Source organism: Mycolicibacterium austroafricanum (assembly GCF_000612725.1).
Lineage (GTDB): Bacteria > Actinomycetota > Actinomycetes > Mycobacteriales > Mycobacteriaceae > Mycobacterium > Mycobacterium austroafricanum.
In genome coordinates this window covers 139,942-197,054 of the sequence record NZ_HG964453.1, presented here as the reverse complement: position 1 = coordinate 197,054, position 57,113 = coordinate 139,942, and the positions used below count along the sequence as shown (strand labels likewise).

General features: G+C 67.4%; 55 protein-coding genes (2 of these 55 only partly in view). 21 read left to right on the top strand and 34 right to left on the bottom strand.

All coding sequences use genetic code 11. From position 1 onward, the window contains the following. The 4 genes in view from BN976_RS14795 to BN976_RS14780 are tightly spaced (at most 14 nt apart) and all read left to right on the top strand, a layout consistent with a single transcriptional unit that may run on beyond the window. Positions 1 to 1,178 carry the 3' portion of a metal-dependent hydrolase family protein gene (locus BN976_RS14795; protein ID WP_011781370.1) on the top strand. 61 nt of this gene lie to the left of the window's left edge, so the window shows 1,178 of its 1,239 coding nt (coding positions 62-1,239); its start codon lies off the left edge, out of view; its stop codon occupies positions 1,176 to 1,178. Beyond that, positions 1,153 to 1,590: a nuclear transport factor 2 family protein gene (locus tag BN976_RS14790; protein WP_011781371.1), complete on the top strand. Its 438-nt coding sequence runs from the start codon at positions 1,153 to 1,155 to the stop codon at positions 1,588 to 1,590. The genes BN976_RS14795 and BN976_RS14790 overlap by 26 nt, the downstream gene beginning before the upstream one ends. Further along, the gene (locus tag BN976_RS14785; RefSeq protein ID WP_036371622.1) at positions 1,587 to 2,717 is read left to right on the top strand and encodes an acyl-CoA dehydrogenase family protein; all 1,131 of its coding nucleotides are present in this window, start codon (positions 1,587 to 1,589) and stop codon (positions 2,715 to 2,717) included. The genes BN976_RS14790 and BN976_RS14785 overlap by 4 nt, the downstream gene beginning before the upstream one ends. Before the next feature lie 14 nt (positions 2,718 to 2,731). After that, positions 2,732 to 3,562, top strand: a complete 831-nt coding sequence (locus BN976_RS14780) for an acyl-CoA dehydrogenase family protein (protein WP_036372259.1) — start codon at positions 2,732 to 2,734, stop codon at positions 3,560 to 3,562. Positions 3,563 to 3,884: 322 nt separating this feature from the next. On the opposite strand, the gene BN976_RS14775 is transcribed toward BN976_RS14780, so the two are convergent. Beyond that, positions 3,885 to 4,667: an enoyl-CoA hydratase gene (locus BN976_RS14775; RefSeq protein ID WP_011781374.1), complete on the bottom strand. Its 783-nt coding sequence runs from the start codon at positions 4,665 to 4,667 to the stop codon at positions 3,885 to 3,887. Between the two features lie 150 nt (positions 4,668 to 4,817). Here BN976_RS14775 and BN976_RS14770 point away from each other — a divergent pair, with 150 nt between their 5' ends. The 5 genes from BN976_RS14770 to BN976_RS14750 all read left to right on the top strand — a co-directional run bounded on the left by BN976_RS14770 (position 4,818) and on the right by BN976_RS14750 (position 10,437). After that, the gene (locus BN976_RS14770; protein WP_011781375.1) at positions 4,818 to 5,537 is read left to right on the top strand and encodes a TetR/AcrR family transcriptional regulator; all 720 of its coding nucleotides are present in this window, start codon (positions 4,818 to 4,820) and stop codon (positions 5,535 to 5,537) included. Positions 5,538 to 5,775: 238 nt separating this feature from the next. Next, complete coding sequence (locus BN976_RS14765) at positions 5,776 to 6,987, top strand: cytochrome P450 (RefSeq protein WP_011781376.1); 1,212 nt, start codon at positions 5,776 to 5,778, stop codon at positions 6,985 to 6,987. A gap of 38 nt (positions 6,988 to 7,025) precedes the next feature. After that, complete coding sequence (locus BN976_RS14760; protein WP_011781377.1) at positions 7,026 to 7,862, top strand: mycofactocin-coupled SDR family oxidoreductase; 837 nt, start codon at positions 7,026 to 7,028, stop codon at positions 7,860 to 7,862. An 11-nt stretch (positions 7,863 to 7,873) separates the two neighbouring features. After that, on the top strand, positions 7,874 to 8,944 hold the full coding sequence (locus BN976_RS14755; RefSeq protein ID WP_011781378.1) for a phosphotransferase: 1,071 nt from the start codon (positions 7,874 to 7,876) through the stop codon (positions 8,942 to 8,944). 59 nt (positions 8,945 to 9,003) lie between these two features. Next, on the top strand, positions 9,004 to 10,437 hold the full coding sequence (locus BN976_RS14750) for a WS/DGAT/MGAT family O-acyltransferase (protein WP_036372256.1): 1,434 nt from the start codon (positions 9,004 to 9,006) through the stop codon (positions 10,435 to 10,437). A 1-nt stretch (position 10,438) separates the two neighbouring features. Here the strand turns inward: BN976_RS14750 and fadD12 are convergent, their stop codons facing one another. Further along, positions 10,439 to 12,031 carry an acyl-CoA ligase FadD12 gene (gene fadD12 / locus BN976_RS14745; RefSeq protein WP_011781380.1) on the bottom strand — a complete coding sequence of 531 codons (1,593 nt, stop codon included), beginning with the start codon at positions 12,029 to 12,031 and terminating at the stop codon, positions 10,439 to 10,441. Positions 12,032 to 12,036: 5 nt separating this feature from the next. Then, positions 12,037 to 12,873 (bottom strand): lysophospholipid acyltransferase family protein, encoded by an 837-nt coding sequence (locus BN976_RS14740; protein WP_011781381.1) that lies wholly within the window; start codon positions 12,871 to 12,873, stop codon positions 12,037 to 12,039. 22 nt (positions 12,874 to 12,895) lie between these two features. Between BN976_RS14740 and BN976_RS14735 the strand changes: the two genes are divergently transcribed. Beyond that, complete coding sequence (locus BN976_RS14735) at positions 12,896 to 13,966, top strand: NAD-dependent epimerase/dehydratase family protein (protein ID WP_011781382.1); 1,071 nt, start codon at positions 12,896 to 12,898, stop codon at positions 13,964 to 13,966. A gap of 3 nt (positions 13,967 to 13,969) precedes the next feature. Here the strand turns inward: BN976_RS14735 and BN976_RS14730 are convergent, their stop codons facing one another. From BN976_RS14730 to BN976_RS14640, 19 genes are read right to left on the bottom strand one after another with little or no spacing between them, the layout of a single operon-like run. After that, the gene (locus tag BN976_RS14730; RefSeq protein ID WP_011781383.1) at positions 13,970 to 14,776 is read right to left on the bottom strand and encodes an SDR family NAD(P)-dependent oxidoreductase; all 807 of its coding nucleotides are present in this window, start codon (positions 14,774 to 14,776) and stop codon (positions 13,970 to 13,972) included. Between the two features lie 11 nt (positions 14,777 to 14,787). Beyond that, on the bottom strand, positions 14,788 to 17,274 hold the full coding sequence (locus BN976_RS14725) for a CaiB/BaiF CoA-transferase family protein (protein ID WP_036371618.1): 2,487 nt from the start codon (positions 17,272 to 17,274) through the stop codon (positions 14,788 to 14,790). 7 nt (positions 17,275 to 17,281) lie between these two features. Further along, on the bottom strand, positions 17,282 to 18,265 hold the full coding sequence (locus BN976_RS14720; protein WP_011781385.1) for an enoyl-CoA hydratase/isomerase family protein: 984 nt from the start codon (positions 18,263 to 18,265) through the stop codon (positions 17,282 to 17,284). Further along, positions 18,258 to 19,391, bottom strand: coding sequence for a M24 family metallopeptidase (locus tag BN976_RS14715; protein WP_011781386.1), 1,134 nt, complete (start codon positions 19,389 to 19,391; stop codon positions 18,258 to 18,260). Before BN976_RS14715 ends, BN976_RS14720 begins: the two co-directional genes overlap by 8 nt. After that, on the bottom strand, positions 19,381 to 20,649 hold the full coding sequence (locus BN976_RS14710; protein WP_011781387.1) for a M24 family metallopeptidase: 1,269 nt from the start codon (positions 20,647 to 20,649) through the stop codon (positions 19,381 to 19,383). Before BN976_RS14710 ends, BN976_RS14715 begins: the two co-directional genes overlap by 11 nt. Beyond that, a complete protein-coding gene (locus BN976_RS14705; protein WP_011781388.1) occupies positions 20,646 to 21,863 on the bottom strand; it encodes an amidohydrolase family protein in 1,218 nt (405 codons plus the stop codon). The genes BN976_RS14710 and BN976_RS14705 overlap by 4 nt, the downstream gene beginning before the upstream one ends. A gap of 32 nt (positions 21,864 to 21,895) precedes the next feature. Further along, positions 21,896 to 23,125, bottom strand: coding sequence for a cytochrome P450 (locus BN976_RS14700; RefSeq protein WP_011781389.1), 1,230 nt, complete (start codon positions 23,123 to 23,125; stop codon positions 21,896 to 21,898). 1 nt (position 23,126) lies between these two features. Then, positions 23,127 to 23,321 (bottom strand): ferredoxin, encoded by a 195-nt coding sequence (locus BN976_RS14695; RefSeq protein WP_011781390.1) that lies wholly within the window; start codon positions 23,319 to 23,321, stop codon positions 23,127 to 23,129. 1 nt (position 23,322) lies between these two features. Beyond that, on the bottom strand, positions 23,323 to 24,033 hold the full coding sequence (locus BN976_RS14690) for a TetR/AcrR family transcriptional regulator (protein ID WP_011781391.1): 711 nt from the start codon (positions 24,031 to 24,033) through the stop codon (positions 23,323 to 23,325). Continuing rightward, the gene (locus tag BN976_RS14685; RefSeq protein WP_011781392.1) at positions 24,030 to 24,860 is read right to left on the bottom strand and encodes an SDR family NAD(P)-dependent oxidoreductase; all 831 of its coding nucleotides are present in this window, start codon (positions 24,858 to 24,860) and stop codon (positions 24,030 to 24,032) included. Before BN976_RS14685 ends, BN976_RS14690 begins: the two co-directional genes overlap by 4 nt. Continuing rightward, entirely contained in the window at positions 24,857 to 25,681 is an 825-nt protein-coding gene (locus BN976_RS14680; RefSeq protein ID WP_011781393.1) for an alpha/beta fold hydrolase, read from the bottom strand. The genes BN976_RS14685 and BN976_RS14680 overlap by 4 nt, the downstream gene beginning before the upstream one ends. Before the next feature lie 4 nt (positions 25,682 to 25,685). Continuing rightward, complete coding sequence (locus BN976_RS14675) at positions 25,686 to 26,279, bottom strand: NADPH-dependent FMN reductase (RefSeq protein ID WP_011781394.1); 594 nt, start codon at positions 26,277 to 26,279, stop codon at positions 25,686 to 25,688. 8 nt (positions 26,280 to 26,287) lie between these two features. Continuing rightward, positions 26,288 to 27,286: a cyclase family protein gene (locus BN976_RS14670; protein WP_011781395.1), complete on the bottom strand. Its 999-nt coding sequence runs from the start codon at positions 27,284 to 27,286 to the stop codon at positions 26,288 to 26,290. A 2-nt stretch (positions 27,287 to 27,288) separates the two neighbouring features. Next, entirely contained in the window at positions 27,289 to 28,125 is an 837-nt protein-coding gene (locus tag BN976_RS14665; RefSeq protein WP_036371616.1) for a coniferyl-alcohol dehydrogenase, read from the bottom strand. Positions 28,126 to 28,127: 2 nt separating this feature from the next. Then, complete coding sequence (locus BN976_RS14660) at positions 28,128 to 29,447, bottom strand: LLM class flavin-dependent oxidoreductase (protein WP_011781397.1); 1,320 nt, start codon at positions 29,445 to 29,447, stop codon at positions 28,128 to 28,130. A gap of 6 nt (positions 29,448 to 29,453) precedes the next feature. After that, on the bottom strand, positions 29,454 to 31,259 hold the full coding sequence (locus tag BN976_RS14655) for an FAD-binding protein (RefSeq protein WP_011781398.1): 1,806 nt from the start codon (positions 31,257 to 31,259) through the stop codon (positions 29,454 to 29,456). After that, entirely contained in the window at positions 31,256 to 32,176 is a 921-nt protein-coding gene (locus tag BN976_RS14650) for a 3-carboxyethylcatechol 2,3-dioxygenase (RefSeq protein ID WP_011781399.1), read from the bottom strand. Before BN976_RS14650 ends, BN976_RS14655 begins: the two co-directional genes overlap by 4 nt. Continuing rightward, a complete protein-coding gene (locus BN976_RS14645; protein WP_011781400.1) occupies positions 32,124 to 33,833 on the bottom strand; it encodes a bifunctional 3-(3-hydroxy-phenyl)propionate/3-hydroxycinnamic acid hydroxylase in 1,710 nt (569 codons plus the stop codon). Before BN976_RS14645 ends, BN976_RS14650 begins: the two co-directional genes overlap by 53 nt. After that, positions 33,830 to 34,696 carry an alpha/beta fold hydrolase gene (locus tag BN976_RS14640; RefSeq protein ID WP_011781401.1) on the bottom strand — a complete coding sequence of 289 codons (867 nt, stop codon included), beginning with the start codon at positions 34,694 to 34,696 and terminating at the stop codon, positions 33,830 to 33,832. Before BN976_RS14640 ends, BN976_RS14645 begins: the two co-directional genes overlap by 4 nt. A 154-nt stretch (positions 34,697 to 34,850) precedes the next feature. Here BN976_RS14640 and BN976_RS14635 point away from each other — a divergent pair, with 154 nt between their 5' ends. The 3 genes from BN976_RS14635 to BN976_RS14625 are packed head-to-tail and all read left to right on the top strand — an operon-like array spanning position 34,851 to position 37,855. Beyond that, positions 34,851 to 35,585: an IclR family transcriptional regulator gene (locus BN976_RS14635; protein ID WP_011781402.1), complete on the top strand. Its 735-nt coding sequence runs from the start codon at positions 34,851 to 34,853 to the stop codon at positions 35,583 to 35,585. 38 nt (positions 35,586 to 35,623) lie between these two features. Continuing rightward, complete coding sequence (locus tag BN976_RS14630) at positions 35,624 to 37,237, top strand: FAD-dependent oxidoreductase (protein ID WP_011781403.1); 1,614 nt, start codon at positions 35,624 to 35,626, stop codon at positions 37,235 to 37,237. Positions 37,238 to 37,279: 42 nt separating this feature from the next. Continuing rightward, positions 37,280 to 37,855: a TetR/AcrR family transcriptional regulator gene (locus BN976_RS14625; RefSeq protein ID WP_011781404.1), complete on the top strand. Its 576-nt coding sequence runs from the start codon at positions 37,280 to 37,282 to the stop codon at positions 37,853 to 37,855. A 1-nt stretch (position 37,856) separates the two neighbouring features. Here BN976_RS14625 and meaB read toward each other — a convergent pair whose 3' ends face one another. Continuing rightward, positions 37,857 to 38,732, bottom strand: coding sequence for a methylmalonyl Co-A mutase-associated GTPase MeaB (gene meaB / locus BN976_RS14620; RefSeq protein ID WP_036371611.1), 876 nt, complete (start codon positions 38,730 to 38,732; stop codon positions 37,857 to 37,859). 104 nt (positions 38,733 to 38,836) lie between these two features. Between meaB and BN976_RS14615 the strand changes: the two genes are divergently transcribed. Both BN976_RS14615 and BN976_RS14610 read left to right on the top strand, forming a co-directional pair. After that, on the top strand, positions 38,837 to 39,601 hold the full coding sequence (locus BN976_RS14615; protein WP_011781406.1) for an SDR family NAD(P)-dependent oxidoreductase: 765 nt from the start codon (positions 38,837 to 38,839) through the stop codon (positions 39,599 to 39,601). Positions 39,602 to 39,608: 7 nt separating this feature from the next. Beyond that, positions 39,609 to 40,349 carry an SDR family oxidoreductase gene (locus BN976_RS14610; protein ID WP_011781407.1) on the top strand — a complete coding sequence of 247 codons (741 nt, stop codon included), beginning with the start codon at positions 39,609 to 39,611 and terminating at the stop codon, positions 40,347 to 40,349. 383 nt (positions 40,350 to 40,732) lie between these two features. Here BN976_RS14610 and BN976_RS14605 read toward each other — a convergent pair whose 3' ends face one another. From BN976_RS14605 to BN976_RS14590, 4 genes are read right to left on the bottom strand one after another with little or no spacing between them, the layout of a single operon-like run. Next, positions 40,733 to 41,497: an enoyl-CoA hydratase/isomerase family protein gene (locus tag BN976_RS14605; protein ID WP_011781408.1), complete on the bottom strand. Its 765-nt coding sequence runs from the start codon at positions 41,495 to 41,497 to the stop codon at positions 40,733 to 40,735. Between the two features lie 2 nt (positions 41,498 to 41,499). Further along, on the bottom strand, positions 41,500 to 42,588 hold the full coding sequence (locus BN976_RS14600; protein ID WP_011781409.1) for an acyl-CoA dehydrogenase family protein: 1,089 nt from the start codon (positions 42,586 to 42,588) through the stop codon (positions 41,500 to 41,502). Further along, positions 42,575 to 43,393 (bottom strand): acyl-CoA dehydrogenase family protein, encoded by an 819-nt coding sequence (locus tag BN976_RS14595; protein ID WP_011781410.1) that lies wholly within the window; start codon positions 43,391 to 43,393, stop codon positions 42,575 to 42,577. Before BN976_RS14595 ends, BN976_RS14600 begins: the two co-directional genes overlap by 14 nt. Then, positions 43,371 to 44,810, bottom strand: coding sequence for a class I adenylate-forming enzyme family protein (locus BN976_RS14590; RefSeq protein ID WP_011781411.1), 1,440 nt, complete (start codon positions 44,808 to 44,810; stop codon positions 43,371 to 43,373). The genes BN976_RS14595 and BN976_RS14590 overlap by 23 nt, the downstream gene beginning before the upstream one ends. 112 nt (positions 44,811 to 44,922) lie before the next feature. On the opposite strand from BN976_RS14590, the gene BN976_RS14585 reads away from it, so the two are divergent. Then, complete coding sequence (locus BN976_RS14585) at positions 44,923 to 45,258, top strand: 2Fe-2S iron-sulfur cluster-binding protein (protein WP_011781412.1); 336 nt, start codon at positions 44,923 to 44,925, stop codon at positions 45,256 to 45,258. On the opposite strand, the gene BN976_RS14580 is transcribed toward BN976_RS14585, so the two are convergent. Genes BN976_RS14580 through BN976_RS14565 form a run of 4 tightly spaced genes read right to left on the bottom strand, consistent with a single transcriptional unit; the run spans position 45,246 to position 49,308 of the window. Further along, entirely contained in the window at positions 45,246 to 46,301 is a 1,056-nt protein-coding gene (locus tag BN976_RS14580; RefSeq protein WP_011781413.1) for a CaiB/BaiF CoA transferase family protein, read from the bottom strand. The genes BN976_RS14585 and BN976_RS14580 overlap by 13 nt on opposite strands. Before the next feature lie 60 nt (positions 46,302 to 46,361). Then, positions 46,362 to 47,318, bottom strand: coding sequence for an LLM class F420-dependent oxidoreductase (locus tag BN976_RS14575; protein WP_011781414.1), 957 nt, complete (start codon positions 47,316 to 47,318; stop codon positions 46,362 to 46,364). Further along, positions 47,315 to 47,716, bottom strand: coding sequence for a cobalamin B12-binding domain-containing protein (locus tag BN976_RS14570; protein WP_011781415.1), 402 nt, complete (start codon positions 47,714 to 47,716; stop codon positions 47,315 to 47,317). The genes BN976_RS14575 and BN976_RS14570 overlap by 4 nt, the downstream gene beginning before the upstream one ends. Positions 47,717 to 47,718: 2 nt before the next feature. Then, positions 47,719 to 49,308 (bottom strand): methylmalonyl-CoA mutase family protein, encoded by a 1,590-nt coding sequence (locus BN976_RS14565; RefSeq protein WP_036371608.1) that lies wholly within the window; start codon positions 49,306 to 49,308, stop codon positions 47,719 to 47,721. A 173-nt stretch (positions 49,309 to 49,481) separates the two neighbouring features. On the opposite strand from BN976_RS14565, the gene BN976_RS14560 reads away from it, so the two are divergent. From BN976_RS14560 to BN976_RS14540, 5 genes are read left to right on the top strand one after another with little or no spacing between them, the layout of a single operon-like run. Continuing rightward, positions 49,482 to 50,351, top strand: a complete 870-nt coding sequence (locus BN976_RS14560; RefSeq protein ID WP_011781417.1) for an SDR family oxidoreductase — start codon at positions 49,482 to 49,484, stop codon at positions 50,349 to 50,351. Then, positions 50,348 to 51,856 carry a class I adenylate-forming enzyme family protein gene (locus BN976_RS14555; protein WP_036371607.1) on the top strand — a complete coding sequence of 503 codons (1,509 nt, stop codon included), beginning with the start codon at positions 50,348 to 50,350 and terminating at the stop codon, positions 51,854 to 51,856. Before BN976_RS14560 ends, BN976_RS14555 begins: the two co-directional genes overlap by 4 nt. Positions 51,857 to 51,896: 40 nt before the next feature. After that, the gene (locus BN976_RS14550; RefSeq protein WP_036371606.1) at positions 51,897 to 52,199 is read left to right on the top strand and encodes a hypothetical protein; all 303 of its coding nucleotides are present in this window, start codon (positions 51,897 to 51,899) and stop codon (positions 52,197 to 52,199) included. Between the two features lie 44 nt (positions 52,200 to 52,243). After that, positions 52,244 to 53,710, top strand: coding sequence for an adenylate/guanylate cyclase domain-containing protein (locus BN976_RS14545; RefSeq protein WP_011781420.1), 1,467 nt, complete (start codon positions 52,244 to 52,246; stop codon positions 53,708 to 53,710). 55 nt (positions 53,711 to 53,765) lie between these two features. Beyond that, positions 53,766 to 55,073 carry an MFS transporter gene (locus tag BN976_RS14540; protein WP_036371605.1) on the top strand — a complete coding sequence of 436 codons (1,308 nt, stop codon included), beginning with the start codon at positions 53,766 to 53,768 and terminating at the stop codon, positions 55,071 to 55,073. Here BN976_RS14540 and BN976_RS14535 read toward each other — a convergent pair. The 3 genes from BN976_RS14535 to BN976_RS14525 form a co-directional block, all read right to left on the bottom strand. After that, entirely contained in the window at positions 55,070 to 55,474 is a 405-nt protein-coding gene (locus BN976_RS14535) for a nuclear transport factor 2 family protein (RefSeq protein ID WP_036371600.1), read from the bottom strand. The genes BN976_RS14540 and BN976_RS14535 overlap by 4 nt on opposite strands. An 86-nt stretch (positions 55,475 to 55,560) precedes the next feature. Beyond that, positions 55,561 to 55,983: a Zn-ribbon domain-containing OB-fold protein gene (locus tag BN976_RS14530; RefSeq protein ID WP_036371598.1), complete on the bottom strand. Its 423-nt coding sequence runs from the start codon at positions 55,981 to 55,983 to the stop codon at positions 55,561 to 55,563. A gap of 2 nt (positions 55,984 to 55,985) precedes the next feature. Next, on the bottom strand, positions 55,986 to 57,113 hold the 3' portion of the coding sequence (locus BN976_RS14525; protein WP_011781424.1) for a thiolase family protein. 81 nt of this gene lie beyond the right edge of the window; only the last 1,128 of its 1,209 coding nucleotides appear in the window; the start codon falls outside the window, past its right edge; its stop codon occupies positions 55,986 to 55,988.

The following is a 57,113-nucleotide window of genomic DNA, read 5'->3' as shown; positions in this document are numbered from 1 at the left end:
GCGTCGTCACCGTCGACGGGGACCGCATCGTCTCGCTCGGTGGCACTCCCCCGCCCGATGTGGAGGTCATCGATCTCGGCGACTCGATCCTGTTGCCCGGCCTGATGGACATGGAGGTCAACCTGCTGATGGGCGGGCGCGGGGAGAACCCGGGTCTGTCCCAGGTGCAGGACGACCCCGCGACGCGGGTGCTGCGCGCGGTGGGCAACGCCCGCCGCACTCTGCGCGCCGGCTTCACCACTGTGCGTAACCTCGGATTGTTCGTCAAGACAGGCGGATACCTACTCGACGTCGCACTGGGCAAGGCGATCGACGCCGGCTGGATCGACGGTCCGCGAGTCATCCCGGCAGGTCACGCCATCACGCCGACGGGTGGCCACCTGGACCCGACGATGTTCGCGGCGTTCATGCCCGGCGTGCTGGAGCTGACCGTCGAGGAGGGCATCGCCAACGGGGTGGACGAGATCCGCAAGGCGGTGCGCTATCAGATCAAGCACGGCGCCCAACTGATCAAGGTGTGCTGCTCGGGCGGGGTGATGTCGCTGACCGGGGAGGCTGGCGCACAACACTATTCGGACGAGGAACTGCGCGTCATCGTCGACGAGGCGCACCGCCGCGGCTTGCGGGTCGCGGCGCACACCCACGGGGCCGAGGCGGTCAAGCACGCGGTCGAGTGCGGTATCGACTGCATCGAGCACGGGTTCCTGATGGACGACGAGGCGATCCAGATGCTGGTCGACAACGACCGCTTCCTGGTGAGCACCCGCCGGCTCGCCGAGTACATGGACGTCTCGAAGGCCCCACCGGAGCTGCAGGCGAAGGCAGCCGAGATGTTCCCGAAGGCACGGACGTCGATCAAGGCCGCCTACGAGGCGGGCGTGAAGATCGCCGTGGGCACCGACGCCCCGGCGATCCCGCACGGCAAGAACGCCGACGAGCTCGTCACGCTGGTCGACTGGGGTATGCCGCCCGCGGCCGTGTTGCGCGCGGCGACGGTGGTGGCCGCCGATCTCATCAACCGCTCCGACTCGCTCGGCCGCATCGCCGAGGGCTACCTCGCCGACATCATCGCGGTGCCCGGTGATCCACTGGCAGACATCGGCGTTACAAAGAATGTTACTTTTGTAATGAAGGGCGGTAAGGTCTACAAGAATGAGCACGCAACCGACACGAACTGAGGATCTGGTCGAGATCCAGCAGCTGCTCGCCAAGTACGCCGTCACCATCACCCAGGGTGACATCGACGGGCTCATCTCGGTTTTCACGCCGGACGGAACCTACAGCGCCTTCGGGTCGACGTACACGCTCGCGCGTTTCCCCGAGCTCGTCGACGCCGCACCCAAGGGGTTGTTCATGACCGGAACGGCGCTGGTGGATCTGAACGAGGGCGAGGACACTGCGTCGGGCACCCAGCCGCTGTGCTTCATCGAGCACTCCAAGCACGACATGCGCATCGGCTACTACCGTGACACCTACGTACGCAGCGATGACGGCTGGCGACTGAGAACCCGTGCGATGACCTTCATCCGGCGCTCCGGAGAACACGACTCCGGACGCCCGCACGCGATCGGGAGGCCCGAAGCCGGATGACCGTAGCCGTCGACACCTCGAACGCGTCCGAGTTCCGGTCACAGTTGAAGGCGTGGCTGGATGAGAACGACCTGACCCCGCCCGCGGACCATTCCCTGCAGGGCCACATCCGCCAGTTCGCCCGGGTGCAGCGCGCGCTCTATGACGCCGGCTGGAGCCGCTACGGCTGGCCCGAGCTCGCCGGCGGCCTCGGTGGTCCGGCGATCCTGCGGGCCATCGTCGGTGAAGAGGTGGTGGGCCGGCGGCTCGCCGAACCGGGGCCGTACTCGATGCTCGAGGTGCTGGCACCGACGATGATCGACTACGCGCCCGCGGAACTCGCCGCCGAGATGGTTCCGAAGTTGCTCAGCGGCGAAGAGCAATGGTGCCAAGGCTTTTCAGAGCCCGGATCCGGTAGTGATCTGGCCTCGCTGACCACACGTGCCGTACAGGACGGCGACAAGTGGATCATCAACGGCCAGAAGGTGTGGACGAGTTTCGCCCAGTACTCGCACCGATGCATCCTGCTCACCCGCACCGGCGACGCGGACACTCCCAACCACAAGGCCATCACCGCGTTCTTCGTCGACGTCGACACCCCGGGTGTCACGGTGCGCCCGCTGCGCACCATGCACGACGTCGACGAATTCTGCGAGGTCTACTTCGACGACGTCGCCGTGGATTCCAGCCGCATGCTCGGCCAACCCGGCGACGGATGGCAGTTGGCGATGGATCTGCTGCCCTACGAGCGCTCCACGTGTTTCTGGCAGCGCATCGCCTACCTGTACTCCCGTTTCGACGCACTCGTCGACGAAGTCAAGCGGCAGGGGCAGTCCGTGGATCAGGACATGGGTGAGGTGTACCTGGCTCTGCACACGCTGCGCTGCCGGTCCAGGGCCACCCAGCACCGACTGGCCGACGGTCAGAAACTGGGCCCGGATACCTCCATCGACAAGGTGCTTCTGGCCACGGCGGAACAGCGACTCTACGACACCGCACGCGATCTGCTGCCCGGCGCCGTCGAGCTCGATGACACCGAATGGCGCACCGAGTACCTGTACTCGCGTGCGGCAACCATCTACGGGGGCACCGCCGAGGTGCAGCGCAACATCATCGCCCGCCGCCTGCTGGATCTCGGGAAGGAGTGAGGATGGCCCCCGGAATGGATGAGGCATCCCTGGACATGCTCGAAGCCTCGCTGCGCAAGACGATGCTCTCGTCGTCGGGCCCCGAGCTCGACGCGGCGCTGACCGAAATGGGCTGGGCCGACATGCTGTCCGAGATGCCCGAGGTGGCCGTCCCGCTGGTGTTCCGCTTGCTCGGCGAAACGGGTTCGCATGCATCGGTTCTCGTCGACGTGGTGCTGCACGCCACCGGCAACACGATCGGCGACACCGTCGAACTTCCGCTGCCCTATGCCGGAAACGGCTGGGTGGTCTGGGACCGCGGTGGGGCGAGCGAAGCGACGGGGGATGACCGAAGCCCGGAGAGCCTCGACCCCACGCTCGGCGGTCTGCCGCTGCGCCGGGAGGAGGAGGGTTACCCGATCCGGCTGGCCGAGGCCCGGGTGGCCGTCGGCTGGTGGCTGGTCGGTTCGGCCAGGGCGATGCTGAGCCTGGCCCGTCAACATGCCTTGGACCGGGTGCAATTCGGGAAACCGATCGCCTCGTTCCAGGCCGTCCGGCACCGGCTGGCCGAGACGCTGGTGGCCATCGAAGGCGCCGAGGCGACGCTGAGCCTGCCGGGTGCGGACAACCCCGACCTGACCGCGCTGCTGGCCAAGGCGGCTGCCGGCAAGGCCGCGCTGACCGCCGCCATGCACTGCCAGCAGGTGCTCGGCGGTATCGGGTTCACCGAAGAGCACGACCTGCACCGGCACGTGAAGCGCGCGCTCGTCCTCGACGGACTGCTCGGCAGCTCAAGGGAACTCACCCGCAGAGCCGGTGCGGGGCTGCGTGCCCGCGGCTCGGCACCCCGGCTTGCCCAGCTGTAGCTTTGCGCGGCACCAGCACAGGCACAGGCACACGCACACGCACACGCACACGCACAGGCTCCGGGAGCGCGAGGGTGCGTGTCTGCGGGCGCCACGCCGGGACTGTTACCGGATTTCACGCACGTTCGTCGCCGGGTGTCCGAGGTGGCACCGTCTGGCGGGCGAATGCCCGCATCGCCCATGCCGCCGCGAGCGTGCGCAAACTTCGGCTTCTCAGCGGCGTGTCGGCCGCAGACACGCACGCTCGGCGGGAGAAAGAGGCCCACCTAGGGAGCACGCTCGGCGGGAGAAAGAGGCCCACCCAGGGAGAAGGCCTGCCCACCTACTTGATGTTGGCCTTCATCTCTTCGAGGTTGACCAGCACCGGCCAGCCTCCGACGCTGAGCGCATTGCCGTGTCCGGTCTGGTGCACGTCGAAGACCGACTGGATCGCCGCATAGAATCCCTGCACGTCCAGCGTCTGATTGACCGCACGCTTGGCCTGCCGCAGCGCGAACGGCGGCATCTTGGCGATCTGCTCGGCCAGTGTCCTGGTTTCGGCGTCGAGTTGGTCGCGCGGAACGACGCGGTTGACCATCCCGGTGGCCGCCACCTCCTCGGCGGTCATCGCGCGACCGGTGAACAGGATCTCCTTCGCCTTGCGTGGTCCGAGTTCCCAGGTGTGGCCGTGGTATTCGACGCCCCCGATCCCCATCAGCACCACAGGGTCGGAGAACTGCGCGTCGTCGGCGGCAACGATCAGGTCGCACGGCCAGCACAGCAGCAGACCACCTGAGATACACCGGCCCTGAACCGCCGCGATGGACGGCTTCGGCACGTTGCGCCACCGCAGCGTGTACTCCAGATAGCGCTTGGCCTCGTGCGCGATGATGAACTCGAGGGTGATCTTGTCCGGCACCGGACCGCCGCCCCTCAGGTCGTGCCCTGCGGAGAAGTGCTTGCCGTTGGCCCGCAGCACGATGACCGACACCTCGTTGTCCTCGGCGGCCCTTGTCCACGCCGCGTCGAGCTCGTCGAGCAGCTCCGGATTCTGCGCGTTCGCAGCCTCGGGACGGTTCAGCGTGATCGTCGCGATCCTGTCGGTGACGTCATAGTCGATGTACACGAGGGTCCTCGGGGTTCGGCGCGATATGTCGGGGTCAGACGCCCGATGTAACATCGGGGCCTTCTGTTATCACCAACATGAGAATACTATTCTCGCGATGAGGAAGTTACAATCTCTGACACGTTCGCCGAGGGGGGGTCGAGGACCAATATGGCAAGGCGTTCTCCGGTACAGTCAGTTCGTGTTCTCCCCAATCGGCCTGCATCCGAGCCTCCGGTGACCAGTCCCAGCGAAGAGCCCGCATGGAAGCAGCGCGCGGTTGAACGCTCCATCAAGACGGCCAAACTGCGCGCCGCTCAGCGCGTGCAGCGATTCCTCGACGCCGCACAGGCCATCATCATCGAGAAGGGCAGCACGGACTTCACCGTCCAAGAGGTCGTCGACCGCTCCCGCCAGTCGCTGCGTAGCTTCTACCTGCAGTTCGACGGTAAGCACGAACTTCTCCTGGCCCTGTTCGAGGATGCCCTCAGCCGCTCGGCCGACCAAATTCGCGCCGCCACCGGCGGGCACGAAGAACCGATAGAACGCCTGAAGGTGGCCATCCAGCTGCTCTTCGAATCCTCCCGACCGGACCCTGCCGCCAAGCGGCCGCTGTTCACCGACTTCGCGCCGCGGTTGCTGGTGTCGCACCCTTCCGAGGTCAAGGTGGCCCATGCGCCGCTGTTGGCGTTGCTCACCGAGCTGATGGAAGAGGCCAGCGCGGCCGGCCAACTCCGGGACGGCATCAACCCGAAGCGGATGGCCGCGATGACCATGCAGACCGTCATGTTCGTGGCCCAGTCCAGCGGAGACGTCGACGAGAACGCCGCCAATCCCATCACCGCCGACGAGGTCTGGGACTTCTGCGCCCACGGCTTCGCCGCCGTCTGAGACGAGAGTCACACTCTTACAGGCCTAGAGGCCGACTCGCTTTTTCGTGCACTCACGTTTTCTCAGCGACTGCGATCTTGACGCTGCCTGTCCGACGAGAGGAAAGTTCTTCTCATCGGAGAGGAGTAATTGCGCTGGGCGAGTCTGCCATTGACACTCGCGTACCGGCAATGACAAAGTTGTGAGACAAATAGCAGCTCAATGTCTTACGAGAGACTGATCCGGCGAGAGGGACACCGTGACGATCAGCGCCGACGACTCCGACGTGCAGAACGCCGATACCGCAGCAGAGTTGTACTACGACCCCTACAACGTCGATCTCAACATGGACCCGCACGGGGTGTTCGCCCGCCTCCGCGAAGAGGCACCGTTGTATTACAACGACAAGCACGACTTCTACGCGTTGAGCCGCTACGAGGACGTCAACAAGGGCGTCATAGACCACCAGACCTTCATCTCCGGCCGTGGGGCACTGCTGGAGATCATCAAGTCCGGCATGGAAATCCCGCCCGGCACATTGATTTTCGAGGATCCGCCGATCCACAATATCCACCGCAACCTGCTGTCGCGCGTTTTCACCCCGCGCAAAGTGCAGGCACTGGAACCACAGATCCGCGAGTTCACCGCGCGCTGCCTGGATCCGTTGACCGGCACGAACCGATTCGACTTCGTCCGCGATCTCGGCGCGCAGATGCCGATGCGCGTGATCGGCATGCTGCTCGGCATCCCCGAAGAGGACCAGCGGCGCGTCACCGATCATGGCGAAGCGACCCTGCAGAGCGACTCGGTCGACCTGATGGCCACCGGGGAGGTGTTTGCGGAGTTTATCGATCACCGCACCGAGCATCCTTCCGACGACATCATGACCGACCTTCTCAACGCGGAGTTCGAGGATGAGACCGGAACTCGCCGGAGGTTACGTCGTGACGAGTTGCTGATGTATTTGACGGTCATCGCAACTGCGGGCAGTGAGACCACGACACGTCTGATCGGTTGGGCGGGAAAGACCCTCGCAGATTACCCGGAGCAGCGCGCCCAGCTGGTGGCCGACCCGGCACTGATCCCGCAGGCAATCGAAGAAATCCTCCGGTGGGAGCCGCCGGCATTGCAGATCGCCCGCTACGTGACCCGCGACGTGGAGTACTACGGCCAGGTCGTGCCCGAAGGATCGGCCATGTTGATGCTTGTCGGCTCCGCCAACCGGGATCACCGGCGCTTCCCGCCGAATGGTGACGTGTTCGATATTCACCGAGAGCTTCGGTCGCACATGACCTTCGGCGCCGGAACGCACTTCTGCATGGGGAATGCACTGGCACGTCTCGAGGGCAAGATCGCCCTGGAGGAAATCCTCAAACGCTTCCCGACATGGGAGGTCGACTGGCCCAACGCGGTCCCGTCGCAGACCACGGCAGTGCGCGGCTGGGAATCCATGCCCACCATCGTTTCTTGAAACCCGAACACCCCTCTACCTGAGAAGGATTGACAGACATGGCAGGACGTGTAGAAGGCAAGGTCGCTTTCATCACCGGTGCGGCGCGCGGACAGGGACGCGCACACGCCGTGCGGTTGGCGCAGGAGGGCGCCGACATCATCGCCGTCGACATCTGTAAGCAGATCGACAGTGTGCTGATTCCCCTCTCCTCCCCCGAGGATCTCGCCGAGACAGCGGATCTGGTCAAGAACGCCGGCGGCCGCATCCACACCGCCGAGGTCGACGTCCGCGACTTCGACGCGCTCAAGGCCGCCGTGGACGCGGGTGTCGAGGAGTTCGGCAGGCTCGACATCATCGTCGCCAACGCGGGCATCGGCAACGGCGGACAGCTGCTGCACGACACCGGCGAACCCGACTGGGACGACATGATCGGCGTCAACCTGTCCGGTGTCTGGAAGACCGTCAAAGCCGGCGTCCCCCACATCCTCGCCGGCGGCAACGGCGGCTCGATCATCCTGACCAGCTCGGTGGGCGGTCTGAAGGCCTACCCACACACCGGCCACTACGTCGCCGCCAAACACGGTGTGGTGGGCCTGATGCGGACCTTCGCCGTCGAGCTCGGCGCGCAGAACGTCCGCGTCAACTCGGTGCACCCGACCAACGTCAACACCCCGTTGTTCATGAACGAGCCGACCATGAAGCTGTTCCGTCCCGACCTGGAGAACCCGGGCCCCGAGGACATGAAGGTCGTCGGTCAGCTCATGCACACCCTGCCCATCGGCTGGGTGGAGCCCGAGGACATCGCCAACGCGGTGCTTTTCCTGGCCTCGGACGAAGCGCGTTTCATCACCGGTGTCACCTTGCCCGTCGACGGCGGCAGCTGCCTGAAGTAATCGAGACCAGGGTGACCGCCTCTGAGCTCTCGATCCCGCAGGACTGGGACGAGATCACTCCCGCCTGGATGACCTCGGCTCTCGCGCAACACTTTCCGGGAGCTGAGGTCGGCCACGTCCGGGTGGCACTTCGTGACGACGGCACCAACCGCAGGGCCAGACTCGCGCTGGACTACTCCGTGGGGTCGGGTCCGGCGACGGTCTTCGCCAAGGCCGTCGACCCCGCCCACGCCGACCTGGTGGAGTTGACCAGCGGGCTCTACCACGAGCCGAGGCTCTTCTCCTGCGGTGCGAGGTTGCCGCTGGACCATCCGGAGGTCTACCTCGCGGCCATCGACGAGGAACGCCGCGACTTCCTGATGATCATGGAGGATGTGGCGTCGCGCGGGGCCGACCCGCGCGACTCCACGAGACCCATGACGGTGGAGCAGGCCGCCGCGGGAGTGCGTGGGTTGGCGCGGTTGCACGGCGAGTACTGGGGTGAGCGGCTCACCGGCGACCCTGCACTGAATTGGGTGGAGCCGTTCGTGGCGTTCGAGGGACTCGAGTACGCCCCGCTGCACATCGCCCACGAACGGCTCGGCGACACGGTGCCCGCCGAGGTCCTCGACCTCAGCGGCACCGACCTGTTCGTCGACATCTGGGCCCGCTACATCGGCTCGCTGACCCGGTCGGTACCGACGCTGCTGCACGGCGATCCGCACATCGGCAACACCTACGTGCTGCCGGACGGCACCGTGGGATTCCTCGACTGGCAGATGGTGCGCCGGGGCAGCTTCTCGTTGGACCTGGGCTACTTCCTGCAGGGTTCGCTGACCACCGAGGACCGCAGGCGGGCCGAACACGATCTGCTCGACGAGTACCGCGCCGCGCTGCGTCTGCCCGCGCAGGAACTCCCGACGCGGGAAGACATCTGGCTGGGCTATCGCGCCTCGGTCGCACACGGCCTGGCGATCTGGATGGCCACCCTCTCCGGTGGCGACGCCTGGCAGCGTGCCGACATATGCCTGGCGTTCGCGCAGCGCTATGCCGCCGCGTTCGTCGACCTGGATACCCGGGAGGCGCTGGACGCGATCACCTAGCGTCTCGCATTCGGCGAAACCACCGTGATCATGAGATGCAGGTGGTTGCATATCCGTTCATGAAGCGGCTCAACGGCATGGACGCCATGCTGTTGTACAGCGAGACGCCGAACCTGCACACCCACACGCTCAAGGTGGCGGTGATCGACGCGTCGAACTGCGCGGACGGCTATGACTTCGACGCGTTCCGGCGCACGGTCGCGCGGCGCCTGCCTCTGCTGGACCCGTTGCGGTACCGGTTGATCGACATTCCGTGGCGGTTGCACCACCCGATGTGGCTGGAGGACTGCCCGGTCGACCTCGATTACCACCTGCGCCGGGTGCGCGTCCCCGCGCCGGGCCGGCGCCGCGAACTCGACCGTGTCATCGGGGAGATCGCCAGTACGCCCCTTGACCGCAGCAGACCGCTGTGGGAATTCCACTTCGCCGAGGGCATGGCCGACGACCGCTACGCGCTGATCGGCAAGGTGCACCACACCCTCGCCGACGGAGTGGCGTCTGCCAATCTCCTTGCCCGCCTGATGGATCTGACCGGCACGCCGCCCAACCACCATGCCGACCCTGTGGTCGTGTGTGAGGAGCCGACCAGGCGGGAGCTGCTGTGGGAGGCCCAACTCGACCATTTCCGTAATATCGCCGAGCTACCCGGACTGGTCGCCGATGCGGCAAGCGGGTTGAGCCGGTTGCGCCGGCGGGCCAAGGAGCGCAACTCCGTCCTGGATCTGGCGAAGCCGTTCAACGCACCGTCGACGTTTCTCAACCACGTGGTGTCCCCGGTGCGCACCTTCGCCACCGCGGCGCTGCCGCTGGCCGAGGTGAAGGAGACCGCCAAACACCTTGGTGTGACGTTCAACGACGTCGTGCTCAGCCTCGCCGCCGGTGGTCTGCGCGAACTGCTGTTGCGTTACGACGGGCAAGCCGACCGTCCGATCATGGCGACGGTTCCGGTCAGTACCGATAAGTCGACGGACCGCATCACCGGCAACGAGATCGGCGGGATGATGGTGTCCTTGCCGGTGCACATCGACGATCCGCTGGAGCGCGTCAGGCTGACCTCGATGGCGACCCGCCGGGCCAAGGAGACCAACGACCTGCTGGGGCCGACGTTGCAGGGCAGGATGCTGGAGTACCTGCCGCCTCCGCTGGCTCCCGCCCTGTTCCGCGCACAGGCCAAGCGCGCGGACCACAACCGGCTGATGAACGTGGCAGTGTCCAACGTGCCGGGACCGCGGCGGCGGGGCCACATCGGAGGGGCGCCGGTCAGCGAGATCTATTCGGTCGGTGTGCTTTCCGCGGGCTCTGCGTTCAACATGACGGTGTGGAGCTACGTCGATCAGGTCGACATCGCGGTGCTTTCCGACGACCGCACGTTCGACGAACCGCATGAGGCCACCTCGGCCGTGACACGCGCGTTTGACGAGCTGCGCCGCGCATGCGGTCTGGCGCGGGCCACCGCCGTCGAATCCGCGATGCCACCGGCCTCAGCCGGCTGACTCAGCGACCGCGCAGCTCGTTGCGCAGAATCTTGCCGGTGCTGCCGCGCGGAAGCTCCGCCATGATCGTGATGTCGCGCGGCACTTTGTAGTTCGCGAGGTTCTCACGAACGTGCTGCTTGAGCTCCTCGACCGTGACGCTGGCGCCCGCGGCAGGTACGACGAACGCGGCCAGCCGCTGTCCGTATTGTTCGTCGTCGACCCCGAGGACGGCAGCCTCCGCGACGGCGGCGTGGGTGGTGAGCGTCTTCTCCACCTCGATGGGATAGACGTTTTCGCCGCCCGAAACGATCATCTCGTCGTCGCGCCCGACGACGAACAGCCGTCCCGCCCCGTCGAGATAGCCCATGTCGCCCGAGGCCATGAAACCGTCGTGAAAGGCTTTGGTGGTTCCCGAGGTGTAGCCGTCGAACAACGTCGAGCTGCGCACGAAGATCTGTCCGACCTCACCGGTAGGCACATCCCGGTGCTCGGCGTCCAGAATGCGCAGTTCGGTGCCGTCGGCGGCCCTGCCCGCGGTGTCCGGAGCGGCGCGCAGATCGGCCGGAGTTGCGGTGGCGATCATGCCGGCCTCGGTGGCGTTGTAGTTGTTGTAGATCACGTCGCCGAATTGGTCCATGAACGCGGTGACGACGTCGGGACGCATCCGTGAGCCGGACGCGGTGGCGAACCGCAGCGACCTGCCGCTGTAGCGGTTTCGCACTTCTGCGGGCAGCTCCATGATGCGGTCGAACATCACCGGGACGACGGCGAGACCGGTGGCGCGGTGGCGGTCGATCAACGCCAGCGTCGCCTCGGGGTCGAACTTGCGGCGGGTGACGATGGGGCAGGCCAGCAGTGCGGCGAACAGCAGCTGGGAGAACCCCCAGGCGTGGAACATCGGGGCGGCGATGACGATCGGTTCCCCCGCCCGCCACGGGGTGCGGTCGAGGACGGCCTTGAGGTCACTCGCGCCGCCACTGCCCGCGGAACGCTTGGCTCCCTTGGGCGTTCCGGTGGTGCCCGAGGTGAGCAGGATGATGTCGCTCTTGCGCGTCGCGGGCTCAGGGCGCTGTCCGAGATGCGCGTCGATCAGGGCCTCGAGTGTGGTACTGCCGTCGTCGGCGTCCGTCCACGCGAGGATCCTGGTCGTCCCCGGGACGTCACGCAGCGCGCGGTCGACGGTCGCGGTGAATTCCTGGTCGTAGATCACGATATCGGCGCCCTCGCGCTCGATGACCTCGGCCATCGCGGGCCCCGCGAACGACGTGTTCAACAGCAGCACATCGGCGCCGATCCGGTTGGCTCCGACCAGCGCCTCCACGAATCCGCGATGGTTACGGCACATCACCGCAACGGTTCTCGGGGTGTGCTTTTGCAGCGCCGCGGCCAACGCGTCACAGCGGTCGTCGAGCTGCTTCCACGTCAGGGTGCCGAGTTCGTCGATGATGCCGGGCAGGTCGGGGCATCGCTGGGCGGCTGCGGCGAAACCGACGGTTGCGGTGAGGCCCGCCCGGCGCATCGCCAGGCCCATCCGCAGGTACCTGTCGGGACGCATCGGCGCGATCAGTCGGGCACGCCAGAGCGTCGCGAGCAGTCCCAGCGGATCGGCCATGGCGTTCAGCCGAGCACCGGGAAGCGGCGGTTGCGGGCGAGTTCGTCGAGCGCGGCCTGCATCACCGATCTCACGTGATAGTCGACCTCGTCGATGTCGGGGTCTTGGCCGAACTGCGCGGTGATGTCGATCGGCTCCAGCACCTGGGTGACGATCTTGGATGGCAGCGGCAGGTTCGGCGGGACCAGTACCGACAGGCCGAACGGAAACCCGATGCTGACGGGCAGGATCTCCATCCGGGCGCGGGTCAACCCGATCCGGCGCGCGATCGCGTCGCCCCGCGCCAGGAACATCTGGGTCTCCTGCGCACCGATCGACACCACCGGCACGATCGGCACCCCGGATTCGAGCGCCGCGCGGACATATCCGGTACGGCCCGCGAAATCGACCACATTGGCCGCCATGGTCGGCCGGTACGAGTCGTAGTCACCGCCGGGAAAGACCAGGACCACCGCCCCGGACCGCAGCGCCTCGGCGGCGTTGTCCCGGCTGGCTTCGATGACACCGGCGCGGCGCAACAGGTCGCCGAGCGGTCCGATGAGCACCCCGTAATGGGCGAGCGTGTAGAGGGGCCGGTCGTAGCCGAAATGTTCGTAGAACGCGGGCGCGAAGACCATCACGTCGGGCGTGAGCATGCCGCCGGAGTGGTTGGACACGATCAGAACGCCGCCCTCGGCGGGCACGGATTCGATGTCGCGGACCTCTGCCCGGAAGTATCGTCGGATCACCGGGCCCACCCAGCCCGTGATCCGCCGGGTGAACCCGGGATCCCACTTGGCCGTCTCGGCGAGCTCGTCGGACATGGTTCCGGATATGCTACTCTCCGGGAAAGAGAATGTCATATCCGCAGGTTGGAGGCTTTGGATGTCGGGTACATCCGGTACCGTGCTCGTCACCGGAGGCTTCGGGCTCGTCGGCTCGGCAACGGTCCGTCGACTTGTCGAGTTGGGCCGCAGCGTCGTGGTCGCCGATCTCGACACCCCGGCCAACCGCGCGTCGGCCGCTCAGCTGCCTGCCGGCGTCACGGTCCGCTGGACCGATCTCACCGACGCCGAACAGACTTCCGCATTGGTTTCCGAGGTCGCGCCCGCGGTGATCATCCACCTCGCGGCGATCATCCCGCCGGCGATCTACAAGAATCGCGCCCTCGCCCGGCGCGTCAACGTCGAAGCGACCGCGACGCTCGTGCGTATCGCGGAGGCTCAGCCCACTCCCCCGCGTTTCGTCCAGGCGTCCAGCAACGCGGTGTACGGCGCACGCAACCCGTACAAGTCGGCCGGTCCGGTCACCGCCGACATGCCGATGAAGCACTCCGATCTCTACAGCGCGCACAAGGCCGAGGCCGAGGCGATCGTGCGCGCCTCGTCGCTGGAGTGGGTGGTGCTACGTCTGGGCGGGGTGCTCAGCACGGATCCCAACGCCATTCCGTTCAGCGCGGATGCGCTGTACTTCGAGAGCGTGCTTCCCGCTGACGGCCGAATACACACGGTCGATGTGCGCGATGTGGCATGGGCTTTCGCCGCGGCGACGACGGCCGATGTGGCTCGTGAGATCCTGTTGATCGCCGGCGACGACTCGCATCGCGTGCTTCAAGGTGACGTCGGCCGCGCGCTGGCCGAATCGCGCGGCCTCAAGGGTGGCCTGGTGCCGGGCCGCAACGGCGACCCCAACAGCGACGAGAACTGGTTCGTCACCGACTGGATGGACACCCGCCGCGCGCAGGAAGCCCTACAGTTCCAGCACTATTCGTGGCAGAACATGCTCGATGAGGCCCAGCGGCGTGCCGGCGCCTCGCGCTATGTGCTGCCGGTGTTCGCGCCGCTGGTGCGGGCAGTTCTCAAGCGGCGCTCGGCCTACTGGAAGCAGCCCGGCCAGTACGCCGATCCGTGGGGCGCGATCAAGCGCGGGATCGGCGACCCGTCGCCCGATTCGTAGGGGTCACGCGGGGCCGAGCGTTGGTACACCGGTCTCGGGGTGGAAGTACCAACCCCCGGCCGCCGCGGTGCCGCCGTCCACATGGATCGTCTGCCCGGTGATGTAGGCGGCCATATCTGATGCGAGAAAGACTGCTGCGGAGGCCATCTCGTCGACGTGGCCGACGCGTCGCATCGGCACCATGTCGGCCATCGTCCCCGAGAGATCACCGAAGGCGAGCTTCTGCAGCCCCTCCGTCATGGTGAGGTCCGGGGCCAGGGCGTTGACGCGGATGCGGTGCGGGGCCAGCTCGAAGGAGGCGGTCTTGGTGTAGTTGACGACGCCGGCCTTGGCGGCGGCGTAGGCGGCGTAGCCCGGTGCCGCCCGGCTGCCCTCGATCGAGGTGATGTTGATGACGCTGCCCGGTTGTCCGACCTCGACAAGGCGGCGCGCAACCCGCTGGGTACAGAGCAGCACATGCCGGAGGTTGCTGCGGTACAACGCGTCCCAGCCGTTCTCCGACGTTTCCAGCAGGGGCGAGTTGAACGTCCCACCGGCGTTGTTGACCAGGATGGAGACGGTCCCCAGCTCGCGCTCGGTGCGCTCCAGCGCCGCCTGCACGGCCTCGGCGTCGCGGACATCGGTGGGCAGGCCGAGGGCGCCCACCGAGGCCGCGGCCTCCCCGCAGGTCTGCGGGTCACGCTCCCAGATCGCCACGGACGCACCGAATGCCGCCAGCCCGTGGGCGATTCCCTTGCCGATTCCCGCACCCCCGCCGGTGACGACAGCGACGCGGCCGGTGAGCAGGATGTCCGACGGGGCGATGGTCATACCGAAGCAGGCTAGCGGGCCGGCGCGGTGCCGATGACCCCATCGACCTCAAGTCGCCCGAGCTCGTCGTCGGTGACCCCGAGCTCGGCCAGCACCTCGCGGTTGTGTTCGCCCAGCAGCGGCGCCGGCGCGGTGTGCACCCGGTCCGGTCCGCGGGAACTCCGAAACGGCAGGGTGCTGTGCCGGGTGGTGGGGTTGACGGGGTGTTGGACGTATTCGAAGAACCCGCGCGAGGCCAGCTGCGGGATCTCGGTCTGGCGGTGCGGCTGCATCACCTTGGCCGCCGGAACGCCGTTGTCCCACAGGGCGGTGACGATCTGGTCCCCGGTGCGCTCCGCGCACCATGCGGCCAGGTGCCGGTCGATCAGGTCGTGATGGGCGCGTCGGCCCGGCGCGGTGGCGAGCTCGTCGACCATCGCCCACCCTGGCCGTCCCAGTGCCTGGCACAGCCCGGCCCAGTGGGCGTCGGTGGCCACCGCGATCGCCACCCAGCAGTCGTCACGGCCGAACTCGTCGATCTCGTTGGTGAGGTAGAGGTTCTGCGGGGCCGCCGTGGGACCGCGGTTACCGGCCCGCTGCAGCAGTGCGCCGTAGGCGGAGTACTCGATCACCTGCTCGGCGGCGACGTTGAGCGCGGCGTCGACCATCGCGGCCTCGACCATCGACCCCTCACCGGTGCGGCGGCGATGCTCCAGCGCCAGCAGGATCGCGTTGAGCGCGTGGACGCCCGCGTTCGGGTCGCCGACCGAGTACGGCTCGAACGGATTGAGGTCGGGATAGCCGGTCAGCCAGCTGATCCCGGCGGCTGCCTCGATAACGTAGGCGAAGGCCGGGTTGTCGCGCCAGGGCCCGTCCAGTCCGAATCCCGGCATGCGGGCCATGATGACGTCGGGCTTCACGGCCCTCACCGCGTCGTAGGTCAGGCCCATGCTCTCCAGCACGCGCGGGGTGAAGTTCTCGACGACGACGTCGGCGGTGGCGATCAGTTTCTTGAGGAGGTCTCTGCCGGTGTCGCTCTGCAGGTTCAGCGTGATGCCGCGCTTGTTGGTGTTCAGCCCGGAGAAGATCGGCGACCGCTCCCACCATTTGTCTTCGGTGACAGGGATGCCGGCGATCAACCGGGTGCCGTCCGGGTGGCGGGTGGACTCGACGTGGATGACGTCGGCGCCGAGCATGGCCAGGAGATGCGTGCAGCTCGGTCCGGCCCAGAAGGTCGTCATGTCGACGACGCGCAACCCCTCCAGCGGCAAGCTGTCTTTCCGCGGAATTGGGGGCACCACCCGCTTGCGGGGGACATTCCCGGCGGTCGTCGAGCTCGAATCGCGACCAGGAATGCTATTCCGCGGGACCGAGAGTGAGCGGTAGTGCTCGGTGTGCTCGCCGAGGCGGGGTGCGGGTGTCGGCGGTCGCAGCGTCGCCGGGCTCATCCGGTACGGGGGCGCGGGCTGGGTGAAGCCGTCACGGGGGTTGACGAGGAACGAGCCGCGTTGCACGAAGTGGTCGAGCGTCTCGACGTTGGCGCCGTTGGCCACCGGGGCGTTGGGAATGCGGAACGCCGTCGCCAGGTCACGGATCTCGTCGACGGTCTGGTCGGCGACCCAAGCGTAGAGCTCGTCAGCCTTCTCGTTGGCCTGCTGGGTGATCGACAGCGGCGAGTCCTCGTCGATCCACTCGACGTGTCCGGTCATCGCGCATAGATCGAACCACTGCTGGGCTGTGCCGCAGCCGATGTCGACCAGGCCGTCCTTGGCGCGGGCGATGCCCGGCACCGTCAACCTTCGCGCGTCACGCCACGGCCGGCCCAACATCTCGAAGTAACTCACCGGGTAGTAGGTGAGCCCGAGGATCGCGGTCTCCAGCATCGACAGGTCGATCGACTCTGCGCCGCCGCGCATGCGTGACGCCAGCGTGGCCGCGCTGGCGTACGCGCCCGCGAGGTACTCACCGACCTGGCCGCCGACGTACACGGGCGCCCGGTCCGGGGCGCCCCGACCCAGGCCGACGATACCGCCCGACCACGCCTGAAGGGTGAATTCCGTTGCGGGACGGTCGCACCAAGGCCCCTCCAGACCGAACGGGGTGATCGCGGTGACCGTGAGATGCGGATGGCGGTTCCGGATCTCCGCGGGCGCGAACTCGGGGCGCTCAGCCATCCCCGGCCCACGCGACCAGATCACCGCGTCCGCCTCGGCCAGCAGTGCGTCGACGAGTTCACCGTCGGCATCGGGTTCGGCCACCACCGAGTGCTTCGAGCACGCCAGGAACGAGAACAGGGCGCCGTCGGCGCCGGGGCCCGATTCGGCGCCCGCGCCGGGGCCCGATTCGGCGCCCGCGCCGGACGCCGACCAGCACCGCAGCGGATCACCCTGCGGCGCCTCGACTTTGACGACCCGAGCCCCGCCGTCGGCGAGCAGTTTCGTGCAGTACGCGCCGGCGATCCCGCTGGACAGGTCGACGACGACGTAGCCGGTGAGCGGCGGATCAGGCACTGGGGGCACCGAAGCTCTAGTCCTTCTTGGCCCGGTTGCGCTTGCTCAACCGGAATTCGGGCGGGAACTTGCTGTCGTTGTCGTTGACCGCGGCGGACAGACCGCTGTCGATCGACTCGAACATGTCGAGGTCGTCGTCGCTGTCGTTGGCGACGCCGTTGCCCATCGACTCGAAGAACGCGCTGAGCAGGCTGCCCATGTACTCGCCCTGCTGCTGCTTGAAGATCTCGAAGAACATCTTCTGCTGAAACACGGTGTCCACCGGGCGGTTCCGGGCACACGCCAGCGCGTACTTCCGGGTTTCGGCCTCCAGCTGGTCGCGAGTGACCACCTTGTTCAGGAAATTGCAGTCGTACATCTCGGCTGCGGTGAACGGACGGCCGGTGAAGACCATCTCCTGGAACTTGCGCAGACCCATCATCTGCACCCACGTCCACATCCGCGGGCCCCAGCCGTGATAGCGGAACGACGGGTGACCGAACAGCGCATCGTCGGACGAGATCACCAGGTCGGCGTCGGCGCACTGATAGAAGTGCCAGCCGTAGCAGTAACCCTTGGCTTCGACGATGCTGATCTTCTTGAAATCCTGCAGCGCGCGGTTTCCGGCCTGAGAGTTGGCGTACCAGGCGCTGATGGTGGCCCCGTTGCGGAACGTGCCCTTCGGCGGATAGGTCACCTCACCCACGCCGTCATCCTCAAGGCGCAACTCGGCCAACCGCGCGGCCGGATTGTCGTTGCCCTCCATGAACTCCGGAAGGTCGGCGCCGCTGCCAAGGTTGTCGCCGACGCCGCGGATGATCACCACCTTCACGTCGTTGTCGGTGTTGGCCGCACGCAGCACATCGGCATAGCGCAGCCGCGCCATCGACGTCGGCGCGTTGAGGAACTCCGGGCGGTTGAACGTGATGGTGGCGATCTTGGTCTTCGGATCCTTGTCGTAGAGAATGATCTCCTCAGGCGCGGGTCGCTCCGCGGCGGGGGGCTGTGGCCGCTCAGCCATGAACGGACTCACCGTAAGCCGGTGCGGTCGAGAGGATTTCGGCGCCGTCGGCGGTGATCAAGACCGCGTCGCGGGTGAACACCCCGCCTAACCCCTGTTCCCACACATAGGCGGTGACCGCAAGCACCATGCCCTCCTCGAGACGTTCGGCTTCCATGGTCGCCCGCAGATTCGGTGACACCACCGGCGGGTCGAAACCCAGTCCCAGGCCATGCGCCACCGGCATCGCCGGTAGAGGCTCACCGGCCTGCCCGTAGGCATCCAGCAGCGAGCTGACGGGCGCGCCCGGGCGGCAGGCCTGGAGCAACCTGTCCCACAGGTCGTCTCGGCGCCGGTAGAGCGCGCGCACGGCGTCGGTGGGGTCGCCGACATAGAGCGTGCGGGCCACCTCGGCGACATATCCGTCGGCCAGCACCCCGGCCGACATCGCCACCAGGTCACCCTCGCGCACCAGGCCGTCGCCGTCGGAGCGGCGCCACGGATGCTCCTTCGATGTCACCCAGGCGGCATCCTGGGTCGCGGGGGTACTGACCCCACCGGCCGCCTCAGCCTCCAGCACGGCGCCGGCGAGCGCCTTCTCGGCTATACCGGGACGGAGCGCGGCAACGCCCGCGGCCAGGCCTTCTTCGGCAACCACCAGCGCGCGACGCAACGCCTGCACCTCTTCGGGCGTCTTGATCCGCCGGGCCGCCTGCATGGCCTGCTCGGCGTCGACGAGGTCCGCGTGCGGGAAGGCCATCGGCAGCAGCTTGGCGAACGTCGGTGTCAGCGCATCGGTTCCGACCCGCCGTACGGTGTCGGCCCCCTTGATGCTCTGCAGTATGCCGACCAATGTCATCGGGTTCCACGCGAACCCGTACAGGTTCTGGTGCGGGATCTCCTCGGGGATCCCCTCGTCCCACGTGCTGTTGAGGTGGATCTCACCGGTGGCACGCACGAACTCGCAGATCGGCCCGAACGGGCGGGTGCCCACCACCCACAGCTGCGGGGCACCGGAGATGTAGCGAACATTGGCTTGACGTCCGAGCACCAGCATGTCGAGGTCGTGGGCCTCCATCTGCGCGAGGGCACGCTCCCGACGGCTGAAACGCAACGCCCGGCCGTCGGCCTCGATCTCAGTTCCCACTGGACACCTCGTATGGGTCGTACGGATACTCGGTCAGCGGCATCCAGCCGTCCTCGGTGACCACCACGATCTCCTCGCCGCGGTAGCCGCCGGTGCCGTCCTGCCACACCACCGGCTCGAACACCAACAGCATGCCGGCCGGGAAGACGAAGTTGTCATCCCAGTCCTGGCCGAGATCCGTTCCGATCATCGGCATTTCGGCCGCGCTCGTCCCGATGCCGTGGCCCAGATAGAAGTGCGGCAGCCACGGCTTCTCGCCGCCGGCAGCCGCGATCGCGGCACGCCCGAGGTCGCCGCACGTGGCACCGGCCTTGGTCACCGCGAGCACCCCGTCGACGATCCCGCTCCACTTGTCGAACTGAGCCTGCTGGGCCGGAGTCGGATCCTGACCGACGATCCAGGTGCGCCCGTGGTCGGAGCAGTAGCCGTGGTAGGCGATCGATACGTCGGTCCACAGCACATCGCCCTGCTGGAGCTCACGCTCGGTCGTCAGCAACGGCAGCGCGAGATCACCGGTGGTGGTCCAGGTTCCCTCCGCTTTTGACGTCGGCATGACCTGCCAGATCGAGTCGAACATGTTCGTGGTGGCACCGAGCTCGAAAGTGCGGCGCACGAATTCAGCCGACAGGTCGATCTGGCGCGCACCGGGCGCCAGCGACTTCTGAATCTCCGCGACGGCCTGTTCGGTGATCTGACAGGCGCGCCGGATGCACGCGATCTGGTCGATCGTCTTGACCAGTTTCGCCGCGCCGATCACCGGGGCGGCATCGACGGGCGCGCTGGGGAACAGCGCGCTGCCGGCCCGTCGCATCGCCCCGGTCAACTCATCGGTCGCGATCGTCGCGCCGGCCGGGATGAGGCCGGCCAGGATCGTCGCGAATTCACCGACTCCTTCGTCGAATTCGAGATAGACCGGGCCGTGCAGATGGTCGGTGGGTACACCTGACTCCATCGCCGCCCCCTCGCGGAAGGGCAGGAACAGGTGCGGGTGCTCGTCGTCGGCCAGCACGACCGCCACCGGGCGCTCGACGTGCGACAGGCCCGCGTCGGCCAGCGGCCAGCTGATACCGGTGGCATACATGACGTTGCCGTTGCCCAGCAGAACCAGCGCATCCACGCCCTGGTCGGCCATTGCGGCGTGCAGCCGCACACCGACCTCTCTGCGGAGTCGCGCGAAGTCAGGCTCGGCAGGGATGTCCAGCCACGAGTACCCGGTCCGGGCGATCTGGGTGACGCCGGATTGGGTGGACGTCGTCACGCTTCTGCCCCGATAGCTCCTTGCGTGCGCAGCCCCAGGAACTTCTGCACATTCGTGGACACGATCTTGACCGCCGCCTCCGCACCCACCGTCTCCACGACCGAGGCCAGCGACTTCTCGGAGTACCCGAACGTGCTCTCGTTGTGCGGGTAGTCCGAGGACCACATCACGTTGTCGACGCCGATGCGGTCGATCAGTTGCAGGCCCAGCGGGTCGACCATGAACGACGCGCTCATATGGTGGGCCCAGTAGTGGTTCACATCGTGCGCGAGTTCGTGGTTGAACATGTGCCGGTACGACGCGAGCATGTGCTCGGCGTCCTGCAGCGCGGTGGGCACCCAGGCGATGCCGCCCTCGAACCAGCCGATCTTCAGCGCGGGATGCCGGTCCAGGATGCCGGAGAAGACGTACTTGGCGAACTGTTCGCGGAACGAATCGACGTTGACCATCATGCCGACCACGACGCTGTTGTTCTGGCACGGCGTCTTCGGCGGGGTCTCCCCGATGTGGTGGCTGACCGGCAACCCGGCCGCCTCGATCTCGTCCCACACCGCGTCCATCTCGGTGCTGCCGTAGTCGTAGATGTTGCCGTCGTCATCCTTGCCGGGGTTCAGTGGCAGCAGAAAAGTCCTCAGCCCCAGCGACTTCAGCTCCTCGAGTGTGCTGCGCGTGCCCTTCGGATCCCACCAGTTGATCAGGCCGACGCCGTAGAAGTGGCCGTTGGAGCGCTCCTGCAGTTCGGCGATGTGCTCGTTGTAGATCCGGAACACCCGTTCGCGCAGGGCCTTGTCCGGGTAGTGGAACAACGCCAGCACCGCGTTGGGGAACGCCAGCTCCTTGTCGATGCCGTCCTCTTTGAGCTCCCGGATGCGGGCCTCGATGTTGTTTGACGCAGCACCGGCGAGATCGTCGTACTGCATGAGTACGCGGCCGAAATCACCGCCGGTCCAGGCCTTGCCCTTCATGCCGACCATGTACGCACCGTCCTCGTACCAGATCCGCGGTGCAGCGCCCTTGAGTTCCTCGGGGAAGCGCTCGTAGAAGATGTCGTCGGCCACCGAGATGTGGTTGTCGGCGGAGAAGATCTCGGTGCCTTCGGGAAGCCCGGTGAGGCCGCCCTCTGCCGCATGGCCGTGCCGGTTCTTGGGAGCGCCGAAGCCCTCCGGAGGATAGAGAGTAGCGGTTGCGGTCGCCGCCGTTGTTCGGATTGACACAGGGGTCTCCAATCGGGCTGTGGGAGAGGGCTTTACCAGGTCACCGGTAGTTCGTAGACGCCGTAGGCGAGCCGGTCGTGTTTGAACGGCACCTCCTCGAGCGGAATGGCCGGCTTCATCGTCGGGATGCGGCGCAGCAGGGTGTGGAACACGATCTGCAGTTCGGCGCGCGCCAATTGCTGACCGACGCACTGATGACGGCCGTAGCCGAAGCCGAGTTGCTGGGTGGCATCCCGGGTGAGGTCGAGTTTGTCGGGCTCGGGAAACGCCCGCGCATCCCAGTTGGCCGGCGCCAGATCGAGGATGATGCCCTCCCCCGCCCGGATGGTCTCGCCGCCGATCTCGATGTCCTCGGTGGCCACGCGCCGCTGTCCGTTCTGGATGATCGACAGGTAGCGCATCAGCTCTTCGACGGCGTTGGCGATGAACTTCGGGTCGTCCGAATCGCGAAGCAGCGCTGCCTGTTCGGGGTTCTCCAGCAGAGCGCAGATTCCGATGCCGATCATGTTGGCGGTGGTCTCGTGCCCGGCGATGAGCAATCCGGTCCCCAACTGGGCCGCTTCCTTGACACTGATCTCACCGGCGGTGACACGCTCGGCCAGATCGGACACCGCGTCCTCGGCCGGGTGGGCCTGCTTCTCCTCGACGAGGTTGATCAGGTACTGGTGCAGGCTCATCGCACCTTTCTGCATCGCGTCCGCGGCGGCATAGCGGGCCAGGCCGGCGTTCGCGTGCTCCTGGAAGAACTCGTGATCCTCGTACGGCACCCCGAGCATGTCGGAGATCACCCGGGTTGGCACCGGAAGAGCGAGCTTGGCGACCATGTCGGCCGGTTGTGGACCCGCCAGAATCTCGTCGATGCACTCGTCGGTGACCTGCTGGATCACCGGACGCAGCGCCTCGACACGCCGGAAGGTGAACGGCTTGGACAGCATCCGGCGGAACCGCGTGTGCTCCTCGGCGTCGGAGGTGAACACCGACCGCGGTCGCTTGTCCACGGTGGACAGCATGTGCTCGTTCCAGTGCGGAAAGCCCTCCCGACGGTCGTCCACACTCACCCTGGAATCGGCGAACAGCGTGCGCGCGACCTCGTGTCCGGTGACGAGCCAGGGCGTGGTGCCGTTCCAGATCCGCACGCGGGAAAGGGGCTTGACCTGGTTCATCTCGAGCATCTGCTGCGGGGGCGCGAACGGGCAGCCCGCCGTCCGCTCCATCGGATACTCGGGAACCGACACCGCTTCCTGCGCAAGCGTCTCTGTCATTTCACTCCTCGATATGGATGGCCAGGGCCGGGCATGCCGTCGCGGCCTTGCGGGTCTCTTCGGCATATTCGGGTCCGGGCTCGGGGATCAGCAGTTCGACGACCCCGTCGTCGTCGCGCTGGTCGAAGACCGCACCGGCGTTGAGGACGCACTGACCCGATGAGACGCACTTGTCCTGGTCGACCGTGACCCTCATGTCAGGCCGGCTCGGTGACGGGGGCGTGCCACAGCCCGATGATCGCGTCGATCAGGCCGGTGGCCGCGGCCTGCCAGGATGGGCGCGCCACCGGCGCGCCCTGCGCCAGCAGTCGCTCACGGTCGGCGCAGCTGTGCATCAACAGGTTGCGGCCCATGATGTTCCGCTCCACCCTGACATCGACGGGCAGATCGGGCAGGCAGCTGTTGATCCCGTCGAGCACCCGGACCAGCGACGGCGACGACAGCGCGTCCTTGACGATCATGTTGTGGTACGCGGGATCGGTCATGACCTGCGCGGCGAACCGGGCGTACCAGGTCGGATTGCCGAGGGCCGCCAGGTGATCGGTCAGCGGGCACACCAGAGCGGCGACCCAGTCGCGCATGTCCGTGGAGGCGCCGATTGCCGCGACCCGCTGCTCGCGTAGCTCCTCGATCGGCCCGCGGTGCTTGTGCTCGATGGCGCGCACCAGGTCGGCCTTGGTGCCGAAGTGGTAGCCGACGGCGGCGTTGTTGCCCTGCCCCGCGGCCTCACTGACCTGCCGGTTCGACACCGCGAAGACGCCGTGCTCGGCGTAGAGCCGTTCGGCCGCTTTCAGGATCGCCTCCTGGGTGCTGCTCGCGCGGTCGGCGCGCACCGTCCTCGCAGTCGTCACCCACTCAGTGAACCCGGTCACACCTACTAAGTCAAGCGACTGATTTAAAAAGCTCATGTCGCGGCCTCGGCGGGGGGCGGCTTGCGGACGATCACCTTGCCGGCGACGGTGCCGCCGTCCACCGGCAGCACCGTGCCGGTGATGTACCGCGACCGGTCGGTCGCCAGATACAGGGCAGCCTCGGCGACGTCCTCGGCGGTACCCTCCCTCTTCAGCGGGCGGTCGTCGCGCATCTGCCGGCGGATCCTGGCCTCGAAGCGCTCCAGTCGTTCACGATCCTCGTCGGTGGCCGACGACGCGAGGATGGGTGTCGGAATGTTGCCCGGCGCAAGGCAGTTGACACGGACCTCGTAATGCGCGAGCTCGATCGCCGCGCACTTGGTGAAGTGGATGATGGCTGCCTTGGACGCGCGGTAGGTAGACACGCCGCCGCCGGCCTGGATGCCGCCGATCGAGCCGAGGTTGATGATCGATCCGCCTCCGTGGTCGGCCATGTACCGCCCGGCGTCGCGGGTGCCTGCCATCACTCCGAGCAGGTTCACCCTCATGACGCGGTCGAACTCTTCGAGGTCCTCATGGAACAGGCCCTTGCGCAGCGGGCTGGAGATCCCCGCGTTGTTCACCATGACGTCCAGCCCACCGAACGTGTCCACCGCGGCGGCCACGAGTTCGGCGACCTGCCTCTGGTCACCCACGTCGGTGTGCCGGTAGACGGTCTTGGCGCCGCGGGAATTGAGCTCGGCGGCAAGCGGTTCCCCCAGATCGTCGCGCACGTCGGCGATGACGACGCGGGCGCCTTCGGCGGCGAAACGCTCGGCGATGCCCCGGCCGATTCCCGACGCTCCGCCGGTGACGATCGCGACCTTGCCGACAAGTTCGGTCATGTCTGCTCCTCGAAGAAGTCCAGCAACTCCTGGTTGACGGCGGCGGGCTGCTCGATCTGCGGGCAGTGCCCGGCGTCGTCGATCACCGCCGATCGGCCGTGCCTGATCTGCCCGGCGATCTCGGCCGCCCACCCTGTGGGCAGCAACTTGTCGTCGCGTCCCTCGAGCACCAGGGTCGGGACGGTGATGCGGTCGTAGGCCCGCGCGCTGCTCGGTGTCGCCGGAGGATCCAGACCTGGTCGGCGAAACCGTGCCGCCGCCAACGACTCCCACGCTCCCGGCGCAATACTGGACTCATAGCGCCGCCGCACGTACTCGTCGTCGGTCGGGTAGGCGGGGTCGGCGAACAACGCCGCGACGATCCGGCGCATACCCTCGAACGTGGCGTCGTAGTCGTAGAGGGCGTCGACGTGCTCGTTGCGTTGGATCTCCCCGCCGCCACAGATCAGCACCAGGCTGCGGACCGGCAGCACGGCGGCGTCCGAGGTGACGTCGACGAGCAGGTTGATCGCGCCCATCGAGTTCCCGACGAAATGGGCGGCCTCGACGTCCATCACCTCGCAGAAGCGTGCGATATGCCGGATGCGCATTCCGCGGCCGTCGGTGAAGTCGACGACCTTGGCGGAGTCGCCGAAGCCGAGCATGTCCGGCGCCAGCACCCGGTATCGCTGCGCCAACGGCGCGATTGTGTGCTCCCACCCGATCCGGGCACTGGCGCCGAATTCGCCTCCGTGCAACAGCACGACCGGTTCACCATGTCCCGCTTCCAGATAGCTTGTACGAAGTCCGTCGACCAGCACCGATTTGGGTTCGAGCGCCATGGCGTCAGGTAACCGAATCCCTGTTCGTCTGCGCGAAGGCCAGGACCTGGCTCGTCAGCAGATCGAGTTGGTTCGCCACGGCCCTGCCCTGTTCGGTGGCGGCGAGCTCACCGGACGAGTCCCAGACCGGGTCGGCGGAGTTGATCGCCACGCCCAACGGCGTCGGCCACGCCCGCAGGGCGTGCCCGATGCTGCGAAGTTGGGTCAGGGTGCCGACGGCCGCCTGCCAGCCGTATGCGCAGCTGATGCAACCCCACGGGGTGTTGTCGAGGTACACGCGGGGGTCGTCGCGGAGGTCCTCGATGTAGTCGAGCGCGTTCTTCACCAGACCCGAGATGGCGCCGTGGTATCCCGGCGAGCCGACCACGACGGCGTCGGCGTCCCGCAGCGTCTTGACCAGTTCCAGGGCGCGCGGGGTGCGTTCCAACTCGTGGGGTGCATACATGGGCAGATCGAGATCCTCGGCGCTGAACAGTCGCGTGCGCCCGCCCTGTCGCTCCACCGAGGCCAGGCAATACCGCAACGCCCTTTCGGTCGATGAGTTGGCTCGAAGCGTTCCGCCGAGGCCGACGATGAACGGTTGGTTGGTTCCGGTCACTTCCCCACTCACTTGATCGCAATCGGACTGACGGGCGCCCCGACCGCACCGACCACCTTCAACGGCGGTGCGACGAGCTGGAATTCGTACACGCCGTCGGCGGCGCAGTCGGCGGCCAGCGGACCGAGGTCCCAGTACTCGCCGAGCATCAGGCCCATGTCACGCAGGCACAGCATGTGCATCGGCAGGAACGTGCCCTCCACACCGTTGCCGGGATCGGGATCCTCGACCATCAGGTTGTCCGCGGCCACGGCGGCCACCTCGTGCTCGTGCAGCCAGGAGGCGCAGGTCCAGTGCAGCCCGGAACCGGCTTCGCCGCCGTCACCGGTGGACAGGAAGCGCGTCCACCACCCGGTGTGCACGACGACGATGTCGCCGGAACGGATCTCGACGTTCTGTCGGGCCACAATCTCGTCGAGTTCGTCGGGGGTGATGGGTGCTCCCGGCTGGCAGAACGTGTCGACGCCCCGGTGGGCGACGACGTCGAGAAGAACACCACGGGACGTGATGCCCTTGTTGTCGACCTTCTCGATGCCGAGGTGGAACGCGCCGAAGCTCGTCACCGAATCGGCGGGAAAGCCGTTGTAGAGCTTGTCCTCGTAATACACGTGCGACATCGCGTCCCACTGGGTGGCCGCTTGCAGCGGCATCACGATGATGTCGTCGTTGAAGCGGAACGGGTTGTCGGCGAAGAAGGCGCTCATGTCGGCGGCCACCGCGTTGCGCAGCCACTGCGGGCCGTACTCGACCAGGGTGGAGGCGTCACCGCCGTCGACGGTCATCACGTGCACGGGATTCTGCCGGAACTTGAACGCGCCCTGCGGTCCCCCTGAACTGAAGTCTCCGCCCAGCGAGATCACCTTGCCCTGCTTGACCAGGCCCGCCGCCTCGGCGACCTTCGCGGGTGTGATGAAGTTCAGCGTGCCGACTTCGTCGTCGTCGCCCCACCTGCCCCAGTTGCGGACCTCGTCTGCCACCCTGCGGAAATCCTTCATGGTGCCGGTCATCGTCAACTCCCCTGTGCTGCCTGAATGTCGGTCATCTGCGCCGAGATCCGCTGGGCCAGAATGCCGCCGTCGGTCCACACCACCTGCCCGGTGAGGTAGCCGGCCGCCCGGCTGCCCAGGAAGATCAGCATCGCGGCCTGTTCCTCGGCCGTGGACACCCGCCCCAGCGGCGCGGTGAACGAGTCGAGGTACTGCTGCCCGTAGGCGGAACGCAACTGGTCGAGAATCGGGGTCTCGGTGACACCCGGTGCGCTGCAGTTGATCCTGATACCGCGGGCGCCCAGATCGGCCGTCCGGCGCATCCCGTAGAGGATGATCGCCTCCTTCGACTGCCGGTAGCCGCCGTCGGCGAGGGCCTCGGGATGGTCGGCGCACCACTGGAGCCCTTCGGCCACCGATCCGGTTTCCAGCAGACCCGCGGTGGTGGCCGCGTTTTCCAGATAGGCCGACGCCGCCAGCGACGACACATTGGTGATCGACGACCCTTCGGGCATCCGCGCGATCAACGCCTCGGTGAACTGACGCATGCCGAGGAAGTTGATGCGCATCACCAGCAGCGGATCCTTGATCCCCGACGACACCCCGGCGACGTTGAACAGCGCGTCGACGCGGCCGTCGACCGCTGCGGCCGCGGCGTCGACCGATCTGGGCTCGGCGAGATCCAACTGCACGAAGTCCTGGATCGCGCTCTGCGCGTCCGGCTCTCGAAGATCCAGGCCGGTGACCCGGGCACCGAGACTCCCGAGCTGGTGCGCCACCTGTGCGCCGATCCCCGAGGCGCACCCGGTGACCACGACGTGTCTGCCGTCGAAGCGCACAAGCTCGTCGAGTGCGGTCACGGTCAGCTCGCGGCTTCCTTCGCGGCCTTGGCGTCCTTCTCGGCCTGCGCGGCTTTGACCCGGCCCTCGTTGATCTCGGCCATCGCCTCGGGAATCTCACCGGCGGTGAACTTGCCGCCGCGGCCGGTGGGCAACCCACCGAACGCGTAGGTCTCGTCGAACAACGGTGCGTCCCAGGACTGCCGGCGGGCCTCCACCTTCTCGATCACCGGCTCAAGTCGCTTGGCCTTGTCCTTGACCGCCTTCTCGTCGCGCTCGATGAACTCGGGCAGGATGTCCCTGCCCATGATCTCGATGGACTCCATCGTGCCCTCATGGCTGCGGGGATTGAGCAGCAGGATGATCTCGTCGACACCGCTGGCCTCGTACCCGCGCAGGAATTCCCGCACGGTGTCCGGTGAGCCGATCGCGCCGCGACCGGGCCCGTAGGCCAGCGTGGGATCCTCCTTGACCGCCTTCTCGTACAGCTCCCATACTCCGGTGCGGCCGGGGGTGTGCATCCCCGTCAGGTAGTAGTGCATGATCCCGAACGAGAAGAACCCGCCGCCGATGCCGAGCCGCTCGAGCGCCTCCTCGTCGGTCTTGGCCACCATCATCGACAGGTCACCACCGATCGCCAGGATGTTCGGGTTGATCGCCGGGGTGATCGGCGCGCCCTGCTCCTCGAATTCCTTGTAGTAGCCGTCCACCCGCTCCTTGAGCGCCTCCGGCCCGGTGTAGGCGAAACTCAGTGCGCCGATGGCCTTCTGGGCCGCCATCTGCACCGACGACGGCCGGGTGCACGCCACCCAGACCGGCGGGTGGGGCTGCTGCAGCGGCTTGGGGATCACGTTACGGGCCGCCATCTCGACGTGTTCGCCCTTGAACCCGGTGAACGGGGCCTCGGTCATGCAGCGGATCGAGACCTCGAGGGCCTCTTCCCACATCGTGCGTTTGTCGGCCGGATCGATGTTGAACCCGCCCAGCTCGGCGACCGACGAACCCTCGCCGGTGCCGTACTCCACCCGACCGTTGGACAGGTGGTCCAGCGTCGCGACCCGCTCGGCGATGCGGGCGGGATGGTTGATCGGTGGCGGCAGGTGCATGACGCCGAAGCCCAGCCGGATGTTCTTGGTGCGCTGACTGGCCGCCGCCAGGAACAGCTCGGGCGCGGTCGAATGGCAGTACTCCTCCAGGAAGTGATGCTCGGTGAGCCACACGGTCGAGAAGCCGGCCTTGTCGGCGAGCTCCACCTCGTCCAGTCCGTGCTGGAAGAGCTGGTGTTCGTCGTCTTCCGACCAGGGTCGGGGCAACGGGAACTCGTAGAACAGAGAAATCTTCACTGCTGGTTACCTCCTTGAGGATCCGGGGCTTTCGGTGGATGTCGTTGTCCGGTCGGTGGTTCCGCCTGCTGAGTCCGCGATGTGGCGGGCGGCGACGTAGCCGAACGTCATGGCGGGTCCGATGGTGGCGCCCGCGCCTGCGTAGCTGCGGCCCATCACCGCGGCCGACGCGTTGCCGACGGCGTACAGACCGCCGATCACCGAGTCATCGCCGCGCAGCACCCTGGCGTGCTCGTCGGTGCGCAGCCCGCCCGAGGTGCCGAGATCACCCAGGATGATCTGGAAGGCGAAGTAGGGCGGTGCCCCCAGCGGGTGCAGGTTCGGGTTGGGCAGCGTGGGGTCGCCGTAGTAGTTGTCGTAAGCGCTGTCACCACGGTTGAAGTCGTCGTCATGGCCTTTCGCCGCGAGTGCGTTGAATCGTTCGGCGGTGCCACGCAGTCGGGTGCCGGGAACACCGATCTGGTCGGCGAGTTCCTCCCAGGTGGAACCGGTCTTGACCACTCCGGACTCCAGCCACGCCGCCGGCACCTTCCAGCCCGTCGGTACCGGCGCGAAAGGCACCTTCGGGATCGGCAGGTGCCCCGCCACCACATACCGGTGAAACGACCGGATATCGGTGATCAGCCAGCACGGGATGTGCGTGACACCGGACCGCTGCCCCTCGATCATCGCGTGGGCGAAGTCCATGTATGGGGCCGCCTCGTTGATGAACCGCTCACCGTCACCGTTGACGACGAACTGGGACGGCATCATGCGTTCGTTGAGCATGAACTGCAACCGGCCGTCGGGCCAGCAGATCGCCGGGAACCACCAGGCCTCGTCGAGTAGATCGGTCGCCGCGCCGACCTTCTCGCCGGCCCGGATGCCGTCGCCCGTCGCTGCGGGATTGCCGAAGCTCCAGTCCTTTCCACAGCCGGCGAGTTCGTCGACCCGGTTCAGCTCGGGCAGGTGCTGACGGCGCCACTGCATATCGTGGTCGAAGCCGCCGCTGGCGAGTATCACCCCGCCTCTGGCCCGGACCCGGATCGGGCGGCCGTCCCTCTCGATCACCGCACCGACCACCCGCCCCTCCGGACCGTCGGTGTCGGTGATCAACTCGGTCATCGGGGCGTTCAACCACAGCGGGATGTTCTGCTGCTTCATCGCCAGCCGCAGCCGTGCCGACAACGACTGGCCGATGGCGGCCATCCGGTCCCCGAACACCCGGGCCCGGAACATCCGCCAGATCAGCTTGAGCAGAACGGCTTTGCCGCGCCAGGACTGCCGGACCTGGTAGAACAGCCGTAGATCCTTGGGAGCGAACCAGATTCCTCTGGGTGCCAGCGCCAACGGGGCCAGCAGGTGCTGTTCCTCGTCACCGAGCACGCGAAGGTCGATCTCGGGCACGTTGATGGTGCTTCCCAGGGCCGACCCGCCGGGCAGTTCGGGATAGTAGTCGGCGTATCCGGGCTTCCAGACGAACTCCAGCCACGGGCTGAGTTTCTCCAGGAACTCCATCATCTCCGGGGCGGCGTCGACGTACTTGCGCAACCGGGCGTCACTGACCAGGCCGCCGGTGATCTCCTTGAGATAGGTGAAGACCTCGTCGGGGTCGGGCACGTAGCCTTCCCTGCGCTGTGACGGCGCGCCCGGCACCCAGATCCCACCGCCGGACAGTGCGGTGGACCCGCCGAAACGCGGCGACTTCTCCACCACCAGGGTGTCCAGACCCGAGGCGTCCGCGGCCAGGGCGGCGGTCATCCCGCCGCCGCCGGAGCCGATCACCAGCACGTCGGTGAAATGCTCGAATGTCTGGCCCACAACAGAACTCATGACGTACACACCGCCGTTCGGATGGCGAAACCGGCGATCAACTCGGGGGCGGCACGATAGTACCGGTTGCCGGTCTCGTACTTGCCCTGCGCGGCGAGCGCCGCGAAGGCGGCCACCCAGGTTCTGACCTCATGGGCGGAGTTGCCCGCCTGTTCGGCGATCCACCTGTTGTCCCAGCTGTCGACCTCGGCGAGCCGCCCGTTGTCGAGCAGGTCGAGGAAGGCACGATCCCAGTCCGGGTTCAACGGGGCCAAAGCGCCCTGCCCGGAGGCGAATTCGCGTGCCGCCTCGATCACCGCCGCCTGACGGGCCTGCCGCTGTTCGGTGGTCATCGGCACGCCGCGCACGATGCGGTCCAGCGCGGCAGGCGGGGCGGTCGCCAGGGTCGGCACCGGCGGGTCGTGCGACAGGCCCCCGGATCCGATGACCAGCACCCGCTTTCCGAGCCCGGCCAGGTGGGTCCCGACGGCGGCGCCGAGCGCGCGGACCCGGCGCATCGGTCCCAGCGGGGTGGCCACCGAGTTGACGAACACCGGGATCACCGGTTTGGCCGTGGCGTCGCCGAACAGCTTCTGCAGCGGCTGCACGGTGCCGTGGTCGACGTCCATCGCGGCCGAGACCGCCACGTCGACGTCCGAGTCGAGAACTGCCCGGGCACAATCGATTGCGAGGTCGGCCGGGACATCGAGCGGACCCTGATAGGTGCCGTAGTCGCCGACGCCCGCGGCCGCGGTGCCCACGCAGAACGGCGGCATCGCCCGGTAGAAGAAGCCGTTGTAGTGGTCAGGCGAGAACGTGACGACGAGATCCGGGTCGAACGCGGCGACGAACTCCCTGGCCGCCGCGATGGCGCCCTCGATGTCGTCAAGGAGTTCCTGCGCTGGTCCCGGAAGGTTCAGCAGCGGACTGTGCGACATGCAGCACAGTGCCATCTGACTTTTCGCCATGAGAGCCTGCACCTCCTTCCCTGGTGAGATGCAGCACGGCGAACAACGCGGTCGAGACCTCAGGCGCGCGCTGGGCGATGCACGCGCCCGCGATACAGCGGTCGGGTCGCACGAACAACACCGAGTCGGTCGAGACGTCGAACCACTTCTTCAACGCGCCGGTGCGATCACCCACCACTTCGACGTCGGCGTCGTCGTAGCCCGGCCAGTGCAGCTGAGTCATCGGCCGCGCCTCGACGAACCTGGCTCCCAACCCTTTCCAGCGGTCGAATGCCTCGTCGCCGAGCACCGCACGCAGATTGTTGCTCCAGCACACCACCGCGAAGCCCGGGCCGAGGACATCGTCGAGAAGCACGTTGAACTCCTCGCGCGTGTCGACCCGCGGCTGGATGAACAGCGTGCCCGTCGGCGAGGTCGGTGACGGCTGGGCGTCGTGGTACACCGCACCCTGCTGGTAGCGGGGCATCGGTTTGAACCGCATCTCCAGGATGTAGCGCTTCAACGTCGGCACCACGGACGCGGCGTGGATCACGCGGTCGCGCAGCGCGGCCAGACCCCGGTTGGTCGGTGAGATGACCTTGCCCACCATGGTGGACAGGTCGATCATGGCCCGTGCGTGCTTACGGCGTTCGAGGTCGTAGGTGTCGAGCAGTGCGTCGTCGGCCTGCCCGTTGACCACCGCCGCGAGCTTCCAACCGAGGTTCGCGGCGTCACGGATCCCGCTGTTGTAGCCCTGGCCCTGCCAGACCGGCATCAGGTGCGCGGCGTCGCCGGCGAGCATGAGGCGGCCCTTGCGGAACGATCCGGCGATCCGCGAATGGTGGGTGTAGACCCGGTGCCGGATGATGTCCACCCGCTCGGGATAGGGGACGCGTTGCCCGAGCATGCGCCGGACGAACGCGGGATCGTCGGCCTGCTCGTCGGTTTCGTCCGGATGGATCATGAACTCGAACCGCCGGATGCCGTGTGCGATCGAGATCGACACGTAGGGACGGGCCGGGTCCGCGCCGACCTCACTGTTGGGATGGCCGAGCGGGTCGTTGGCGACGTCGACGACCAACCACCTCGTCGAGGAAGTGGTGCCGTCGAAGGACACGCCCATCTGCCTGCGGGTGGTACTGCGACCCCCGTCGCAGCCGACCACGTAGCGGGCCCGCACAGGATCCCGGTCACCGTCGAAAGTGACCGTCACACCGCCTGCGGTCTCGCTGCACGACTGCATGCGGTGGTCGAAGCGCACCTCGACGTGGTCGAATCGCTCCAGGCCGCCGAACAATTCGGCGTCCACCAGGGGCTGCACGAATCCGTTGCGCTTGGGCCAGCCGAACCGCGCATCCGGCGGCGCCATTTCGGCGAGCAGTCTGCGGTCGGCATCGAAGAACCGCAGTATCTGGTTCGGCACGGTGTGCGGCAGGACGCGCTCGACCAGACCGATCGCCTGGAACGTGCGCAGCGACTCGTCGTCGAGCCCGACCCCTCGGGGATAATCGATGAGCGTGTCGCGTTCGTCCACGACCAGGGTTGCCACGCCCTGCAGTCCGAGGATGTTCGCGAGCGTCAGGCCGGAGGGGCCGGCCCCCACGACTACGACGTCGACGTCAGGGGTGCTGCCCGACGGCGCGGTCATGCGCGCCCCAGCAGGAAGTCCAGATGCAGCCGGTCGAAGGTCTTGGGGTCCTCGTACTGCGGCCAGTGACCGCAGCCCGGCATCACCTCGAAGCGGGCACCGGGAATCATCGACGCGATGCGGCGGCCTTCCTTCACGTCGGCGGTCGGATCGTCGCTGGTCCAGACCACCAGCGTAGGTGCAGTGATCGCACCGTACTCGTTGGTTCCCAGCAGGTTTCGCGCACGGATCTCGGGGTCCTGCAGCGCCATGATGTCTCGCATCGCGTTGACGAATCCCGGTTGCCGGTACACCCTTTGGCGGCTGGCCACGATGTCGTCGTAGTCCTTGGTCTTGTCCGCCATCAGCCACTTGATGCGGGCCTGCACGGTCTCCCAGGTGGGATTCTCCGCGGCGGCCATCGACAACGTGACGATCCGTTTCATCACCTCCGGATCGGCCTGCGAGCCCCCGGCGGTGTTGAGCACAAGGCGCTCCACGCGTTCCGGACGGTCCGCGGCGAAACGCGCCGCCACCCAGCCGCCCAGCGACTCCCCGCTGATGTGGGCCCGCGACGCGCCGATCGCGTCCAGGAAACCGGCGAGATGCTCGACGTAGTGGGCGATCTCAAGTGGATGCCCCGGCTTGTCGGTGTAACCGTGCCCGAGCATGTCGATCGACCAGGTCGAGAAGTGTTCGGCATGCGCTTCGAGGTTGCGCACGTATGCCTCGGCATGGCCGCCCGAGCCGTGCAGGAAAACCAGCGCGGGTTTGCCGGGATCACCCGCGTGCAGGTAGCGGGTGCGCACCCCGCCCGCGTCGAGGTAGCCCTGTGAGAACGGGACGCCCTGCAGGTCGCTCCACACGCTCTCGAACTCAGTCACCCCTGAACTCCTTCCGTGGAGTCTCGGCTCGAAACCTTGACGGCGAGAATCGAATTCTCGTATTTTGTAAGCACTTTGCTCATTTATCGCACATCCATGTGCACTATAGTTAGAGCATCACTCTCTCGACAGGAATCTGTCAAGGAAGGTCCGCATGAATCGACCGGCCGGTGACCAAGCGCCCGTCACGGGTGAGCCCGGGCCCGCCACTGCGGGTGCCGGTGCACCCGGTTCGCAGACCCTTGCCCGTGGCCTCAACGCGCTTCAGCTGGTTGCCAAGTCGCCCACGGGACTCACCGTCGGCCAGGTCGCCGAGGACATCGGCGTGCACCGGACCATCGCGTACCGGCTCCTGAGCACCCTGGCGCAGTACCGATTCGTCGCCAAAGGCGAGGACGGCAGATACCGGTCGGCGGCAGCGCTGGCCGTACTCGGCGCGTCGTTCGACAACAACGTCCGCCAACTGTGCGTGCCCACCCTGCGCGCGTTGGCCGACGAACTCGGCACCACGGTGTCACTGCTCGTCGCCGAGGGCGATCAACAGGTCGCCATCGCGGTGATGGTGCCGACCAACGTCTTCTACCAGTTGTCCTTCCACGAAGGCAGCCGCTATCCGCTGGACCGTGGAGCCGCAGGCATCGCGCTGCTGGCGAGCATGCCGCCGCGCCCCGGAGAGCGGGACCTCGTCCAGCAGACACGCCAGCAGGGCTGGGTGATCACCCACGGCGAGATCGAACCCAACACCTACGGCCTGGCGGTGCCGGTGCGCCGCAGACCCCCGTCGCCGCCGACGTGCATCAACCTGATCTCGCACCGCGAGGACGTCGTACTCGACGGGCGCGACTCGGTCATCAAGGCTGCCGCCGAACTGTCGGAAGCCCTCAACTGACCCGGGCCGTGCAGCCGAAACATCGGAAGGAGACAGTGATGACCGACTGGGACCATGAGGCCGACGTCGTCGTACTGGGTAGTGGGGGCGCGGGACTCACCGCGGCGCTCACCGCCGCGGTGAACGGCGCCACGGTGGAGGTCTATGAAAAGGCCGAGACGGTCGGCGGAACAACCGCGGTGTCAGGCGGGATCGTGTGGATTCCTGCACACCCCCGGTCGGGCGACGGCGAGCTGACCGCCGAGGACGCGATGGCCTACCTGCGCGCACAGTCCCTGGGTTACATGGACGACGAACTGGTCGAGACGTTCGTGCAGAGCGGCGCACCGATGCTCGATTTCCTGGAAGCGCACAGCGATCTCGTGTTCGAGGTCGCGGCCGGCTTCCCCGACTACAAACCGGAGCTGCCCGGCGGCAAACCCGGCGGCGGGCGGTCGTTGCACGCCGGGCCGTTCGACCTGGCACGGCTCGGTGACTGGCGCGACCGGATCACTTCCTTTCCCGCCGACTTCAGCAATGTCGGGATCGATGCGGAGACCAGGGCGCGGATCCACGCGGCGGTCGACAACGAGTCCGGGGACTACTGTGTCGCCGGCACCGCGCTGATCGCGGGACTGCTGCGCAGCCTGCTGGACCGGGGCATCACGCCGCACACCGAGGCGCGCGCCGTCGAGCTGATCGCCGACCCGCTGGGCATCACCGGGGTGCGAATCGAGCAGGGCGACAGCGACTTCCGGGTGCGCGCACACCGCGGCGTCGTCCTGGGCACCGGCGGATTCGAATGGGACCAGCGGCTGGTGGAAGCGTACCTGCGGGGCCCGATGCGCGGCGCGGTATCACCGCCGAACAACACCGGCGACGGACTGCGGATGGCGATGGCGCACGGGGCGGACCTGGCCAACATGGGTGAAGCGTGGTGGGTCCCCATCGTGCAGATCCCCGGCGACACCTTCGAGGGTCAGCCCCGCAGCCGCAGCGTCCGCCTGGAGCGCACCCGGCCGCGCAGCATCATCGTCAACCGGGCAGGCAGGCGGTTCCTCAACGAGGCCGGCGAGTACAACTCGATGGCGGGGCCGTTCCACTTCCTGGATCCCAAGCTCGGCTATGCCAACGACCCGGCCTGGATCGTGTTCGATTCGATCCACCTCAAGCACTACGGGTTCCTCGGGGTGGATCCCGACGGGCCCGTCCCCGAATGGTTCTGCCAGTCCGCCGATCTCGAAGAACTCGGAGAGAAGACCGGCATCGACCCCGTGGGGCTGGGCGCCACCCTGGCCGCCTGGAACTCCAACGTCACGCAGGAACACGATCCCGACTTCGGCCGTGGCGCAAGCGCTTACGACGGTTACTGGGGTGACACCACGGCGACCACCACGGCGGGTCAGACGCTCGGCCCGATTGACACCGCCCCGTACTTCGCGGTGCCGGTGTCCATCGGCGCGATGGGCACCAAGGGCGGTCCGCGCACCGACCGCGACGGACGGGTGCTGCATGTCAGCGGCACCGCCATCACCGGACTGTTCGCCGCCGGCAACGCGATGGCCGGTGCCACCGGTAAGGCGTACGGCGGCGCGGGCGGCACCCTGGGCCCCGCCATGGTGTTCGGTTATCGCGCCGGCTACACCGCCGCGACCGGCAAGTCAGCCCCCTGACGGAGACTGAGATGTGGTAGCCGATCGGCTACCCTCGTCGGTGTGACGACGGCCGGCACCAGGTTCAGTGCAATCACGCGCACCGCTGCGCAGACGCGGGTACTCGATGCCGCGCTCGACCTGATCTCCGAACACGGCGTCAGCGGCACGTCGCTGCAGATGATCGCCGACTCCATGGGAGTGACCAAGGCTGCGGTCTACCGCCAGTTCAAGAGCAAGGACGACATCGTGATCGCGCTGACCGAGCGCGAATTCGGCAGGCTCGAAGACGCATTGGAGGCCGCCGAGGCCGAGGAGTCCGCGCCGCGGGCTCGCGAACTGTTGCTCAACCAGGTCATCGATGAAGCCATCGAGCGCCGAAGGCACGTGGCGACACTGCAGTTCGACCCCGTCATCATCAAGTTCCTCGCCAGCCATCAGCCGTTCCAGGCCTTCATCGCACGGCTGTATGCGGTGCTGGTCGGCGATGCCGGCCGCGAGGCGAAGCTGACCGCCGCGATGCTCTCCGGAGCCATCGCCGTCGGCGTCATGCATCCTCTGGTCGCCGACATCGACGACGACACGTTGCGCCGCGAGCTGCTGCACTACACCAGGAGACTGATCGACCTGCCCGAATAGCTCAGTTGGCCGAATCGGGCACGATCAGGCGCGCGGCCGCCGTATACGGGTCCATGCGGCCCTCGGCCACCGACTCCGCGAGGCCGTCCAGACCGGCGTGCTGGCGCAGCAGAGACTGCGCCAGGGACAGGACCTGTGAACGGGCCCGCGCCGCCCGTCGCGCCGGGTTGTCCGCGCGGTGGTGGGCCTCGATCACCTCCTTCAGCTCGGCAATGCCATCCCCCTGGGCGGCAACAAGTTTGAGGATCGGGACATCGGTTTCGGCGCGCAGGTCACGCACCGTCTGGTCGGCCCCGTCACGGTCGGCCTTGTTCACCGCCACGACGTCGGCGACCTCCAGCAGCCCCGCCTTGGCGGCCTGGACTGCGTCACCGGCACCCGGATTCAGAATCACCACCGTCGGGTCGGCCACCGCGGCAATCTCGATCTCCGACTGCCCGACCCCTACGGTCTCCAGGATCACGAGGTCATAGCCGAGCGCCGACAGCAACCGGATCGCCGCGGGCACCGCGGCGGCCAGCCCACCCAGGTGCCCACGGGTGGCCACCGACCGGATCAGCACGTCGGGGTCGTTGATGTGGGCGGCCATCCGGATACGGTCACCCAGCAGCGCACCGCCGCTGTACGGCGACGACGGGTCCACCGCCAGCACCGCCACTCGCTTACCGGCGAGCCGATACGCCCCGACGAGGGCACCGACCGTCGTCGACTTTCCCGCACCGGGCGGACCCGTGATACCCACGACCTGCGCCGGGAGGAGGTCACCAAGAGCATCGAGCACCTCGTCGCGGCGTGGGCTCTCGACGAAACTCAGCAACCGGCCGGTCGCACGCTGTGAGCCGCCGCGAGCAGCGGCGATGAGCTCCTCGATGGTCACCTCACAGAGGGTACGCAGCCGAGCGCCCCCTCGTCGAAGGACCCTTCCATTGTCGAGAATGATATTCTCTTTGCTAGAGAGTGACCGTTTCAAGGAGGGACGTTATGCAGATCGCCGGAAGTTCGGCTCTGGTTGTCGGCGGCGCGGGCGGCCTCGGCGAGGCGACCGTCCGGCGGCTGCACGACGCGGGCGCCAAGGTGGTCATCGCGGACCTGGCCGACGACAAGGGCAGGCAACTGGAATCCGAGCTCGGTGTGCGCTACGTGCGCACCGACGCCACGTCCGAGGAGTCCGTCAACGCCGCGATCACCGAAGCCGAATCCCTTGGACCCCTGCGGATCTCGGTCGACACCCACGGCGGCCCCGCCGGCGGCGGGCGGCTGGTCGGCAAGGACGGCTCCCCGCTGAGCATGGAGGCCTTCGAGACCACCATCAAGTTCTACCTGACCGCGGTGTTCAACATCATGCGGCTCTCGGCGGCGGCGATCGCCAAGACTGAGCCGCTCGAAGAGGGCGGCCGGGGCGTCATCGTCAACACCGCGTCCGTGGCCGGCTACGAGGGGCAGATCGGACAACTCCCCTACTCGGCAGCCAAGGGCGGCGTGATCGGCATGACGCTGGTCGCCGCGCGCGACTTGTCCCCGTTGGGTATTCGTGTGGTGACGATCGCCCCCGGCACGATCAACACCCCGGCCTACGGCAAGGCCGCCGATCAGCTCGAGCAGTACTGGGGCCCGCAGGTGCCGTTCCCGAAGCGGATGGGCCGGTCGACCGAGTACGCGCAGCTGGCGCAGAGCGTCATCGAGAACGACTACCTCAACGGTGAGGTCATCCGCCTGGACGGGGCGTTGCGGTTCCCCCCGAAATGACCGAGAAATGACACTTCACGGCAAGGTCGCGTTCGTCGCCGGCGCCAGCCGCGGCATCGGCGCCACCGTGGCGGCGGCGCTGGCACGCGCGGGCGCGTCGGTGGCCGTGGCAGCCCGCTCCGAACAGGAGGGCAAGCTTCCCGGCACCATCGGCTCTGTCGCACAAGGCATCTCCGCTGCCGGCGGCCGCGCGCTGCCGGTGGCGTGCGACGTCACCAGTGAGGAGTCCGTCAACGCCGCGGTCGCCGAGACAGTGGCCGAGTTCGGGGGCATCGACATTCTCGTCGCCAACGCCGGGGTGCTGTGGCTCGGGCCGATCGAGACGACGCCGCTGAAACGGTGGCAGCTGTGCCTCGACGTGAACACCACTGGCGTCTTCCTGGTCACCAAGGCCGTCATACCGCATGTCCGGGCACGCGGCGGCGGCTCGTTGATCGCGGTGACCACCACCGGCGTCAACATGACCGACCACGGCGCGAACGCCTACTGGGTGTCCAAGGCCGCCGTCGAACGGCTCTACCTCGGCCTGGCCGCGGACCTGAAACCGGACAACATCGCGGTCAACTGCCTCAGCCCGTCGCGCGTGGTGCTCACCGAGGGCTGGCAGGCCGGCGGCGCGGGCATGCAGATCCCGCCGGAGATGGTCGAGCCCCCCGAAGCCATGGCCGACGCCGCGGTTTTCCTTGCCGGACAAGACGCCTCGGGAATCACGGGCACCATCCAGCGCTCCGAGGCCCTCACCTTCTGACCGCAGCACTTTCCTACCGCGGGCGTGCGTGTCAGAGGCCCTCACTTTCCTACCGCGAGCGTGCGTGTCAGAGGGCGACACGCCGCATGAAGTACGAACTTTGCGCACTCTCGTCATCAGCGACAGACGCCTGGCACACGAGTGACCGTCTCCCCCGAACCCGCAGGCGTGCGCAAAGTCGGCGCGGGGCACACGAGCAACCGTCCTCCGCGCATCCACGAGCGTACGTAAAGTTGGCCCCGAGCACGGCGTGTCGACTGCCCGCCGCGCATCCACGAGCGTGCGCAAAGTTGGCCCCGAGCACGGCGTGTCGACTGCAGACACGCACGCTCGCGGCAAGGGGAAAGGGGTGAGGGGGTGAGGGGTGCTATTCGAAGCTGCTTCTACTTCTTGGCGATCAGGCCGTCGACGATCTTGTTGAAATCGGCCGTCCCGAACGACACGTACTCCGCCAGGTTGGCGTAGTCCAGCGACGCCATCACAGACTTCTCCAGCTGAATGTTCATCAGGCGCTTGGTGGCCTCGACGGCCTGCTGCGGAAGCTCGATGAGCTTCTTCGCGCACGCGATCGCTTCAGCCACCGGGTCGTCGACGACGTGGTTGGCCAGGCCGAGCTCGACCGCACGCTGCGCCTTGATCCGCACACCTGTGAGCGCGAACTCCTTGGCCTGCAGCAGGCTGATCTGCGAGCCCCACACCAGCGGGCCGCCGTCTGCGGCCACCAACCCAATCGACACATGCGGGTCGGCGAAGAACGCATTCTCGGCGATGTACACGACGTCCGACAGCGCCGCCAGGCTGCAGCCAAGGCCGACGGCTGGTCCGTTCACCGCCGCCACCACCGGGATCCGGCAGCGCACCATACCGATCACCAGATCACGGCCGTGCTTGATCGTCTTCTGCCGCAAGGCCTCGTCGTTACGCAACTCGTCGAGGTAATTGAAGTCGCCGCCCGCCGAGAAGGCCCGGCCCGCACCGGTGATGACGGCCGCACGCGCGCCGGCGTCCTCGTTGAGTTCCTCCCATATCTTGGCCAGCCCGACGTGCAGATTGTCGTTGACCGCGTTGAGATCGTCCGGACGGTTCAGCGTGATGATGCGCAGTGCACCGTCGGCGCGAACGTCGATTTCCTCCGGCATTCCATACATGTCTAGGCCCCCAGTCCGAGGATGCGTTGCGCGATGATGTTCTTCTGGATCTGCGACGTACCGCCCATGACGCTCTGTGCACGGCTGTACATGTAGGCGCCGAAGAGCTCCTCGTCGGAGGTGCCGACGGTCGCCAGCGCCGCGTGGCCGACAGACTGCTCGACCCAGGTCATCAGCAGTTTGTCCAGCGACCCCTGCGGTCCGTGGGTGAGGCCGTCGAGCTGCTCGGAAAGCCGCCTGCGCACATGCAGCCGCAGCATCTCGGTCTGCACCCAGGCCCACAACAACTCCTGGTTCGGCGCGCCGTCGAGACGAGAGGCCATCTGGCGCACCGTTTTTCCGTAGCGGGCGGAGAACCCGAGGGTCGATGGTTCGCGTTCGTGGCTGACGACTGTCATCGCCAGCTTCCAGCCCTCACCGGGCGCGCCGACCATGTTCTCGGCGGGAACACGGGCACCGTCGAAGCTGACCTGGCCGAACTCCTTGGTGACGCCGCTGATCATCTTCAGCGGACGCTGTTCGATCCCTGCCTGATGCATGTTGACGATGAACGCCGAGATGCCCTTGTGTTTGGGCACGTCCTTGTCGGTGCGGGCCAGCAGCAGGCACCAGTCGGCGACGTCGGAGTAGCTCGTCCAGATCTTGTGCCCGTGGATGACGTACTCGTCACCGTCGCGGACCGCAGTCGTCGTCAGCGACGCCAGGTCCGACCCCGCACCCGGCTCGGAGAACCCCTGGCACCACCGCTCGGAACCGTTGATCATGCCGGGCAGGAACCGCTGCCGGAGTTCCTCACTGCCGTGGTGACTGAGACCGACGACGAGATAACCGAGGCTCGGCCGCGCCGGGGCCCCGGCCTTGGCGATCTCCTCGTCGACGATGACGTCGTACACGGGAGGCAGATCCTGGCCGCCGTACTCCTTCGGCCATGAGGTGCCGAAGAACCCGGCCCCGAAGAGCGCCTGATGCCACTCGCCGGCCTTGGCCCAGTACGCGTCACCGGAAGTCGGGAACTTACCCTTCTGCTCGCTCAGCCAGCCACGCAACCGGTCGCGGAATGCGGCCTCCTCGGGCGAATCACGAAAGTCCAATGGTCAGCTCCTCCAGTTTCGCGGGCCAGGTCTCGGTGGCGGCCAGCACGCGGCGCAAATAGATGTGGGCCAGGCACTCCCAGGTGTTGCCGATGCCGCCGTGCACCTGAATCGACGTCTCGCACACGGTCATCGCGGCCCGTGCGGAGTAGATCTTGGCGATCCGGGCCGCCTCGACGGCCTCCCGCACCGGAAGCTCGTCGACGGCCCAGGCGGCGTGCCGCGCCACGCTGATCGACCCCTCGATCAACGCCAGGCTCTCGGCGAGCATGTGCGCGACGGCCTGATAAGAGCCGATCGCAGAGCCGTACTGTTCACGCACCTTGGCGTATTCGGTGGCCAGCGCGTGGGTGCCACGTGCCGCGCCGATGATGTCCGCCGTGGTCGCCGCCAAGGCCAGCGCATACCAGCGGCCCGACTCGTCGTCGGACAGGTCGGCCAACTCCGGTGGCGACTCCACCACTCCCGCAAGGCTTCCCGTCAGGTCGACGGACTCCGGGGCGGTGTTGGGCGCCGCGCCGACGTCCCGTCCGAGCCTGCGCTGCAGGTCGTCGGCCAGCACCGGCCCCAAGAACGGCACGTCGACCAGTCCGCGGCCGAACTCCTCAGCGACGATCGCCACCTCGACGGCGGACGCGCCGTCGGAGCGCAGGGTCCGGAAACCGGTGGCGTCCACGGCTTTCTCCAGCCGCGTCCGGCGCGCCTGGTCATCGAGGTCGGCCACCGATCCCGGTCCGAAGTCACCGGCGACCTCGGCGGCAGCATCACGCAACTGTTGTTGTTCACTGGTCAGACGGACGTCCACCGAATCCTCCGCTCTCCGCGCGAGCGCTCATCGCCCGCTCCCGTAACACTCGCCGCAGCACCTTGCCCGATGGCAGGCGCGGGATTTCGTCCACGACAAAGACCTGACTCAGTCGCTTGTAGCCGGCCAGCCTTTCGGCGACCAGCGCGACGAGGTCGTCGGTGTCCAAAGGACCGCTCGCCGCGACGGCAGCGACGATCGCCTCGCCGTCGGCGGCGGGGACGCCGAACACCGCACAGTCCTCGACGGCGGGGTGACCGTGCAGCACCGCCTCGACCTCGGCCGGCGCGACCTGAAAGCCACGCACCTTGATCATCTCTTTGGCGCGGTCGGTGATCCGCAGCCAGCCGTCGGCGTCGAGGCTGCCCACGTCGCCGGTTCGGTACCAGCCGTCGCAGAAGGCGTCGGCCGTCCAATGATCCGGCAGATAGCCGGCCATCGCCGAATCGGACCGCACCTGGATCTCGCCCTCGTCACCGGGTCCGAGCGGGGCCCCCGACTCCAGCGAGACGATGCGGATGTCGACCCCCGCGACGGCGCGCCCGACGGTGTCAAGACGCGCGTCCTGCAGATCGTTGCAGGAGATCACCGGAAGCTCGCTGGCGCCGTAGGCCGTCACCCATGTGGCGCCGGTACGCGCCGAAACCGCCTCGGCGACAGTCTGAGTCACCGGCGTGGCACACCACATGATGTAGCGCAGCGACGACAGGTCGTGTTCCTCGAGGCCCGGATGCGCGGACAGTGCGAGCGCGATCGGCGCGACCGCCATCTCGATGGTGATGCGATCGGATTCGATATGGCGCAGCATCGCGTCGATGTCGAAACGTCGGTGCAGTCTGATCCACGCGCCGGTGTCGAGCGCCATCACGATGTTGAGCAGCCCCAGGATGTGCGACGGTGGCGTCATCACCTGCATCCGGTCCGCGGAGGTCAGCCCGAGCGCAGCGCGCCAGTGGCGCACCGCGACGGCCAGTGAGGCATGCGTGTGGCGGACCGCCTTGGGCATGCCGGTGGTTCCAGAGCTGAACACGAACACCGCATCGGCGTCAGGGGTGGGGGCGGGTTGCACCGCGCCGTGCGCTACCGGCGCGATCTCCTCGTCGAGCGACAGCATCGGCATCGACCCGGCCAGCACGGGATGATCACCGACGGCGTGCGTCGGTTCGGTCAGGGACAGCGCATGGCCGACCTCGGCCTGCTTCCAGGCCGGGCTCAGCAGCACCGCGGACGCGCCCAGCCGCCAGATCGCGCGGAGTGCGACCACGAACTCGGGACGGTTGGACGACATCACCGCGACCCGCGATCCCGCCGCGACGCCGCGCCGATGCAACTCGGCCGCCATACCGCCGGCCAGCGCGTCAAGGTCGGCGAGACTGTACTGCCGATCCTCGAAGGCGAGCGCCCAAGGATCACTCACGTCGCGCGCGCCCCTTCCGGGAGTCATGGATGATGGTTGCGAGAGGACTACCGTTTGCCGAGGAGAATATTATTCTCCTATTATCAGAATGACAATGTCGAGAGAGGGCTATATGACCGACCCGCAGACACCGCGAGCGGGGTCCGTAGTGACAGCCGCAGACGCGCCGACGTCGGGCACCATCACGATCACGTTGGACGGCAGCACCGCGTCGGTGGCGCATCGACCCAACGAGACGCTGCTGGAGAGCGCCCGCCGCGCGGGGATGGGACCACCGTTCTCCTGCGAAGCGGGCAATTGTGGAACCTGCATGGCGCTGCTCACCGATGGCACCGCGACGATGCGGGTCAACGACGCGCTCACCGAGGACGAGGTGGCCGAGGGATACGTGCTCACCTGCCAGGCCGTCCCCGACACCCCGGATGTCACGGTCAGCTACGACGAGTGAGCCGCGGCGTCGGCGTGCTCGTCGAGCCGCGGCGCCGGGCGGTACGCCGGCTGATACCCCGCGATCCGGATGGGGCTGCCGACCAACCTGAACTCCCCCGCAGTGATCAACGCCTCCGGCGTGGCGGTGAGCGCCTCGGGCAGCGTGCGCACCGCTGCGACCGGAATCCCCAAGGGACGCAGCCTGTGCTGCCAGTTGGCCGCGGTGTCCGTCTCCAGTGCCGCGCTGACCAGTGCCAGCACCTCGTCACGACGCTCGGCACGTTCGGCCATCGTCGGGAACCCCTCGATGCCCGCCTCTGCCGCGAACGCCGCCCAGAAGCCGTCATGGGTGATGAACAGTGCGAGGTAGCCGTCCGCCGTCGGGAACAGCTGCGCAGGAACGTAATACGAATGCGCGCCGTTCGGATGGCGCTGCGGTTCGATGCCGTCGTTGAGGTACGCCGCGGCGCGGTAGTTCAACTGCGAGAGCATCACGTCCTGCAGTGACACGTCGACCTGCCCGCCCCGGCCCGACACGATCTGGGCCAGCAGACCCAGCGCCGCGGTGAGCCCGGTGGAGTTGTCGGCCGACGAGTACCCCGGCAGCGTCGGGGGCCCCTGCGGGTCGCCCGTCATCGCGGCCACGCCCGTCGCCGCCTGGATCACGTAGTCGAAGGCCGGGTCGTCGCCGCCGTCGAGCCCGAAGCCGGTCATCGCGACGCAGACGATGCTCTCGTTGAATTCTCTGAGCGAGTCGTAGGTCAGGCCCAGCCGGCGGATCGCCGACGGCTTCATGTTGACCAGCAGCGCATGGGAATCCGCCACCAGTTCACCCAGCCGCCGACGGCCCTGCTCGGACCGGAGGTCGAGCACCACGCTCTGCTTGTTGCGGTTCAGGCTGGCGAAATAGCTGTCGCTGACCTGGCGCGAGATCTCCCCGCCCGGCGGCTCGATCTTGATCACCTCGGCGCCGAGATCGGCGAGCATCATCGTCGCGTACGGCCCGGCCAACATGACGCCGACCTCCAGAATCCGGATGCCGGCCAACGGGCCGGAACTCATCGCGGCCCTCGGCTCTTCGCGCAAGCGCTCATCGCGGCCCTCGGCTCTTCGCGCAAGCGCTCATCGCACGGCCTTCGCGAGCTCGCCGATCACCTCGCGCGTCCGGTACTTCGAGGCCACCAGTTCGTCCCGGGTCTCCCCGATCGGCAGCAACCGCACCGACAGATCGGTGACACCCGCATCGGCGAACTGCTTGAAGCGCGCTAGAATCGCGTCTTCGTCTCCGGCCGCGCAGAGGTCACCGACGCTGCGCGCGTCGCCGCGGTCCAGCAGCTTCTGGTAGTTCGGCGACGTCTCCGCCTCGGCCAGGATCCGGTTGGCCCGGTCCTTGGCGGCGTCGATCTCGGAGTTCGCGCACAGGCAGACCGGGATGCCGGCCACGATGCGCGGTGCGGGACGGCCCGCCTCCGCCGCCGCCTTGTTGATCTTCGGCGCGATGTGCCCGCCGATCGCCTTCTCGTCAGCCATCCACAGCACGGTACCGTCGGCCCGCTCCCCGGCGATCTGCAGCATCACCGGCCCCAGGGCGGCGACGAGCACCGGGAGCGGCTGTTCGGCACCGAGGACCGTCGGGTTGTGCACGGTGAACGTGTCGTTCTCCACGTCGACGTCGCCCGGGCCGGCCAGTGCGGCGTTGAGCACCTCCAGGTAGTCCCGGGTGTACGCCGCGGGCTTCTCATACGGAAGCCCCAGCATGTCGCGCACGATCCAGTGATGCGACGGTCCGACACCGAGGGCCAGCCGGCCCTGCGCCATCGCGTGCACCGAAAGCGCCTGACGGGCAAGGGCGATCGGGTGCTGCGCCTGCAGCGGCACGACGGCGGTGCCGAGTTCGATACGTGAGGTGTGCGCGGCCATCAGCGCCACCATCGTCAGGCAGTCGAAGTCGTTGGGCACCTGCGGCATCCACGCGGTGTCCAGGCCCGCCGACTCGGCCCACTCGATGTCGGAGACCAACTTGCCGACCTTGCGCGCCATATCGCCGCGCTCGGCCCCGATCATCACGCCTAGCTTCACGACTGCTCCACCTTCTCGGTCAGCGCCCGCACGTCGCGCACCAGGTCCTCCAGCGACGTCCCGGTCGGGAACACCGCGGCGGCACCGGCGTCGAGCAACTTCTGGACGTCACCCTGCGGGATGGTGCCCCCGACCACGACGGCGATGTCACCGGCGTCGGCGGCGCGCAGCGCGTCCACAGTGCGGGTGGTCAGCGCGACGTGAGCACCCGACAGGATCGAAAGACCCACCAGTGCAACGTCCTCCTGCAGCGCAATGGACACGATGTCCTCGATGCGTTGCCGGATTCCGGTGTAGATCACCTCGAAGCCCGCGTCGCGCAGCGTGCGCGCGACGATCTTGGCTCCCCTGTCGTGGCCGTCCAGACCGGGTTTGGCGACCAGTACCCGAACGCCCATACCTAGAACACCACCGGCTGCTGGAACTCGCCCCACACCGACTTCAACGTCGACACCATCTCTCCCACCGTGCAATATGCGTTGGCGCAGTCGATCAACTTGTGCATCAGGTTGTCATCGCCTTCGGCGGCGCGCGCCAGCGCGGCGAGCGCCTCCTTGACCGCCACGTCGTCGCGGTCGGCCTTGACCTTTGCCAGTCGCTTGAGCTGCTTGTCGCGGCCCTCGGCGTCGAGCTCGTAGGTGGCCAGGTCCGGCGGCGGTTCGTCGACCACGAATTTGTTCACGCCGATAACGACCTGACGCCCTGTTTCTACGTCCTTGTGGATCTTGAATGCCTCGTCGGCGATCAGACCCTGCAGATAGCCGTCCTCGATGCAGCGCACCATGCCACCGTGCGCTTCGAGATCGGCCATGATCTCGATGATCTTCTCCTCGGTGGCGTCGGTCAGGGCCTCCACGAAGTAGGAGCCGCCCAACGGATCGGCCACCTTCGTCACGCCCGTCTCGTAGGCCAGGATCTGCTGGGTGCGCAGGGCCAGCGTCGCCGACTCCTCCGAGGGCAGCGCGAACGGCTCGTCCCACGCCGCGGTGAACATCGACTGCACGCCGCCGAGCACCGCGGCCATCGCCTCGTAGGCGACGCGAACGAGGTTGTTCTGCGCCTGCGGTGCGTACAGCGACGCACCACCGGCGACGCAGCCGAACCGGAACATCGACGCCTTGTCCGTGGTGGCCCCGTAGCGCTCCCGAACGATCGTGGCCCACCGCCGGCGCCCGGCGCGGTACTTCGCGATCTCCTCGAAGAAGTCACCGTGGGTGTAGAAGAAGAACGAGATCTGCGGGGCGAACTTGTCGATGGTCATCCGGCCGCGCTCGACGACGGTGTCGCAGTAGGTGACACCGTCGGCGAGGGTGAACGCCATCTCCTGCACCGCGTTGGCGCCGGCATCACGGAAGTGCGCGCCTGCCACCGAGATCGCGTTGAACTTCGGCACCTCGGCGGCGCAGAACTCGATCGTGTCCGCGATCAACCGCAGTGACGGCTCCGGCGGCCAGATCCAGGTGCCGCGCGACGCGTACTCCTTGAGGATGTCGTTCTGGATCGTGCCCGTGAGCTTCTCCCGCGGCACGCCCTTCTTCTCGGCCGCCGCGACGTAGAACGCCAGCAGGATCGCCGCCGTGCCGTTGATCGTGAAGCTCGTGCTGATCTTGTCCAGCGGAATGCCGTCGAACAGGATCTCGGCGTCGGCGAGAGTGTCCACCGCCACGCCCACCCGGCCGACCTCTTCGCCGTACTCGGCGTCGTCGGAGTCATACCCGCACTGCGTGGGCAGGTCCAGGGCGACAGAAAGGCCCGTCCCACCCTGCTCGAGCAGGTAGCGGTAGCGGCGGTTGGACTCCTCGGCGGTGCCGAAACCCGAATACTGCCGGAAAGTCCAGGTCTTGCCCCGGTAACCGGACGCAAAGTTCCCGCGGGTGAACGGATACTCGCCCGGCGGTGGCGGGTCGGCCGCGCGGTCGCCGGGTCCGTACACGGGTTCCAGCGGGATCCCGGACGGGGTCTCTACCAGAGGGTGGACTTGCTCGCTCATCAGTCGATAACGTACTTGCAAAAAATGAGAATGCCAATACCGCATGAGGGAAAGCTGCACGCAGCAGCATGTGCCAGCTCCCCATCCCTCGGGCCGAAACCCCGGCACACAGCGATTATGGGATTCGCCTAAAGTGAGAATGGCAATACCCGGCGCCGATGAGGAGGCACCCATTGTCTGGAACGTCGAACGAAACCGGCGACATCGGCGGCACACGGTTCGCCGGCCGCACCATGGTGGTCTCCGGAGGCAGCCGCGGGATCGGCCTGGCCATCGCCCTCGGCGCCGCCCGGCAGGGTGCCAACGTCGTGCTGCTGGCCAAGACCGCCGAACCGCACCCGAAGCTGCCGGGCACCGTGCACACCGCCGTGGCCGACGTGGAGGCCGCGGGCGGCAAGGGCGTGGCGGTGGTCGGCGACGTCCGCAAGGAAGAGGACGTGGCCCGCGCGATCGACACCGCGGTCGAGCACTTCGGCGGTGTCGACGTCGTCGTCAACAACGCCAGCGCCATCGCGACCGAACCGACCGAAGCGCTGTCGGCCAAGAAGTTCGACCTGATGATGGACATCAATGTCCGCGGCACGTTCCTGCTGACGAAGGCCGCCCTGCCGCATCTGCGGAAGTCGACATCGGGGGCGCATGTGATCACGCTGGCCCCACCGCTGAACATGAACCCGCACTGGCTGGGCGCCCACCCGACCTACACGCTGTCCAAATACGGCATGACCCTGCTGTCGCTGGGCTGGGCCAGCGAATATGCAGACGCGGGAATCGGATTCAGCTGCCTGTGGCCGGAGACCTACATCGCGACATCGGCGGTGAGCAACCTCGCAGACGGTGGCGATCTGGTGAAGTCCTCCCGCAGCCCCGAGATCATGGGCGACGCCGCGGTGCAGATCCTGTCACGGCCGCCGGCGGAGGTGAACGGGCAGTGCTACATCGACGCCGCGGTGCTGGCCGACTCCGGTGTCACCGACCTGTCCGGTTACGGCGGCGGTGACGACCCGATCCTCGACATCTTCGTCGACGGGCGCGTGTCATGAGCATCTCGCTGCTGCTGGAGATGGCCAAGGACGCCGGACCCGACCGCACCGCGGTGGTCTCCGACGATCTACGGCTCACCACGGCCGAATTGAGCGCGCTTGCCGATGGCGGTGCCGGTGTCATCGCCGCGTCGGGCGCCCGACACGTCGCCTACGTCGGCGCGGGTGGTGCGATGCTGCCGCTGCTGTTGTTCGCGTCCGCACGCGCGGCGGTGCCCGTGACGCCGTTGAATTACCGGTTGTCGGCCGACGGCCTGCGGGCCCTGCTCGACCGCCTGCCCGACCCTCTGGTGGTTGTCGACGACGAATACCGCGACGCGGTCGGTGACGGCTACCGGACGATCGGCTCGGCCGAGTTCCTCGACGCTGCGCGCACAGCCGAACCCGCGGCCGAGTTCGCCGACCCCGACGCGGTCGGCGTCGTGCTGTTCACCTCAGGTACGACGTCCAAGCCGAAAGCCGTCGAACTCAGCCACGCCAACCTGACCAGCTACATCATGGGGACGGTCGAATTCGCCTCGGCCGAACCCGATGACGCGGCACTGATCTGCGTGCCGCCGTACCACATCGCAGGTGTCAGCGCCGCGCTCTCGAACCTGTATGCCGGCCGAAAGATGGTGTACCTGACGCAATTCGACGCAGGGAGGTGGGTCGACCTGGTCACCGGCGAAGGCGTCACCTCGGCGACCGTGGTGCCCACCATGCTGGACCGGATCGTGTCGGTTCTGGAAACCCGGGGCACGACGTTGCCGACTCTGCGGACACTCGCCTACGGCGGCTCCAAGGTGCCGCTGCCGCTGGTGCGCAAGGCACTGTCGTTGCTTCCCGCGGTCGGATTCGTCAACGCATACGGCCTGACCGAGACCAGCTCCACCATTGCGGTCCTCACGCCTGACGACCACCGCGCCGCACTGGCCGCCTCCGACGAGGCCGCCATCCGACGACTCGGCTCGGTGGGCCAGCCGGTGCCCGGCATCGAGGTCGAGATCCGCGCCGACGACGGCACCGTGCTGGGTGCCGGCGAGACCGGTGAGCTGTTCGTCCGCGGCGAGCAGGTGTCGGGCAAGTACACCGACATCGGATCCGTGCTCGACGAACAGGGCTGGTTCCCCACCAAGGACGTGGCGTTCCTCGACGAGGAGGGCTATCTGTTCATCGGCGGCCGGTCCGACGACACCATCATCCGCGGCGGCGAGAACATCGCGCCCGCCGAGATCGAAGATGTCCTCGTCGAGCATCCGCACGTCCGCGACTGCGCGGTCGTGGGCGCCGACGATCCGGAGTGGGGCCAGATCATCGTCGCCGTCGTGGTCGCGCAGCCGGGGACCGAACCCGACGTCGAGGACCTGCGCAGTCACGTCCGTTCGCAACTCCGAGGCTCCCGCACCCCGGATCGGGTGGTGTTCCGGGATGAGCTGCCCACCAACGCAACCGGCAAGGTGCTGCGCCGCGAACTCGTCGACGAACTGAACCAGGACCCATCGCCGGCACAGCCGGCTGTTTAACGATTGCCGGCTCAGCCGGCGCGACGTAAGGAGCCCCTGCATGATCAAGAACGGAACCCGCCTGCAGAGCCAGGTCTGCGACACCCAGGTGATCGTGGTCCGAAGCGCCGACAGCCTCGACGACCTGCGCGCCGGCGGGGCACCCATGGTCCCGATCGGCGAGGCCGTCGACGAGAGTCTGTCGCTGGACGACGCACTGGCCGACGGCACCCTGATGGGCAAGCGCTACGTCGACGACGGCGGCGCCGAGGTACTCGTCACCAAGGCGGGCAAGGGCACGCTGAGCATCGGCTCCACCCCGTTGGCGCTCAAGGAGGCCAAGCCGCTGCCCGCCAGCGACTGAGATGCCCGAGTCGCTCCCGGCACGCGACTGATACCTTCGGCCGTGTGAGGCCACGCCGCCTGCTCATCAGGTACGCCGCGGGTCTCACGTCGGCGTATGTGCTGACGCTCGCCGAGGTCGTCGCCATCGTGGTGTCGCTCGCCGGCCGCAGCGTGGTCACCGTCGGCAACGTGATCACGCTGACGGTGGTCGGCCTGGTGGGCACGGCCACGGTGGCGCTCGGCGCCGTGCTGATCGTCCGACCGTCGCTGCGTTGGTTGGACTCCGGCAGACCGCCCACCCCCGCCGAAATCCGGACGACGGCGAAGACGATGCGCCGCCAGGCCGCCATCACCCTCGCGCCGTGGCTGTTGACGGCGGCGATCCTGGTTCCACTCAACCTGCACGCCCCGGCCACGGTGTTCGTGGTGCTCACCACGGCGTTGCTGTTCGGCGCGATCGCCACCGTCAGCACCGGGTACCTGTTCACCCTGCGGACAGTCCGGCCGTTGCTCGCCGGGGTACCCGCCGACGCCGCACCTCCGGGCTCGCCCGGGGTGCGGGTCCGACTGGTGCTCACGTGGGTGGTGTGCACCGCCCTGCCCGGTTCGGCGATCGCCGTGCTGCTGATCCTGCGGTCGCGGAACTGGTTGCTCGACGAATCGTCCCCGATCGAGCTCGCCCTCGTGGTGCTGGCACTGGTCGCCGTGGTCCTCGGGCTGCGCTCGATGCTGCTGGTGTCGATGTCGATCTCCGATCCGCTCGACGAGGTGGCCGACGCGATGGCCGACGTCGAGAAGGGGAAGCTCGACCGCACAATCGACGTCTACGAATGGTCCGAGATCGGGCGACTGCAGAGCGGCTTCAACCGGATGGTGGCCGGCCTGCGGGAGCGCGATCGGCTCCGCGACCTGTTCGGCCGCCATGTCGGTGAGGAAGTCGCGCGCCGCGCCTTCGAGCAGGCCACGGCGCAGAACGACGCGTCCACCGGCGACGAGCGCGACGTCGCGATCCTGTTCATCGACCTGGTCGGCTCGACACAGTTGGCCAACGAGCGTGAACCCCACGAGGTGGCGGAGGTACTCAACGACTTCTTCGAGATCGTGGTCGCCGCCGTCGACGAGTCACACGGGCTGGTCAACAAGTTCCAGGGCGACGCGGCCCTGGCGGTGTTCGGCGCACCGCTTCGGATCGACGACCCGGCCTCGGCGGCACTGTCGACCGCTCGAATCCTGGCGCGGCAATTACACAAGCTGCCGGTCGATTTCGGGATCGGCGTCTCCGCCGGGCCGGTGTTCGCCGGCAACATCGGCGCCAGGAACCGCTACGAGTACACCGTGGTCGGTGACGCCGTCAACGAGGCCGCCCGCCTGGCCGACCGCGCCAAGGAGTTCGACGGCCGGACCCTGTGTTCGGGGACGGTGTTGTCCCAGGCGAGCGGCGCCGAGCAGCGGCTCTGGGCTGCCCACGGCGAGGCCAGGCTGCGGGGACGCTCGGAATCCACCGACCTGTACACACCGTCCGGAAGTTAACTGTCCGACTCGAGCGGGAATGCAGGCGTATCTTCGACCCGCCAGGAGGACGCCCATGACCGTCAAGGAGACCCGGCCTGCCGCACCGGGGGCCGTCAGCAGGGCGGTGCGCGGCGCGGCGATCGGCAACGCCGTGGAGTGGTTCGACTTCGCGATCTACGGATTCCTCGCCACCTACATCGCCGAGAAGTTCTTCCCGCCCGGCGACGAGACCGCGGCGCTGCTGAACACGTTCGCGATCTTCGCCGCGGCCTTCTTCATGCGTCCGCTGGGCGGATTCTTCTTCGGACCGCTCGGCGACCGGATCGGGCGGCAACGGGTGCTGGCCCTGGTGATCCTGCTGATGTCGGCGTCGACCCTGGCGATCGGCCTCGTTCCCGGCTATGACTCGATCGGCGTGCTTGCCCCCATCCTGCTCCTGCTGCTGCGCTGCCTGCAGGGGTTTTCCGCCGGTGGCGAATACGGCAGCGGGGCATGCTTTCTGGCCGAGTATGCGCCCGACAGACACCGCGGTTTCGTCGTCTCGTTCCTGGTCTGGTCGGTCGTGGTGGGCTTTCTGCTGGGTTCGGTGACGGTGACCGCACTGGAGGCGACGCTCTCCGAGTCCGCGATGAACAGCTTCGGATGGCGGATCCCGTTCCTGATCGCCGGGGCCCTTGGCGCGGTGGGGCTCTACATCCGTCTGCGACTCGGCGACACCCCCGAGTTCGAGGCGCTGCGCGAGTCCGGGGAGGTGTCGACCTCGCCACTGAAGGAGGCCGTCACGACGTCGTGGCGTCCCATCCTGCAGATCATCGGCCTCGTCGTGGTCCACAACGTCGGCTTCTACGTCGTATACACGTTTCTGCCAAGCTATTTCACCAGGACGCTGGAGTTCAGCAAGATCGACGCGTTCTACTCCATCACCGTCGCGAGCCTGGTGGGCATCGTGTTGATTCCCCCGCTGGGAGCACTGTCGGACCGTGTCGGCCGTAAGCCGCTGCTGCTGGCCGGGTCGATCGGGTTCGCGGTGTTCGCCTACCCGCTGTTCCTGTTGCTGAACACCGGTTCGTTGGCGGCGGCCATCGCTGCGCACGCGGCGCTGGCCGCCATCGAGGCCGTGTTCGTCTGCGCCTCACTTGCCGCCGGCGCCGAACTGTTTGCGACCAGGGTGAGGTCCAGCGGTTACTCGATCGGATACAACGTGTCGGTGGCGATCTTCGGCGGCACCGCACCGTACGTCGCGACATGGCTGGTGTCGCGGACCGGCAATGACATCGCGCCGGCGTTCTACGTGATCGCGGCGGCGGTGGTCACCTTCCTGACGGTGTTGACCATGCGCGAGACGGCGCGCCAGCCGCTGCGGAAGCTGGTGTCGGACTAGATCGTCCGCATCAGGACCGGCGTGAACGTGCGACGCCGGATCCGCCAGCCGGTGTCCGTGCGCACCAGCTCGTCGTCGTAGAAACCCACGGCGCTGACACCAGAGGTGTTGTCCTGCGCCATGATCAGCGCGTCGATGTAGGCGCGCGCCGTGGCGGTATCGCCGTCCACCGTGGCGGCCTGGTTGGTGATCCGGTGCAGCGTGTAGCCCGCCATCTCGTGGGTGGCCGTCATGAACTCCACGACGGCGTCCACACCGCGCCACGTGCCGATCTCGCCGTAGTCGAGCTCGCAGTCGTCGGTGAACACCGTTCGGAACAGGGGCCAGTCGCGCGTGTCGATGCCCGTCGCATACCGCACCAGGACGTCGCTGATCTCCTGACGGTCGTCTCTGGTCATCATTCTCCTCGCGCCAGCGCTCGTCGGTCGGTCATCGGACATCTCCCTTCGGGTGGACGACACTGCGCGGCGGGACCCAAGGCCTCGTGTCAGCGGTCAGCCGGCTCGTAGCGCAGCATCGTCACGTCGTGCTCGGGGTAGTCGCAGAACACCGGCTTGACCCGCATACCGATCTCGACGTCGTCGGGTGCGACGTTGACCAGTTCGGTGGAGAACCGCGGCCCCTCGTCCCACTCCACGATCGCGAGAAGCTGGGGCACGGCGTCGGCGAAGTGTGGGCCGACGGGGCGGCGCGCCACGGTGAACGAGTACACCGTCCCCATCCCCGAGATCTCGCGCCACTCCAGGTCGTTCGCGAGCGTCCTGGGGGCTCGCACCCGGGGATAGAACACGTAGGACTGCGACGACGGCGAATACTGGATCATCACCCGGTGCTCGGCGAGCGCATCCCAGAAGGGAGCCGTGGTGGGGGTCTTGACCGGCATCGGCCGTTCGAAGGTCGGTGTGCTCATCGTCAGTCCCCTTCCAACACGAGGGTGGTCTGCTCGGACAGGATGCCGCCGTTGCCGGACACGAACGCACGGTTGCAATTGCCGACCTGCGCTTCACCGGCGCGTCCCATGATCTGGCGGGTCGCGTCACACACGTGATGCATGCCGCCCGCGTTCCCCGCCTGCCCGAAGCCGAGCTGACCGCCCGCGGTGTTGAGCGGGAAGTCGCCGCGGAAGGTCAAGTCGTGCTGTGACACGAATTCCATGCCCTTGCCCTTCTCGCAGAACCCCGCGTCCTCCAGACTCAGCAGCACGGTGATCGTGTAGCAGTCGTAGATCGACACCATGTCCATCTGGTCACGGGTAAGCCCCGACATCGTGAACGCGGTGTCGGCGGCTCGCGCGATCGGCGTCTGCAGCAGATCCTCGGCGTAGGTCGGCGTCTTGTAGGGCACCTGCTCCCCGAACCCCTTGATCCACACCGGCCGGTTCCTGGCGCGGGCGGCGACCTCGGCGCCGGCCACCACCACCGCGGCACCGCCGAGGCACGGCATCACGATCTCGAGCATGTGCAACGGATCGGCGATGACGGGGCTGGCCAGCACGTCCTCGATGGTCAGCGGTTTGTCCTTCCACACCGCGCCCTCGGTGTGGTTGGCGTTGAAGCGCTGGTCCACCACGATCTTGGCCATCGCGCGCTCGTCGTAGCCGTACACCGAGGCATAGCGCTGCGCGACCTGACCGTACGGGCCGTTCTGGCCGAGATTCCCATAAGGGATCTCGAATTCGGCCTGCGGAGAACCGAACTGGTTGCTCGACGCCCCGAAGAACACCGCGTCGACGAGCGGTTTCGGCTTCTTCGGCGAGGTGGGAGTGAGGTAACGCGCCGGGATCGCGCAGAGCACCACGTCGCAGATGCCCAGCTCGATCGCGGCGGCGGCGCGCCACACCATCCCCACCGCGCTGGCCCCGCCGAGATCGACCATCTCGGCGAAATTCGCACGGACACCGAGGTATTCGGTCACCGTCGAGGGAACGAAGATCTCCGACTCGCTCAGGTGGGTGGTGACGATCCCGTCCACGAGTTCCCCCGACAGTCCGGCGTCGTCGAGTGCGGCGGCGCCGAGCTCCGCCCACTGTTCCAGTGTGAA

Bases quoted from the DNA above. Each gene is read 5' to 3' on its own strand.
- BN976_RS14790 (WP_011781371.1), top strand. From the start codon at position 1,153: ATGAGCACGCAACCGACACGAACTGAGGATCTGGTCGAGATCCAGCAG.
- BN976_RS14785 (WP_036371622.1), top strand. From the start codon at position 1,587: ATGACCGTAGCCGTCGACACCTCGAACGCGTCCGAGTTCCGGTCACAG.
- BN976_RS14780 (WP_036372259.1), top strand. From the start codon at position 2,732: ATGGATGAGGCATCCCTGGACATGCTCGAAGCCTCGCTGCGCAAGACG.
- BN976_RS14770 (WP_011781375.1), top strand. From the start codon at position 4,818: ATGGCAAGGCGTTCTCCGGTACAGTCAGTTCGTGTTCTCCCCAATCGG.
- BN976_RS14760 (WP_011781377.1), top strand. From the start codon at position 7,026: ATGGCAGGACGTGTAGAAGGCAAGGTCGCTTTCATCACCGGTGCGGCG.
- BN976_RS14750 (WP_036372256.1), top strand. From the start codon at position 9,004: ATGAAGCGGCTCAACGGCATGGACGCCATGCTGTTGTACAGCGAGACG.
- fadD12 (WP_011781380.1), bottom strand. From the start codon at position 12,031: ATGGCCGATCCGCTGGGACTGCTCGCGACGCTCTGGCGTGCCCGACTG.
- BN976_RS14740 (WP_011781381.1), bottom strand. From the start codon at position 12,873: ATGACATTCTCTTTCCCGGAGAGTAGCATATCCGGAACCATGTCCGAC.
- BN976_RS14735 (WP_011781382.1), top strand. From the start codon at position 12,896: ATGTCGGGTACATCCGGTACCGTGCTCGTCACCGGAGGCTTCGGGCTC.
- BN976_RS14730 (WP_011781383.1), bottom strand. From the start codon at position 14,776: ATGACCATCGCCCCGTCGGACATCCTGCTCACCGGCCGCGTCGCTGTC.
- BN976_RS14720 (WP_011781385.1), bottom strand. From the start codon at position 18,265: ATGGCTGAGCGGCCACAGCCCCCCGCCGCGGAGCGACCCGCGCCTGAG.
- BN976_RS14700 (WP_011781389.1), bottom strand. From the start codon at position 23,125: ATGACAGAGACGCTTGCGCAGGAAGCGGTGTCGGTTCCCGAGTATCCG.
- BN976_RS14695 (WP_011781390.1), bottom strand. From the start codon at position 23,321: ATGAGGGTCACGGTCGACCAGGACAAGTGCGTCTCATCGGGTCAGTGC.
- BN976_RS14690 (WP_011781391.1), bottom strand. From the start codon at position 24,033: ATGAGCTTTTTAAATCAGTCGCTTGACTTAGTAGGTGTGACCGGGTTC.
- BN976_RS14685 (WP_011781392.1), bottom strand. From the start codon at position 24,860: ATGACCGAACTTGTCGGCAAGGTCGCGATCGTCACCGGCGGAGCGTCG.
- BN976_RS14680 (WP_011781393.1), bottom strand. From the start codon at position 25,681: ATGGCGCTCGAACCCAAATCGGTGCTGGTCGACGGACTTCGTACAAGC.
- BN976_RS14670 (WP_011781395.1), bottom strand. From the start codon at position 27,286: ATGACCGGCACCATGAAGGATTTCCGCAGGGTGGCAGACGAGGTCCGC.
- BN976_RS14655 (WP_011781398.1), bottom strand. From the start codon at position 31,259: ATGAGTTCTGTTGTGGGCCAGACATTCGAGCATTTCACCGACGTGCTG.
- BN976_RS14650 (WP_011781399.1), bottom strand. From the start codon at position 32,176: ATGTCGCACAGTCCGCTGCTGAACCTTCCGGGACCAGCGCAGGAACTC.
- BN976_RS14645 (WP_011781400.1), bottom strand. From the start codon at position 33,833: ATGACCGCGCCGTCGGGCAGCACCCCTGACGTCGACGTCGTAGTCGTG.
- BN976_RS14635 (WP_011781402.1), top strand. From the start codon at position 34,851: ATGAATCGACCGGCCGGTGACCAAGCGCCCGTCACGGGTGAGCCCGGG.
- BN976_RS14630 (WP_011781403.1), top strand. From the start codon at position 35,624: ATGACCGACTGGGACCATGAGGCCGACGTCGTCGTACTGGGTAGTGGG.
- BN976_RS14615 (WP_011781406.1), top strand. From the start codon at position 38,837: ATGCAGATCGCCGGAAGTTCGGCTCTGGTTGTCGGCGGCGCGGGCGGC.
- BN976_RS14610 (WP_011781407.1), top strand. From the start codon at position 39,609: ATGACACTTCACGGCAAGGTCGCGTTCGTCGCCGGCGCCAGCCGCGGC.
- BN976_RS14605 (WP_011781408.1), bottom strand. From the start codon at position 41,497: ATGTATGGAATGCCGGAGGAAATCGACGTTCGCGCCGACGGTGCACTG.
- BN976_RS14585 (WP_011781412.1), top strand. From the start codon at position 44,923: ATGACCGACCCGCAGACACCGCGAGCGGGGTCCGTAGTGACAGCCGCA.
- BN976_RS14580 (WP_011781413.1), bottom strand. From the start codon at position 46,301: ATGAGTTCCGGCCCGTTGGCCGGCATCCGGATTCTGGAGGTCGGCGTC.
- BN976_RS14570 (WP_011781415.1), bottom strand. From the start codon at position 47,716: ATGGGCGTTCGGGTACTGGTCGCCAAACCCGGTCTGGACGGCCACGAC.
- BN976_RS14565 (WP_036371608.1), bottom strand. From the start codon at position 49,308: ATGAGCGAGCAAGTCCACCCTCTGGTAGAGACCCCGTCCGGGATCCCG.
- BN976_RS14555 (WP_036371607.1), top strand. From the start codon at position 50,348: ATGAGCATCTCGCTGCTGCTGGAGATGGCCAAGGACGCCGGACCCGAC.
- BN976_RS14550 (WP_036371606.1), top strand. From the start codon at position 51,897: ATGATCAAGAACGGAACCCGCCTGCAGAGCCAGGTCTGCGACACCCAG.
- BN976_RS14540 (WP_036371605.1), top strand. From the start codon at position 53,766: ATGACCGTCAAGGAGACCCGGCCTGCCGCACCGGGGGCCGTCAGCAGG.
- BN976_RS14535 (WP_036371600.1), bottom strand. From the start codon at position 55,474: ATGATGACCAGAGACGACCGTCAGGAGATCAGCGACGTCCTGGTGCGG.
- BN976_RS14530 (WP_036371598.1), bottom strand. From the start codon at position 55,983: ATGAGCACACCGACCTTCGAACGGCCGATGCCGGTCAAGACCCCCACC.